At 65.5% G+C, this 42,510-nt stretch carries 44 protein-coding genes and 1 pseudogene; 22 read left to right on the forward strand and 23 right to left on the reverse strand.

The features are described 5' to 3' along the window. Window positions 1–31 precede the first annotated feature (31 nt). A complete protein-coding gene (locus tag AB4Z32_RS14625) occupies window positions 32–424 on the reverse strand; it encodes a VanZ family protein (RefSeq protein WP_442122576.1) in 393 nt (130 codons plus the stop codon). A gap of 245 nt (window positions 425–669) precedes the next feature. Here AB4Z32_RS14625 and AB4Z32_RS14630 point away from each other — a divergent pair, with 245 nt between their 5' ends. Next, window positions 670–912 (forward strand): hypothetical protein, encoded by a 243-nt coding sequence (locus tag AB4Z32_RS14630; RefSeq protein WP_442122577.1) that lies wholly within the window; start codon window positions 670–672, stop codon window positions 910–912. A 547-nt stretch (window positions 913–1,459) separates the two neighbouring features. On the opposite strand, the gene AB4Z32_RS14635 is transcribed toward AB4Z32_RS14630, so the two are convergent. The 4 genes from AB4Z32_RS14635 to AB4Z32_RS14650 are packed head-to-tail and all read right to left on the reverse strand — an operon-like array spanning window position 1,460 to window position 4,280. After that, the gene (locus AB4Z32_RS14635) at window positions 1,460–2,236 is read right to left on the reverse strand and encodes an SDR family NAD(P)-dependent oxidoreductase (RefSeq protein WP_442122578.1); all 777 of its coding nucleotides are present in this window, start codon (window positions 2,234–2,236) and stop codon (window positions 1,460–1,462) included. 58 nt (window positions 2,237–2,294) lie between these two features. After that, window positions 2,295–2,816, reverse strand: a complete 522-nt coding sequence (locus AB4Z32_RS14640) for a TPM domain-containing protein (RefSeq protein WP_442122579.1) — start codon at window positions 2,814–2,816, stop codon at window positions 2,295–2,297. After that, window positions 2,816–3,688, reverse strand: coding sequence for a TPM domain-containing protein (locus AB4Z32_RS14645; protein ID WP_442122580.1), 873 nt, complete (start codon window positions 3,686–3,688; stop codon window positions 2,816–2,818). The genes AB4Z32_RS14640 and AB4Z32_RS14645 overlap by 1 nt, the downstream gene beginning before the upstream one ends. A gap of 13 nt (window positions 3,689–3,701) precedes the next feature. Beyond that, a complete protein-coding gene (locus AB4Z32_RS14650; protein WP_442122623.1) occupies window positions 3,702–4,280 on the reverse strand; it encodes a LemA family protein in 579 nt (192 codons plus the stop codon). 203 nt (window positions 4,281–4,483) lie between these two features. Between AB4Z32_RS14650 and pyrF the strand changes: the two genes are divergently transcribed. Further along, entirely contained in the window at window positions 4,484–5,305 is an 822-nt protein-coding gene (pyrF, locus tag AB4Z32_RS14655; RefSeq protein WP_442122581.1) for an orotidine-5'-phosphate decarboxylase, read from the forward strand. Between the two features lie 39 nt (window positions 5,306–5,344). On the opposite strand, the gene sbcB is transcribed toward pyrF, so the two are convergent. Then, window positions 5,345–6,799, reverse strand: coding sequence for an exodeoxyribonuclease I (gene sbcB, locus AB4Z32_RS14660; RefSeq protein ID WP_442122582.1), 1,455 nt, complete (start codon window positions 6,797–6,799; stop codon window positions 5,345–5,347). A gap of 85 nt (window positions 6,800–6,884) precedes the next feature. Beyond that, window positions 6,885–7,844 carry a GGDEF domain-containing protein gene (locus tag AB4Z32_RS14665; RefSeq protein WP_442122583.1) on the reverse strand — a complete coding sequence of 320 codons (960 nt, stop codon included), beginning with the start codon at window positions 7,842–7,844 and terminating at the stop codon, window positions 6,885–6,887. Window positions 7,845–7,951: 107 nt separating this feature from the next. On the opposite strand from AB4Z32_RS14665, the gene AB4Z32_RS14670 reads away from it, so the two are divergent. Beyond that, entirely contained in the window at window positions 7,952–8,761 is an 810-nt protein-coding gene (locus tag AB4Z32_RS14670) for a helical backbone metal receptor (protein ID WP_442122584.1), read from the forward strand. On the opposite strand, the gene AB4Z32_RS14675 is transcribed toward AB4Z32_RS14670, so the two are convergent. The 5 genes from AB4Z32_RS14675 to AB4Z32_RS14695 all read right to left on the reverse strand — a co-directional run bounded on the left by AB4Z32_RS14675 (window position 8,755) and on the right by AB4Z32_RS14695 (window position 13,076). Then, window positions 8,755–9,138, reverse strand: coding sequence for an HPF/RaiA family ribosome-associated protein (locus AB4Z32_RS14675; RefSeq protein ID WP_442122585.1), 384 nt, complete (start codon window positions 9,136–9,138; stop codon window positions 8,755–8,757). The genes AB4Z32_RS14670 and AB4Z32_RS14675 overlap by 7 nt on opposite strands. 76 nt (window positions 9,139–9,214) lie before the next feature. Beyond that, window positions 9,215–9,880, reverse strand: coding sequence for a DUF1345 domain-containing protein (locus AB4Z32_RS14680; RefSeq protein WP_442122586.1), 666 nt, complete (start codon window positions 9,878–9,880; stop codon window positions 9,215–9,217). Continuing rightward, the gene (locus AB4Z32_RS14685; RefSeq protein ID WP_442122587.1) at window positions 9,877–11,136 is read right to left on the reverse strand and encodes an MFS transporter; all 1,260 of its coding nucleotides are present in this window, start codon (window positions 11,134–11,136) and stop codon (window positions 9,877–9,879) included. The genes AB4Z32_RS14680 and AB4Z32_RS14685 overlap by 4 nt, the downstream gene beginning before the upstream one ends. Before the next feature lie 140 nt (window positions 11,137–11,276). Then, the gene (locus tag AB4Z32_RS14690; RefSeq protein ID WP_442122588.1) at window positions 11,277–12,014 is read right to left on the reverse strand and encodes a class I SAM-dependent methyltransferase; all 738 of its coding nucleotides are present in this window, start codon (window positions 12,012–12,014) and stop codon (window positions 11,277–11,279) included. 33 nt (window positions 12,015–12,047) lie between these two features. After that, complete coding sequence (locus AB4Z32_RS14695; protein WP_442122589.1) at window positions 12,048–13,076, reverse strand: CDP-6-deoxy-delta-3,4-glucoseen reductase; 1,029 nt, start codon at window positions 13,074–13,076, stop codon at window positions 12,048–12,050. A gap of 12 nt (window positions 13,077–13,088) precedes the next feature. Here AB4Z32_RS14695 and AB4Z32_RS14700 point away from each other — a divergent pair, with 12 nt between their 5' ends. Together AB4Z32_RS14700 and AB4Z32_RS14705 are read left to right on the forward strand one after the other, a co-directional pair. Next, window positions 13,089–13,976, forward strand: coding sequence for an NAD-dependent epimerase/dehydratase family protein (locus tag AB4Z32_RS14700; RefSeq protein WP_442122590.1), 888 nt, complete (start codon window positions 13,089–13,091; stop codon window positions 13,974–13,976). Window positions 13,977–14,134: 158 nt separating this feature from the next. Next, window positions 14,135–14,410, forward strand: a complete 276-nt coding sequence (locus AB4Z32_RS14705) for a hypothetical protein (protein WP_442122591.1) — start codon at window positions 14,135–14,137, stop codon at window positions 14,408–14,410. A 74-nt stretch (window positions 14,411–14,484) separates the two neighbouring features. On the opposite strand, the gene AB4Z32_RS14710 is transcribed toward AB4Z32_RS14705, so the two are convergent. The 3 genes from AB4Z32_RS14710 to AB4Z32_RS14720 all read right to left on the reverse strand — a co-directional run bounded on the left by AB4Z32_RS14710 (window position 14,485) and on the right by AB4Z32_RS14720 (window position 19,410). Next, window positions 14,485–15,285, reverse strand: a complete 801-nt coding sequence (locus AB4Z32_RS14710; RefSeq protein ID WP_442122592.1) for a glycine-rich domain-containing protein — start codon at window positions 15,283–15,285, stop codon at window positions 14,485–14,487. 364 nt (window positions 15,286–15,649) lie between these two features. Then, on the reverse strand, window positions 15,650–17,503 hold the full coding sequence (locus AB4Z32_RS14715; protein ID WP_442122593.1) for a CHASE domain-containing protein: 1,854 nt from the start codon (window positions 17,501–17,503) through the stop codon (window positions 15,650–15,652). 152 nt (window positions 17,504–17,655) lie between these two features. After that, on the reverse strand, window positions 17,656–19,410 hold the full coding sequence (locus tag AB4Z32_RS14720; protein WP_442122594.1) for a glutamine--tRNA ligase/YqeY domain fusion protein: 1,755 nt from the start codon (window positions 19,408–19,410) through the stop codon (window positions 17,656–17,658). A gap of 209 nt (window positions 19,411–19,619) precedes the next feature. On the opposite strand from AB4Z32_RS14720, the gene AB4Z32_RS14725 reads away from it, so the two are divergent. The 5 genes from AB4Z32_RS14725 (at window position 19,620) to AB4Z32_RS14745 (ending at window position 22,701) form a co-directional block, all read left to right on the forward strand. Continuing rightward, window positions 19,620–19,910 (forward strand): DnaJ domain-containing protein, encoded by a 291-nt coding sequence (locus AB4Z32_RS14725; protein WP_442122595.1) that lies wholly within the window; start codon window positions 19,620–19,622, stop codon window positions 19,908–19,910. A 31-nt stretch (window positions 19,911–19,941) separates the two neighbouring features. Continuing rightward, entirely contained in the window at window positions 19,942–20,463 is a 522-nt protein-coding gene (locus tag AB4Z32_RS14730) for a hypothetical protein (protein WP_442122596.1), read from the forward strand. After that, window positions 20,460–21,257 carry a hypothetical protein gene (locus tag AB4Z32_RS14735; RefSeq protein WP_442122597.1) on the forward strand — a complete coding sequence of 266 codons (798 nt, stop codon included), beginning with the start codon at window positions 20,460–20,462 and terminating at the stop codon, window positions 21,255–21,257. Before AB4Z32_RS14730 ends, AB4Z32_RS14735 begins: the two co-directional genes overlap by 4 nt. 17 nt (window positions 21,258–21,274) lie before the next feature. Next, entirely contained in the window at window positions 21,275–22,159 is an 885-nt protein-coding gene (locus AB4Z32_RS14740; protein ID WP_442122624.1) for a hypothetical protein, read from the forward strand. A gap of 218 nt (window positions 22,160–22,377) precedes the next feature. Then, entirely contained in the window at window positions 22,378–22,701 is a 324-nt protein-coding gene (locus tag AB4Z32_RS14745) for a hypothetical protein (protein WP_442122598.1), read from the forward strand. Here AB4Z32_RS14745 and AB4Z32_RS14750 read toward each other — a convergent pair. Then, complete coding sequence (locus AB4Z32_RS14750) at window positions 22,698–23,918, reverse strand: CaiB/BaiF CoA transferase family protein (protein WP_442122599.1); 1,221 nt, start codon at window positions 23,916–23,918, stop codon at window positions 22,698–22,700. The genes AB4Z32_RS14745 and AB4Z32_RS14750 overlap by 4 nt on opposite strands. 42 nt (window positions 23,919–23,960) lie before the next feature. After that, complete coding sequence (locus AB4Z32_RS14755; protein ID WP_442122600.1) at window positions 23,961–25,721, reverse strand: cation:proton antiporter domain-containing protein; 1,761 nt, start codon at window positions 25,719–25,721, stop codon at window positions 23,961–23,963. Window positions 25,722–25,850: 129 nt separating this feature from the next. Between AB4Z32_RS14755 and AB4Z32_RS14760 the strand changes: the two genes are divergently transcribed. The 4 genes from AB4Z32_RS14760 to AB4Z32_RS14775 are packed head-to-tail and all read left to right on the forward strand — an operon-like array spanning window position 25,851 to window position 27,708. Continuing rightward, a complete protein-coding gene (locus tag AB4Z32_RS14760; protein ID WP_442122601.1) occupies window positions 25,851–26,084 on the forward strand; it encodes a hypothetical protein in 234 nt (77 codons plus the stop codon). A 6-nt stretch (window positions 26,085–26,090) separates the two neighbouring features. Beyond that, entirely contained in the window at window positions 26,091–26,333 is a 243-nt protein-coding gene (locus tag AB4Z32_RS14765; protein ID WP_442122602.1) for a hypothetical protein, read from the forward strand. Next, window positions 26,330–26,956, forward strand: a complete 627-nt coding sequence (locus AB4Z32_RS14770; protein WP_442122603.1) for an alpha/beta fold hydrolase — start codon at window positions 26,330–26,332, stop codon at window positions 26,954–26,956. Before AB4Z32_RS14765 ends, AB4Z32_RS14770 begins: the two co-directional genes overlap by 4 nt. A gap of 2 nt (window positions 26,957–26,958) precedes the next feature. Further along, a complete protein-coding gene (locus AB4Z32_RS14775) occupies window positions 26,959–27,708 on the forward strand; it encodes a hypothetical protein (protein WP_442122604.1) in 750 nt (249 codons plus the stop codon). Here the strand turns inward: AB4Z32_RS14775 and AB4Z32_RS14780 are convergent. The 3 genes from AB4Z32_RS14780 to AB4Z32_RS14790 all read right to left on the reverse strand — a co-directional run bounded on the left by AB4Z32_RS14780 (window position 27,702) and on the right by AB4Z32_RS14790 (window position 31,925). Next, window positions 27,702–28,619, reverse strand: coding sequence for a hypothetical protein (locus tag AB4Z32_RS14780; RefSeq protein ID WP_442122605.1), 918 nt, complete (start codon window positions 28,617–28,619; stop codon window positions 27,702–27,704). The two genes, AB4Z32_RS14775 and AB4Z32_RS14780, sit on opposite strands and share 7 nt — an antisense overlap. Before the next feature lie 45 nt (window positions 28,620–28,664). Beyond that, on the reverse strand, window positions 28,665–29,492 hold the full coding sequence (locus tag AB4Z32_RS14785; protein WP_442122606.1) for a hypothetical protein: 828 nt from the start codon (window positions 29,490–29,492) through the stop codon (window positions 28,665–28,667). 111 nt (window positions 29,493–29,603) lie between these two features. Further along, complete coding sequence (locus tag AB4Z32_RS14790) at window positions 29,604–31,925, reverse strand: family 1 glycosylhydrolase (RefSeq protein WP_442122607.1); 2,322 nt, start codon at window positions 31,923–31,925, stop codon at window positions 29,604–29,606. Between the two features lie 282 nt (window positions 31,926–32,207). Here AB4Z32_RS14790 and trpS point away from each other — a divergent pair, with 282 nt between their 5' ends. Both trpS and AB4Z32_RS14800 read left to right on the forward strand, forming a co-directional pair. After that, window positions 32,208–33,236 (forward strand): tryptophan--tRNA ligase, encoded by a 1,029-nt coding sequence (gene trpS / locus AB4Z32_RS14795; RefSeq protein WP_442122608.1) that lies wholly within the window; start codon window positions 32,208–32,210, stop codon window positions 33,234–33,236. 126 nt (window positions 33,237–33,362) lie between these two features. Beyond that, a complete protein-coding gene (locus AB4Z32_RS14800; RefSeq protein WP_442122609.1) occupies window positions 33,363–34,412 on the forward strand; it encodes a serine endopeptidase in 1,050 nt (349 codons plus the stop codon). A 2-nt stretch (window positions 34,413–34,414) separates the two neighbouring features. Here the strand turns inward: AB4Z32_RS14800 and AB4Z32_RS14805 are convergent, their stop codons facing one another. The 3 genes from AB4Z32_RS14805 to AB4Z32_RS14815 are packed head-to-tail and all read right to left on the reverse strand — an operon-like array spanning window position 34,415 to window position 36,568. Next, complete coding sequence (locus AB4Z32_RS14805; RefSeq protein WP_442122610.1) at window positions 34,415–35,533, reverse strand: sensor histidine kinase; 1,119 nt, start codon at window positions 35,531–35,533, stop codon at window positions 34,415–34,417. 48 nt (window positions 35,534–35,581) lie between these two features. Further along, the gene (locus AB4Z32_RS14810) at window positions 35,582–36,037 is read right to left on the reverse strand and encodes a DUF3597 domain-containing protein (protein WP_442122611.1); all 456 of its coding nucleotides are present in this window, start codon (window positions 36,035–36,037) and stop codon (window positions 35,582–35,584) included. 15 nt (window positions 36,038–36,052) lie between these two features. Beyond that, window positions 36,053–36,568 (reverse strand): hypothetical protein, encoded by a 516-nt coding sequence (locus AB4Z32_RS14815; protein WP_442122612.1) that lies wholly within the window; start codon window positions 36,566–36,568, stop codon window positions 36,053–36,055. A 172-nt stretch (window positions 36,569–36,740) separates the two neighbouring features. Between AB4Z32_RS14815 and AB4Z32_RS14820 the strand changes: the two genes are divergently transcribed. The 6 genes and pseudogenes from AB4Z32_RS14820 to AB4Z32_RS14845 all read left to right on the forward strand — a co-directional run. After that, window positions 36,741–37,733 (forward strand): alpha/beta fold hydrolase, encoded by a 993-nt coding sequence (locus AB4Z32_RS14820; RefSeq protein ID WP_442122613.1) that lies wholly within the window; start codon window positions 36,741–36,743, stop codon window positions 37,731–37,733. A 49-nt stretch (window positions 37,734–37,782) separates the two neighbouring features. Beyond that, the gene (locus tag AB4Z32_RS14825; RefSeq protein ID WP_442122614.1) at window positions 37,783–38,118 is read left to right on the forward strand and encodes a DUF1294 domain-containing protein; all 336 of its coding nucleotides are present in this window, start codon (window positions 37,783–37,785) and stop codon (window positions 38,116–38,118) included. An 11-nt stretch (window positions 38,119–38,129) separates the two neighbouring features. After that, complete coding sequence (gene ugpQ / locus AB4Z32_RS14830) at window positions 38,130–38,888, forward strand: glycerophosphodiester phosphodiesterase (RefSeq protein ID WP_442122615.1); 759 nt, start codon at window positions 38,130–38,132, stop codon at window positions 38,886–38,888. A gap of 212 nt (window positions 38,889–39,100) precedes the next feature. After that, on the forward strand, window positions 39,101–41,710 hold the full coding sequence (alaS, locus tag AB4Z32_RS14835) for an alanine--tRNA ligase (RefSeq protein ID WP_442122616.1): 2,610 nt from the start codon (window positions 39,101–39,103) through the stop codon (window positions 41,708–41,710). 217 nt (window positions 41,711–41,927) lie between these two features. Continuing rightward, complete coding sequence (locus AB4Z32_RS14840; RefSeq protein WP_036238555.1) at window positions 41,928–42,155, forward strand: sulfurtransferase TusA family protein; 228 nt, start codon at window positions 41,928–41,930, stop codon at window positions 42,153–42,155. A 222-nt stretch (window positions 42,156–42,377) separates the two neighbouring features. Beyond that, window positions 42,378–42,510, forward strand: a pseudogene (locus tag AB4Z32_RS14845) (electron transfer flavoprotein subunit beta/FixA family protein); the annotation flags it as partial.

A 42,510-nucleotide genomic window follows, 5' to 3' on the forward strand; every position in this document is an offset into this window, starting at 1 on the left:
AGGGATAGTGGAATTCGGCGTGGCGTGCGACTCAGCGTTTCGTTGCCAGGACCGATTTCGGCAGCACGGCGCATAACAGTAGGACCGTCAGGATGGCGGCAGTGCAATCGACTTCCCAGTCATGCACGTTGGCGCCGCGATAGGGAAAGAAACTCTGGATGAATTCGTCGCCGGCGCCCATCAGGGCGACCGCCAGCACGGCCTTGACGGCGCGCGCGGCCGGGCTGCCGGTGCTGCCGAGGAAGCACAGGCCGGCCAGGATGGCATACGCGGTCGAATGCAGCACGACGCCGGACGCAAGCTCGCCGATGTCGGCGCGCGCACCAGGAATATTGCCGGTCACCACGATTGCCAGGTACATCAGAACGGCGCAGGCAAGGCAGGCGTAGCGCAGGCGAGGGTGGAGCAGCAACTGGGACAGCATGGCATTCATGGCAAGGAACAACTGGTATCAGGAAAACGCACACCTTACCATGACGCCTGCGAGAACGTCCGCACGGCCGCTGCGCCTTGCCATGAGTGAAACGGTATCAGGAAGGCTTGGCCCCTGGCCTCGGCGAACCGTGTTACGGAACGTCGGCCAAGGGCGGGACCGCGTCAGATCGTGAGCGCGGGTGTCCCGTTGGGGTAATGTGCGTCGAAGCAGCTTTCGCATTCGGCGCAGAAAAGATGGGCGACGCGGACGGTTTGCTGTCGCAGGACGAGCTTGAGCTGGTGTGTCCGGCATTTCGGGCAGATCTCGCGGACGCTGCCGAAGGTCAATACGTGAAGAGGCTGTTCTTCATCGTCGAGGTGGTCGATGACCATGCGCGGGTTGAGTTCGCTGAGGACAAGGTAGTCGTCGGCGAAGTGCTGTCGCCGGCGCGATGGCTGGGATTGCTGCTGCTGGGGTGGGGACATCGCTTCAGGTAAAGTCATAGGACTGGCTCCATGAAAAAACGCAAGCGCGAAATTCATGATAGCGAAATCCCTGACTGGTTCAAGCATTGCGGGACATTTTTATTTGTTGCGTTGCATTCTCGACATTAATCATACGGAACAAAAAAAAATGCCCGCCAACGGAGGACGGGCACAACCCAAGATCAGGGCCAAGAGACGCGGAATTCGGTGCGGCGCACCGCTTTGCGGTACGCCTTTCTGCGATCACGCGTATCGGTTGCGTGTATGCAGATGAACCCAGTATAGGAGGCGAATGTGACCCGGACATGACACGCCTCAAGCAATCGTCGGCTGGCTGAGAACGAACTCGGTTGAGATCGGTCTATTGATAATCCCCGAACGAAACCCAGGCGACAGATAAAAAAAAGCCCGCTTCATCGGCGGGCTTCAAACTATTTTCTTGGAGGAGAATAGTGGAGACAGGTGAGATTATGTTGCGGCGCGATATATATGTCCAATTTTGTTTATGGATATGTGATATTCACATAAATGATAATTGATGGGCTCACCCTGGTCCGCTTCATTCCTTTACCGGTACCGTGTAATTCAGCGCCATCCTGCCGCCGTCCGCGTACAAAGTCTGGCCGGTGATATACGAGGCGTCGTCGCTGGCGAGGAAGGCCGCGATGCCGGCGATCTCCTCCGGCTCGCCGCAGCGGCCCAGCGGCGTGCGCGACAGGATCGTGTGGCGCGCTTCCGGGCTGCCCATCACGGCATTCTTCGCCAGCTCGGTCAGGATGGTGCCGGGGCCGATCGCATTCACGCGGATGCCGTGTTCGGCCAGGGCGATCGCCGCCACCCGGGTCAGCTGGTTCACGCCGCCTTTCGAGACGACATAGGGGATCTGGTTGGGGATGGTCAGCTCGGCGTTCACGCTCGACATATTGATGATGCAGCCGCGCTTGTCCGTGTCATTGCGCTTGACCATCTCGCGCGCCACCGCCTGGCTGCACAGGAACATCGACTTCAGGTTGACGCGCAGCACGCGGTCGAAGTCTTCCTCGGCCAGCTCGAGGAAATCGGCGGCGTGGGTGACGCCGGCATTGTTGACCAGGATGTCGACCTGGCCGAAGGCGGCCAGGGTCGCGGCCAGCATGGCGTCGACGTCGGATTTCTGGCTGACGTCGGCGCAAAAGAAGCGGGCATTGTCGCCGAGCGCTTCGGCCGCCGCCGCGCCTTCCTGGCGCACGTCGACCAGCATCACGCGCGCGCCTTCGCGCACCAGGCGTTCGGCGCAGGCATATCCGATTCCCCGGCTGGCTCCGGTGACGATGGCGACTTTCTGGGCAAGTTTCATGGCTGGCTTTCCTGGGTGGCTGAAAATGCCATTGTACCGGGCGGCCTGAGCCTCGACGCTACAGCATCAGCGGCTTGTCGGGCAATTCGTTAGGCCGCGCGCCGTTCGCCGGGAAGTGCTGGCGCAGCAGCGCATTGACCTGGCCGACGGCATCCAGCGTAGCCTCGTGAAAGCGTCCCTGGGCGAAGCCCGCCGTCATCGTGCGGCAGACCGCCTGCCAGGTGGCCGGCTCGATCCGGCGGTCGATGCCGCGGTCGGCCACGATGTCGACCTTGTGGTCGGCCAGGTTGACGTAGATGAGAACGCCGCAATTCTCCTCGGTATCCCAGATGCCGTAGTCGGCGAACAGGGCCAGCGCGCGCTGGCGGTTCGTCACGTCGGCCCAGACCGCCGCCAGCGGCAGGGATTTCTCGACGATCAGCCGGACTTCGCCGCGGTGGGTCCGCTCGCCGGCCGTGATCGCCTCGGCGATGGCCGTCAGCGTGTCAGGCGGGAAGATGCGCGCCGCCTCGGTCCTGGTGCTGAGCAGGTGGCGCAGGGCGCGGCGCAGGCGGCCGGGTTGATGTTGTGGCGCGTCCATCACCAGTCTCCCGAGGCGCCGCCGCCGTCGAAGGTCCCGCCGCCGCCGGAAAAGCCGCCGCCCGAAAAGCCGCTGTCGGAAAAGCCGCCGCTGCCCGAGAAGCCGCCACCACCGCGCCGCTGGTTTTCCAAATTGCTGAGAATATTGCCGAGGACGAAGCCGGCCGCGCCGCTGTTCCAGCCATGGTTCCAGCCTCCGCCGGGACCCGGCTGCACGAAGCGGCCGCGGCGCCGGCCGAACAGCGAGCGCAGGACCACCATCCCGATGACGATGAAGAAGATGCTCATCACGATGCCGGGGCCGTCGACGCCGTCCTCGGCCTGCTGCTGCGCCTGCCCCTGCTGGGCCTGTGGCGCAGGGAATTTTTCCTGGTTCAGCAGCGCGGAGATGGCGCCCACGCCGGCGACCAGGCCGCCGTAGTAATCGTTCTGGCGGAAGTGGGGCGCGATGGTGTCCTGCAGGATGCGCTTGGACTGGGCATCGGTCAGCACGCCCTGCACGCCGCGCCCGGCCTCGATGCGCAGGCGCCGCAGCGAGGAGGGGTTGTCGCGCGCGACCAGCAGCAGCACGCCGTCGTCGACGCCCTTGCGGCCCAGCTTCCAGGCGTCGGTGACGCGGATGCCGTACTGCTCGATGGCCTCGGGTTCGGTCGACTTCACCAGCAGCACCGCGATCTGGCTGCCGGTCTGGGTCTCGTAGTCGGCCAGCACGCGTTCCAGGTTCTGGCGCTGCTCGGCCGTCAGCATCCCGGCCTGGTCGGTGACGCGCGCCGTCAGCGGCGGCACCGGCTTGAGCTGTGCGTGGGCCTGCCCGGCGAGCAGCAGGACGAAGGCGAGGGCAAGGCCCTGGAACAGGCGCAGCACCGGGTTCATCGCGACGCTCCCGTCACTTGCCGAAGTCGACCTTCGGCGCGGTCGAGATCGAGCGCTCGTTCTCGACGGTGAAGGAAGGCTTGGGCTGGTAGCCGAACATCTTGGCCGTCAGGTTGGTCGGGAAGCTGCGCGCCAGCACGTTGTACTCCTGGACCGAGGCGATGTAGCGCTGGCGTGCCACGGTGATGCGGTTCTCGGTGCCCTCCAGCTGCGACTGCAGGTCGCGGAACTGGGTGTCGGCCTTCAGGTTCGGGTAGTTCTCGGACACTGCCATCAGGCGCGACAGCGCGCTGCTCAGTTCGCCCTGCACCTGCTGGAATTTCTGGAAGGCTTCCGGATTGTTCAGCACTTCCGGGGTGATCTGGAAGCTGGTGGCGGCGGCGCGCGCCCGGGTGACGGCTTCCAGCGTATCCTTCTCGTGCGAGGCATAGCCCTTGACCGTGTTGACCAGGTTCGGAATCAGGTCGGCGCGGCGCTGGTACTGGTTGACGACCTCGCTCCAGGCCGCCTTGGTCGCCTCGTCCTTGGTCTGGAATTCGTTATAGCCGCAGCCCGACAGTGCGGAACCGGCCAGGACCGCGGCCAGCAGCATGCCGGCCAGGCGCGTGAACAGGGAAGGCGTCATAGAGGTGGGCTTGTTCGTCTTTTGCATCGTCGGGTATCCATCGCCAGTTGTCGAATAATAAAAATATACCCGAATTGGCCATGCTGTGGCGTCCTGCCCATATGCAGGGTCGGCAGCGCGGGCGCGGCGCGGTACAATAGTGGGTTTGCAACAAGAGACAAGGGCCTGCCATGAACTTCATCGACAAGCTGAATGCCGCCTGGCGCAGCAACGATTCCCTGCTGTGCGTCGGACTCGATCCCGACCTCGAGCGCTTGCCAGAACAGATGCGCGACCGGCCGGACGGCATCGCCGAATTCTGCAAGGCCATCATCGACGCGACCGCCGACCTGGCCTGCGCCTTCAAGCCGCAGATCGCCTATTTCGCCGCCCTCGGCGCCGAAGACCAGCTCGAAACGGTCTGCCATTACCTGAAACAGCGTTATCCGCACATCCCCCTGATCCTGGACGCCAAGCGCGGCGACATCGGCGCCACCGCGCGCCAGTACGCGCGCGAAGCCTTCGACCGTTACGGCGCCGATGCCGTCACCGTCAGCCCCTACATGGGCTTCGACTCGGTCGAACCGTATATGGAGTGGCCGGACCGCGGCGTGATCGTCCTGTGCCGGACCTCGAACGCGGGCGGCTCCGACCTGCAGTTCCTCGACGTCGGCGGACGCCCGCTGTACCAGCACGTGGCCCAGCTGGTGGCGGACAAGTGGAACCGGCATGGACAGTGCGCGCTGGTGGTCGGCGCCACCTTCCCGCAGGAGCTGGCCCAGGTGCGCGCCCTGGTGGGCGACATGCCGCTGCTGGTGCCGGGCATCGGCGCCCAGGGCGGCGACATCGAGGCGACCGTGAAATCAGGCCGCACGGCCGATGGCGCCGGCATGATGATCAATTCCTCGCGCGCCATCCTGTACGCGCAGCCGCAGGGCGATGAAGATTTCGCCGCCGCGGCGCGCCGCGTGGCGATGGAGACGCGCGACGCGATCAACCAGTATCGCGCGTAACCGACCTTGGCGTGGGCACACCGTGCCCACGCATAACAATCAATACCGCTGCGGCGCAATCGACTCCGCGTAATCGTAGAGCGCCCCCAGGATCTCCTCGGCACGCTCATCCGCCGTCTCCGACAGCGCATCGATCTCGGTGAACAGCTGCTCGATGGTGCGCGCCCCGCCCAGGCCGTCGAACAGCCGCGCCGCGCGGTGCGCTTCCCAGCTTTCCAGCTCATGCTCCTGCAGCGTGTGCGGGAAGTTGCGGCAGCGGTAGCGGAACAGCAGTTGGGCCAGCCTTTCGTCCTCGAAGCTGGGCTGGCGCTGGGCCAGGCGTGCCGGCTGCTCGATGCGCAGCGCTTCCAGCTGGCGGCGGTCGCCCTGCGAGACGAAGCCGCCGTACAGGTCTTCGTCGACATCGACACCGGCACCCGGCTCGGCGCCAGGGCGCTGGAACACCTTCTGCCACACCGCGCTCATGTCCGGCCCGCCGGCCGCAATGCGTGCGTGCGCCAGGCATTGTTCGACGTCCAGCTCCCACTTCGCCGCCAGCACCGGGTTGAGGGTCTTGAGGTTCCCGACCAGCATCGGCGATTTATTCAGGTGCACACTCTTGATCGGCAGCCGGGAGACGCCCTCGGGCATCTCGGCGGCGCGCGTGAAGAGGCGCTCGCGGATCGTGTCCACGCTCAGGGCGAACAGCTCGGAGGGGTCGTGGCGGCAATCCCAGACCAGCACCTCGTTCTTGTTGGTCGGGTGGGAGGCCAGCGGCCACACCAGGCCGAGGCAGCCGCGCTCGGCCGGGAACATGCCGGACACGTGCAGGACGGGGCGGCGCTGGCTGCGCTCCAGGTGCAGGCCCATCTCGCTGGCCACCTTGTCCTTGCGGCGCAGTTCCAGGCAGAAGTCGAACAGCTTCGGCTGCTTGCTGCGGATCAGGCGTGCCATCGCGATGGTGGCGCGCACGTCGGACAGGGCGTCGTGCGCGGCCTCGTGCGCCAGGCCGTTGGCGCGGGTCAGGTCTTCGAGGCGGAAGCTGGGCTTGCCGTCCTCGCGCATCGGCCACTGGATGCCGTCCGGGCGCAGCGCATAGGTCATGCGCACGACGTCCAGCAAGTCCCAGCGGCCGCAGCCGTTCTGCCATTCGCGCGCATACGGGTCGATCATGTTGCGCCAGAAGAGGAAGCGCGTGACCTCGTCGTCGAAGCGGATGGTGTTGTAGCCGACCCCGACCGTGCCCGGCTCGCTGAAGGCGTCGCAGATCTGCCGCGCGAACTCGTGCTCCGGCACGCCATGCTCCAGGCAGTGCTGGGGCGTGATGCCGGTGATCAGGCAGGCCTGGGGATCCGGCAGGTAGTCGGGCGCCGGCTGGCAATAGATCATGACCGGCTCGCCGATCTCGTTCAGCTCGGCGTCCGTGCGGATCGCGGCGAACTGGGCCGGGCGATCGCGACGCGGCACCGCGCCGAAGGTTTCGTAGTCGTGCCAGAGGAAAGTGTGGTTGCTCACGGGGGTACTCATGAATTGCGACGGGCCATTCTAACTTGCCGGCTTGCTCATTCCCAGCCCAGCCGCAAGCGATGTTACGGAACCTTCAGGTGTGGATGCGGTCGCGTCCGGCCTGCTTGGCGCGGTAGAGGGCCGCGTCGGCCGCTTCGACCAGGCTGCGCTCGTCCTGTTCGGGACCCAGGCTGGCGACGCCGAAGGAACCGGTGATGTGGGGCAGGGCGATGCGCATGTCGTCGAACACCACCGCCTCGCGCATGCGCCCGCACAGGCGCTCGGCCACCATTACCGCCAGGGTGCGGTTGGTGTTCGGCAGGATCGCCATCAGCTCCTCGCCGCCGTAGCGCACCGCAAAGTCGGACGGCCGCAGGGCGCTGCGGATCGCGGCGGCGGCGGTGGCGAGGGCGGTATCGCCGGCCATGTGGCCATGGGTATCGTTGAAGCGCTTGAAGTGGTCGAGGTCGATCATCACCAGCGACAGCGGGGTGCCGTCCATGCGGCTGCGGGCGACCAGCTTGGGCAGCATGTCGTTCAGCCAGGCGCGGTTGTACAGCCCGGTCAGGCCGTCGTTCATCGACAGCTGGCGGTAGAACTCGCCCAGCTTCTGGCGCCGCCGCAGCAGGGCGTTGGCGGCGCGGATGCGGAAGGACAGCATGCGCAGCAGGTTGCGGGCGACGCCGTTGGCTTCGTCGATCAGGCGCCACACCATGTCGGGTTCGATCACCAGCAGTTCGCTGTCTTCCAGGGCCGTGATGGCGTCGAGGTTGGCGGCATCGTCCAGCACCGACTGCTCGCCCACGCTTTCGCCGGGCAGGATGCGCTGGATCTCGCCTTCGCCGGCGGCGGTGGCCGGCTGCACGCCGAGCGAGCCCGACAGCACAACGTAGAGGCGGGCGCGCAGCCCGTCCTCGACCGGTTCACCCTTGCTGACGCCGACCACCGGGCAGGCGGCCAGCAGCGTCGCCACCGCCGGGGTGTCGGCGTCGCGGAACAGCTGCAGGTCGCGGATCGCGTAGCGGGATGCGCCGAAGGTGCCGGTGAGGTTCAATGGTAGCCCGGGTCGATGAAGAATATTGACAAGCTCGAAATCATAACCCATTGCAACAACTACGCCGAGACTTGGCGCCGGATAAACAACAGTGTTCCAATAGAGGGATGAATCCATCGAATCCTCTTGTCGACGCACTCGGGCAGCGTCACGACCCCGCGCCGGATGCCCGCATCGTCTGCCTGGTGCCTTCGATTACCGAACTGCTGTGCGAGCTGGGCCTGGCCGGCAAGCTGGCCGGGCGCACCGGCTTCTGCATTCATCCCCGCGACGTGGTCGCCGCGATCCCCAAGGTCGGCGGCACCAAGGACGTCAACATCGAGAAGATCCGCAAGCTGGCGCCGACCCACGTGGTGGTCAACATCGACGAAAACGAGAAGCCGACCGTGGAGCGGCTGGCGGAATTCGTGCCGCACGTGGTGGTCACGCATCCGAATGCGCCGCGCGACAACCTGGCACTGGCGCGCCTGATGGGCGGGATCTTCGGTGCGAGCGACGCGGCGGAGCGCTGGTGCGCCGGCTTCGAAGCCGAATACGCATCCCTGAAGCGGCTTCCTCCCGGACCGGCGCGCACGGTGCTGTACTGCATCTGGCAGGATCCGTGGATGACGGTTTCGAAGGAGACCTATATCGCCAGCATGCTGGCCGAACTGGGCTGGCAGGTGCCGGCGCTGGGGCAGGGCGAGCGCTATCCGCGTTTCGACTGGTCGCAGGGATTGGTGGACGGGCTCGATGCGGTGCTGCTGTCGACCGAGCCCTATCGCTTCACCGAAGAGCATGCCGATGCGCTGGAAAAGCAGATCGGCATTCCGGTGTTCCTGGTCGACGGCGAGATGATGTCGTGGTACGGCAGCCGCGCCCTCGAAGGCCTGCGATACCTTGGAAGCCTCAGGGCGCTGGTGGATGGAACTTACTGATTGTCGGTGAGGCCCTTGTAGGACTCGATCGGAACCTCGGGATCCAGCGGGACGGCATCGCGCTTGTTCTTGTCGTTGAGGCGGCCCATTGCGCTGTCCAGTGCGCGCTTCAGTTTGCCGGCCGCGCCCGAGATCGACAGGTGCAGGTCGGCGGCGTGGGCGTGCACGACCACCGGATCGTAGCCGGCCACGCGCGCTTCCATCATGCAGTAATTGTCGCCATCTTCGTGTTTCTGGTCGTTCTGGTTGCTCAGGTGGACATCCACGCGGCGGACCTGCTCGAAACGGCCGACGCTCGATTCGACGAGGTCGCGCACGCGTTCGTCGAGACCCTGGTGGCGGTCGATGGTGTTGTCGGTATTAACGTTGATTTCCATAAATCACTCCAATAGTTGACACTGTTGAAACGATCTTACACCGTCCCCGGAATTCGCCGCGCCCAGATGGACGCGCTCAGCTGTTTACGAGGCTGGCCGCGATGTTCACCGACAGGCCCAGGATCAGCACGTTGAAGAAGAAGGCCAGCACCGAATGGCCGAGCACCAGCTTGCGCATCGGGCGCGTCATCACCGAGACGTCCGAGGTCTGGACCGCGACCGCGATCGTGAACGAGAAGTACAGGAAGTCCCAGTAATCCGGTTCCAGCCCCTCGTCCGGGAAGCGCAGCGGCCGCTGATGAACGGGCGCGCGGTAGTAGAGGTGGGCGTAGTGCAGGCAGAACAGCACGCCGACCAGCAGCCAGGAACCGATCACCGTGAAGGCGGTGAAGGCGTAGTGCATGGCGATCTTGTTGGCGGGCAGGTGGTCCATGTGCGCCAGTTCGGAGATGATGGCGTACAGGCTCAGCATGGCGCCGACGACCAGCGAGAACAGCACGGTGCCGGCGCTCTCGTCATCCCTGCTCGCGATCCTGCGGACCTTGTCGTGGTCGGCCCGCAGCATCATCCACCCCATCCCCAGCAGGTAGGACCAGACCCCCGTATTCCAGCCGAGCAGGGCGCGCCGCAGCCAGGGATGGGACTCCGGCCACAGCAGGCCGACGGCGGCGCCGAGCGCGATCGCCAGCGTCAGGTGCGGCCGGTTGTGGATGAGGTGGCGGAGGAAGCTCTTGTCCATCATCCGGCTTTCTGTGCGGCGACTTCCGCCTCGTGGTGGGGGAAGCGGTCCATGCGCGACAGCACCGGGAACAGCTTCATCCAGGTGCCGGTGACCACCAGCGTGGCGGCGCCGCCGAACAGGATCGCCCGCACCAGGCCGAACCAGCTGGCGGTCAGGCCCGATTCGAATTCGCCCAGCTCGTTCGAGGCGCCGATGAAGACGGAGTTGACGGCGCTGACGCGGCCGCGGATCTCGTCCGGCGTCTCGTACTGCACCAGCAGGTGGCGGATGTAGACGCTGATCATGTCGCCGACGCCGAGCAGGAACAAAGCGACCAGGGCGACGCCGAAGCTGTGGACCAGGCCCATGGTGACGGTGGCGGCGCCGAACAGGGCGACCCCGCCGAACATCCAGGCGCCGACCCTGCGCGTGATCGGCCAGAAGGCCAGCGCGATCGAACACAGGGCCGCGCCGGCGCCGGGCGCGGTGCGCAGCAGGCCCAGGCTGGTGGGGCCGGCGGCAAGCACGTCGTGGGCATAGGCCGGCAGCAGGGCGGTGGCGCCGCCGAACAGCACCGCGAACAGGTCGAGCGAGATCGCGCCCAGCACGATCGGGCGGCTCCACACGAAGCGCAGGCCCTCGAGCAGGGTATGCCAGCTGACCGGGGCCCGGGTTCTGGCCTGCGGCGCGCTCTCGGTGCCTTTCATCAGCAGCACCGACACCGCCAGCAGGGTGCTCGACACCGCATACACGACGTTCGGCCCGAACACGTACAGCAGGCCGCCCAGCACCGGGCCGAGGATGATCGCGACCTGCATGTTCGAGGAACTCAGCGCGACCGCCTGCGAGAACTCCTGGGTCGACACCAGGTTGCGCAGCACGGCCTGCTGGGCCGGCATCATGAAGGCGCGCGCGCTGCCGTACAGCACCAGCACCGCATACACCGGCCACACGACGGTGCTGCCGGACAGGGTGAACAGCACCAGCAGCAGGCTGCACAGCAGCTGGGTGCCCAGGCACCACAGGACGATGGTACGGCGGTTATGGGTATCGGCGACGTGGCCGGCCCACAGGATCAACACCAGGAAGGGCGCGAACTGGGCCAGGCCGATCAGGCCGAGGTCGAACAGGCTGTGGGTGATCTGGTACACCTGCCAGCCGATGGCCACGCTCTGCATCTGGACCGCGAGCGTGCCCAGGAAGCGGGCGGAAAGATAGAAGGCGAGATTACGGTTGCGCAGGACGCCGAGGCGGCCCGAGGGGGAAATCAGTGACATAAAGTGGAATGAGATGGTGGCAGGAATGCCAACGCTCATTGTGCCTGATGTCGGGATCGTGCGCAGTCATTACGGCCGCGCGCGGCCGCAATGACCTAGGGTGGGCACGGGTCCCCGCCATCGCGGGAACGACGGGCCGTCTACTTCTTGAACCGCAACGCAAACTTGTCGTCCGGCGTCTCCATCTTGAAGAAAGGCTGCTCGCGCGGGTCCGAGGCCACGTGCAGGTAGTCGCTGCGTGTATCGAGCTTGAAGCCGGCCCTGGTGACTTCCTGGACCACGGTGTCTTCGTCGATGCGGTGCAGGGTCTTGGTGGCCGTCAGGCCGGCGCCCTTCTTGGCCGCGTTGTCGATGATGACCAGCTCGCCGCCCGGTTTCAGCGCTTCGTACAGGCGCTTGTTCATCGCCGCGCGGTCGGTCGGGGTGTTGGCGATGTCGTGGTAGGACATGTTGATGGTGATGAGGTCCAGCGGCGGCGTGCCTTTCGGGACCGGATCGTTGAAATCCGCGACCACCGCGTGCAGGTTGGGCAGGGTCGAGCCGCCCACGCGTTCCTGCAGCTTGGGATTCGGCTTCGGGTTCTGGGCCCACACTTCGCCCTTCGGACCCACCGCCGCCGTCAGCAGGGACGCGGTGGAACCGCCGCCCGAGGCGATGTCGAGGGCCTTCATGCCGGGACGGACCCCGGCGAAGGCCAGGAACTCGGCCGGCTTGCGCTTGGCGTCGGTCTTGCGGTCGTCGTCGGTGCGGATCGGGCTGGCGATCGCGGCCTGGTAGCCGGAAGCGGCCGGCTGGTCGGCGGCGTGCACGAAGCCGCCGGCCAGCAGCGCGGCGGAGAGTGCGGAAAAGGCGAGGGCGGAGCGAAGCGGATTACGCATGGTTGGACCCTTCATCGAAGTTGAGAAAGCGCCTCAGGACTGCGCCAGGTCGGCCTCCGTGGTGAAGGCGTCGGCGTAGAATTCTTCGGCCGGCAGGCCGCACTGCGCCACGTAGTCGCGGCGCGCGGAGTCGACCATGATGGGCGCACCGCAAGCATACACCTGGTAGCCCGACAGGTCGGGAATATCCTGCATCACGGCGGCGTGCACGTAGCCGCCGCGGCCCGTCCACGCATCTTCCGGCAGGGCATCCGAGATCACCGGCACGTAGCGGAAGTGCGGCAGCTCGCGCGCCCACTGTTCGCACAGTTCGTGCATGTACAGGTCCTGCGGACGGCGGCCGCCCCAGTACAGGTGGACCGGGCGCTCCGATTTCAGGTGGATCATGTGCTCGACCAGGGCCTTGACCGGCGCGAAGCCGGTGCCCGAAGCCAGCAGCACGATCGGCTTGGCGGATTCCTCGCGCAGGAAGAAGGTGCCGAGCGGGCCTTCGAAGCGCAGGATGTCGCGCTCCTTCATGGTCGAGAACACGTGGTCGGTGAACAGGCCGCCCGGCAGGTGCCGGACGTGCAGTTCCAGCGGACCGCTGAAGGAGGGCGCATTGGCGATGCTGTAGGCGCGGCGCTTGCCGTCCTTCAGCATGAATTCGACGTACTGGCCGGCGCGGTAGGCGAGGGCTTCGTTGGCCGGCAGTTGCAGGCTGAGGATGGCCACGTCCGGCGCGGCGCGGCGGATCGCGGTCACGCGGGTCGGCATCTTGCGCACCGGGTAGTCGGTGCTGCCGCCGACTTCGCGCGCCTCGATCGTCACGTCGCCTTCGGGGACGGCGCAGCACATCAGCGCATAGCCCTGCAGCTTTTCCTGTTCGGACAGGGCGCGCTGCTGGTGCGGCTTGTGGTGGATGGTCCCTTCGACGACCTTGCCCTTGCAGGAGCCGCAGGCGCCGTTCTTGCAGCCATACGGCAGTCCGATGCCGGAGCGGATCGCCGCCGCGAGCACGGTTTCGTCCTGCTCGCATTCGTAGTGGTGGCCGCTGGGCTGAACGGTAATCTGGAACGTCATACAATCCTCGGAATGAATACTTTAAACAATATCAGGTTCAACAAGCCGCGCCTCCTGATCGTGGGCTGCGGCGATGTCGGCATGCGGCTGCTGCCGCTGGTCAGGGAGCGCTTTCGCGTGTTCGCCGTCACCAGCCAGCCGGCGCGCCGCGCCGAGCTGCGGGCCGCGGGGGCGGTTCCCATCGTGGCCGATCTCGACCGGCCGGAAACGCTGCGCCGCCTGGCGCGGCTCGCGCCATGGGTCGTGCACCTGGCGCCGCCGCCGCGGCAGGGCGCTCTGGACTTGCGCACACGAAATTTGACCGCCATTCTACCCGAGGGGACCCATGTCGTTTATATCAGCACCTCCGGCGTTTATGGCGACCGTGGCGGCGCCCTGATCGACGAGACCGCGCCGCGCGCCGCCCGCAACGCCCGCGCCCGGCGCCGCGTCGACGCCGAACAGGTGCTGCGCGCCTGGGCCGTCGGCACGGGCGGACAGGTGTCCATCCTGCGCGCCCCCGGCATCTATGCGGCGGAGCGCCTGCCGCTCGAGCGGCTGCGCCAGGGCACGCCCGCGCTGGCGGCGGCGGACGACGTCTACACCAACCACATCCACGCCGACGATCTCGCCCGCCTGGCCCTGCTGGCCCTGTTCCGCGCCCGGCCCGGCCGCGCCTACAACGCCAGCGACGATAGCCACATGAAGATGGGAGAGTACTTCGACCTGGTGGCCGACGCCTTCGGACTGCCGCGCCCGCCGCGCCTGCCGCGCGCAGAGCTGGAAAAGGCGGTCTCGCCGATGCTGCTGTCCTTCATGTCGGAGTCGCGCCGGCTCGACAACCGCCGCATCAGGCGCGAATTGCGGGCCCGGCTGCATCACCCGCGGGTCGAGGAGGCGGTGCTGGAAATGGCGAAATAAGGTGCTCTTAAGCAAAAGATAACTGGTCCGTGTATCATTCGGGGTAGCTGCCTCGCAGCCATATAAATACTACCTATACCCCAAAACTATCGGATTTTTCACGACCCTATAAGGGTTGTGAAGAATATCCCACGGATTGTTATTTTAGAAAGAAGACCATGCCCATCAGAAGGATACCGGAGGGTTCCATCTACGACCCGAACCGGGTTCTCGACGCCATCATCGGCAAACTCAGGCTCAAGAACGACGCTGCGCTGTCGCGCGTGCTCGAAGTCGCACCGCCGGTGATCAGCAAGATCCGCCACAATACGCTGCCGATCGGCGCGACCATCCTGCTGCGCATGCACGAGGTATCCGATTACAGCATTCGCGAACTGCGCGCGCTGATGGTGCGGGCCGGCAGCGAGTCCGACGCCGGGACCGCCGCGGCCTGAAACGCCGGAAGCCGGGCCGGCTCAAGAACCGGTCCCGGCGCAGATCCGGCGCGGAAGGCCGGATCAGGGTGATGTCATTGGTGGCAGGCTTCGGCTTGCAGCCTGTCGCGCGAAGGGCCTGCGCAGAAGGCGACGGCGCTGGAGATGTCCGTGACGCGTGCTTTCAGTTTGTCGCGCGACGGTCCTGCACAGAAGGCGACGGCGCTTGAGATGTCCGTGACGCGTGCTTTCAACCTGTCGCGCGAGGGGCCCGCGCAGAAGGCGATCGCGCCGGAGACGTTCGTACCGATTGCTTTCAGCCTGTCGCGCGAGGGGCCTGCGCAGAAGGCGATCGCGCCGGAGACGTTCGTATCGATTGCTTTCAGCCTGTCGCGCGAGGGGCCTGCGCAGAAGGCGATCGCGCCGGAGACGTTCGTATCGATTGCTTTCAGCTTGTCGCGCGACGGTCCTGCGCAGAAGGCGGTCGCTTCGGCGGCTTCCACGGACGATCCCGGGTAGGCCTCGCCGAAGGTGGCTTCGTACAGGTCGCGCATGCGGTCGCCGCTGTCGAGGCGGAACTGTTCATCTTCTTCGCTGCCGTCCATGCCGACGTAGGGATAGTGGTGCAGGAAGTAGCCGAACACGCGCTCGCAGTCGGTGGCGTACTTCATGGTATCGAGGATGTGGTAGTGCCAGAACGTATCGACATCGGCCAGGGGCGACGTATCTTCTTCAGGATACAGCTTCATCAGGCACAGGAAGCGCCGGTATTCCTTTTCTACAGCGTTGACTTTCTCCAGGCTCCAGCCTTCTCCCGATTCGACGTGCATCAGCTTCATCTTGATCGGTTCCAGGTCGAGCTCGGTCACTGCTTTGAACAGGTCGTTGGCGTTCATGATCATCCTCAAATTTATTGACAGCATGTTTTGAACAGCTTCCCTTTTGTATTGTAATTCTATCCACTGCAACTGCTGAACTATTTACCAATTGTGCATGATGATTTTTAGCAACGTTTTCAGACTTCTTGATGTGCGTTGCATGTGATTAATGTAATTTAGGAAATAAGCTCAGGCTTTGATATTTGTTAAAGTTTTTTGTTTTTAATTTGACATTTATCAAAGGAAAGTGGTGTACTAAAGCGGGAACCGCTGTGCGCCGATCAGCGCAAGGCCGTGCGCGATGGCGAATAGCGAGCCAAGGCCTCTGGCGCAGAAGAAAGGGAAGAGGGCGATGAGCCGGCCTGCATCGGCGCCGGTTGCTTCAGATGACGGCCGAACCGGCGCCGTGCTCCTGATGTTCCTGCAGAAGATGTTCGGGTGCGTTCACGACCGGTGCCGAGACCGTCACCGTCGTGCCGCCGCCGGGCTTGCTGAACACGGAACAGGTGCCGCCGAGGATGATGACGCGTTCCTCGATCCCGACCAGGCCGAAGGACCCGGACTTGTGATGTCCGCCCGGCGGCAGGCCGCAACCGTTATCCCGCACCATGAGCGACAGCCAGCCGTCGTTCAGGCTCAGCTCGACCCAGACCCTGGTCGCGTTCGCATGGCGCACGACATTGGTCAGCGATTCCTGCAGGATGCGGAAAAATGCGGTTGCGCAGTGGTCGGGCAGGGCGATCTCTCCCTGCTCGTTGCGCAGTTCGCAGGGGATGCCGGTGCGCCGCTCGAACTGGTTGACCTGCCACTCGACGGCTGCCGACAGGCCGAGGTCGAGTACGGTTGGGCGCAGGTCGTTGATGATCTGGCGCACGCTCTTGATGATGGTATCGATCTGCTGCAGCGTCTCGCGCGCGCGTCCATGCAGGTGGCGATGGCTTGCCTTGGTGCGGGCGGCCAGCATCTCGCCTTCGATGCGCAGCGCCAGCAGGTTCTGGCCGAGATCGTCGTGGATCTCGCGCGCGATGCGTTTGCGTTCCAGCTCCTTGATCTGGTAGGCATGATCGGCAAGGCGGCGCAGCTTGTGGTGCGACAGCTGCAGCTTGTTCTGGCTCTCGCGCAGTTCGCTGGTCATCTCCTTCGCCAGTTCGAGAGCGGCGCGGCGCGACGACGTCAACGTCTGCACCAGTGCGAACAGCAGCATCGAGCCGAGAAAACCGAAAGCCATCATCAGGTTCGGATAATGCACGTCGAAGTCGGTGTACAGGGCGGACTTGGGCACGCTGAAGACGGTCGTCCACGGACGGCCGTTGAAATCCAGCGGCAGGGTCACCGTGAACAGGTCGTGCCTGGTGTCGAGCGGAGGGCTGGGACGCTCGAGGGTGCCCTGGCTGTCGTACAGCGTCATCTTGCGCCCCGGATCGTCGCCGGCTTCGTCGTCCACATGGGGGCCGGTCTCGTACAGGGTCATCCTCAGGTCCGGCACCGAGATTTCTTCCATCACCCCTTTCAGCAGCTTGGTGACGCTGAAGGCAATCCCGATCGATCCCAGGTAGGCGGTACGGCGCTGCTCGACGCTGTCGCGCCGCAAGCCTGCCCGGTAGACGGGCATGCGCATGCCGAGATAGACATCGTTCGGACGGGACAGCACCGGGATCGGCGTGCCGGAGGCCTGCACCGTGCCTTCGTCCCGCTCCCGCGACAACATGTCGCCGAAATAGGGATTGCTCATCAGGTCATACCCGTACATGCCGGACAGCTGCCCCTGCGGCTCGATATAGGCAACCGGAAGATAGGCTGGCCGGGTATTCGGCGGCACGATGTCCAGTTGGGCGGCGCGGGCCCCGAGCGCGCTCTTTTCGGCGCGCAAACGGCGCACGAAGTCCTGGCGCTCGCTCGCGCGGACGTACACGGCGAAATTGATGAAGTCGAGGGCGGGATAATCCCTTGCCAGGTTCAGGCCGTTCACGTAATCGTGGAACAGGCGCTGCGTCACGGTGTCGGCGCTCTGCAGGGTGCTGGCGCTGGCGCGCAGCAGGTCGGTATAGGACTTGATCCGGACTGCGATCACGCTCTGGGCGTACTTGCAGTGGTTGAAAAAGCGCTGCTGGGCATCGCTCTCGATCGAACGCGCCGTGAACAGATGGGCGATGCCGCCGATCAGGGACGACAGCAGCAGTCCGGTCCAGAACGAGAACCGGGTGACCGAAAATGCGTCTCTCAGTACCCTCGACATCGGCTATCCCTGAATAGTAACCAACAGCAACTTACGGTCTTTGGAGGGAGGACGTACCTAGCTGTTCGACTAGTTGTGGCCGGGGCGAAAAAAAAGCCCGGCAGGAACCGGGCTTCGGCGGAGGCGGCGCGGGCGGCCGCCGGCGCAGGCGCTTACTTGCCCCAGCTATCCTTCAGCGTGGTCACGCGGTTGAACACCGGCTTGCCCGGCTGGGAATCGACGCGGTCGGCCACGAAGTAGCCGTGGCGCTCGAACTGGAAGCGCTGTTCGGCTTCGGCCGACTTCAGGCCCGGCTCCAGGTAGGCGGTGACGGTTTCCAGTGCGTTCGGGTTCAGCAGGTCCTTGAAGTCGCGGCCGCCGGCGTCCGGATTCGGATCGCTGAACAGGCGGTCGTACAGGCGCACCTCGGCCTCGAGCGCATGGGCGGCGCTGACCCAGGTGATGTTGCCCTTGACCTTGTAGTTGTCGGCGCCCGGGGTGCCCGATTTCGAATCCTCGAAATAGTTCACGTGCACCGCGGTCACGTTGCCGTCCGCGTCCTTGTCGAAACCGGTGCACTCGGCCACGAAGCCGTACTTCAGGCGCACGCGCGAACCCGGCTTGTCGGCGGTCGGCGGGGTGAAGCGGTGGTAGCCCTTGCTCGGCACTTCCATGAAGTCTTCCTGCTCGATCCACAGTTCCCTGGTGAACGGGAAGCTGCGCTGGCCCATGTCCGGATGGTGGGGGTGGACCGGGGCGCTGCACTCGACCGTTTCGCCTTCCGGGAAATTGTCGACGATCAGCTTCAGCGGACGCAGCACGGCGATCGCGCGCGGCGCCTTCGGATCGAGGTCGTCGCGCAGCGAACCTTCCAGCGTGCTCATGTCGATCCAGCCATCGGCCTTGCTGACGCCGATGCGCTCGCAGAACAGCTGGATCGATTCCGGCGTGTAACCGCGGCGGCGCAGGCCGACGATGGTGGGCATGCGCGGATCGTCCCAGCCGGTGACGATCTTCTCGTCGACCAGCTGGCGCAGCTTGCGCTTGGACATGACCACATAGGTCAGGTTCAGGCGCGAGAATTCGTACTGGCGCGGCACCGGGCGCTGGAAGAAGCCGCCCTCGGCCAGGGTCTCGACCAGCCAGTCGTAGAAGGGGCGGTGATCCTGGAATTCCAGGGTGCACAGCGAATGGGTGATGTTTTCCAGCGCATCCGAGATCGGGTGGGTGTAGTCATACATCGGATAGATGCACCACTTGTCGCCGGTGCGGTGGTGATGCGCGTGACGTATGCGATACAGCGCCGGGTCGCGGTTGGTCATGATGGGGGAAGACATCGCGTCTTCGCTCATCTTGGCGCGCAGGATGTGCTCGCCATCCTTGTACTTGCCGGCCTTCATGTCGCGGAAGAGCTGCAGCGATTCCTCGACCGGGCGGTTGCGGAAGGGCGAGTTGATGCCCGGCGTACCGAAGTTGCCGCGGTTGCGCGACATGTTCTCGGCGCTCTGGCTGTCGACGTAGGCATAGCCCTTCTGGATCAGGTACTCGGCCATCGCGTACAGCTGGTCGAAGTAGTCGCTGGCGTAGTGCAGGTGCTCCTGGCCGCCTTGCTCCCACGAAAAGCCCAGCCACTTGACGCTGTCCATGATGGTGTCGACGTATTCCTGGTCTTCCTTTTCCGGATTGGTGTCGTCGAAGCGCAGGTTGCAGCGGCCCTGGTAGTCGCGCGCCAGGCCGAAGTTCAGGCAGATCGACTTCGCGTGGCCCACGTGCAGGTAGCCGTTCGGCTCCGGCGGGAAGCGGGTGATCACGGAAGGCATGCCCTCGCGCTGATGGGTGCCTGCCGCCAGGTCGGATTCGACGATCGCGCGCACAAAATTCGACGACGGCGCAGGTGCCGCCGCCGCGGGGTTCTTCTCGTTGCTCATGAATTAGTTTTAGATGGGTAAGATTGCAGGCATTTTACCGTAGCTATGTGGTAAAGCGCACGGTTTGCCGGGAGGCCGCTGGGCATACTTGGGGATATTGTCTCCCGCCACAAGCCCATCACCGCGGCCAGTCCTGCCTGTCAAGATGGCGTTTTCTATAGGATAATCCCGGTTTGAGGTTTTTACGGGCATCAGCCGGAGAGTTCTAAGTGGAAAATTTATACGCGATCCTCGGCGTCGCGCCGAACGCGACGGACGACGAGATCAAGAAAGTCTACCGCTCGCTCGCGATGCGCTACCACCCGGACCGCAACCAGGCGCCGGGCGCGGAAGCGCGTTTCAAGGCCGTCACCAAGGCCTACGAGGTCCTGTCGGACCCGACCAGGCGCGCCGAATACAACCAGAGCGTCAACCACCGCATCGTGCTCGATGCCGAAGGCGAGGCCTTCGAATTGTGGCGTTCGGTGTTCGCGCTGCACGGCGTGAACCTTCCGCACTGAATGCGGGATTAACGAAAGAATTGAAGCAACCATGAAAAAAGTACATCCGGAATTCGCTTTCCAGTCGCGCGAACTGGAAGGCCAGATCGAAGGCACGCTGGGCGATCCGCCGAATCGCAAGAACTACGACATGATGGTGCAGGCCCTGGTGTCGGAATACGCCAACGGCGACGGCCTGGACGACGTCAACATGATGGCCTTCGCCCTGGTCGACCGCATCCGCTTCACGGATCCGAAGGGCCTGATCCGCGAAGCCATCGATTACGAAGGCGACGATCCGGCGAAAGTCTTTGCCATGGCCAATTGCGACGGCGCCGACGGTAACGACGAGGAAGGCAAGGCCATGTACGCCGCAATCTGCGAGAACCATCCGGAACTGGCGCGCCAAGCCATCGTCACCGCCTTCCTGTACAAGAACCAGGCGCGCTGGGAAGACGACGACCAGTCGCTCGACCAGCTGGCGAAGGACGACGAGGGCGACGACGAGCTGGATGAAACCGCCGCCGGCGACGATTTCACGCAGATCTTCGACCCGGAGGGTGAGCGCGAATGAGCGACGAATCTAAATCCAACGAATCCAAATCCAACCTGCCGGCACTGACCCGGCAGGTCAATGAACTGGTGCTGGCCGGCTCCCTGCAGCACGCCGAGGAAGCCCTGTCCAAGGCCGCCGACGAGCACGGCGACTATGCCGTGGCCGAGGTGCTGTCGACCCTGCCGCCGCAGGTGACGGCCCTGCACCTGGCCGGCTTCGATGGCGCCAAGACCTCGGTGGCGACCCTGCTGGTGCCGCCGAAGGCCTGGGCCGAGAGCCTGGCCTACCTGGCCGCCACCTGGCCGGACGACATGATCGAGGACGATCCCGAGCGTATCGCCGAGAACCTGTTCAACCATATCCACGGCGTGGTTTACGCCACCGACGACGAGGACCGCCGCCACGAGCTGCTGAGCGAGGCCTCCAGCTCCGACTGGGGCGCGACCGCCTTCGCCATCGTCTGGTCGCTGGCGCCGAAGGAGATCCTCGAGGTGGCCGGCGAGATCAACAGCCGCGGCCGCTACGTGACCGGCCAGACGACTTCCGACAGCGACATCGTGCCGCTGGCGATCGACCTGGCCAAGGCCAGCGAGGACGGCTGGGAACGTTCGCTGCTGGAACTGTTCCCGGAATACCGCAATACCGCCGACCTGGCCGACGTCGAGCTGCCGGACGACCCCGACGAGGAGTCGGAATTCCAGCATCGCGGCACCCGCGAACTGCTGCACCGCCTGCGCAAGCAGGTGCCGTCGGTGCGCGGCACGCCCAAGCGCAGCTCCCGCCGCAGCATGGGCACGGACATCTTCTCGTGAGCGGAGCCATCGCAAGCATGCTGCCGGCAATCGTTATCGAAAAGCTGCCACGCCTGATCCGCGCGATCAGGCACCTGGCGGAGACCGCCACGCCCGACGAAGCGATGGGCCTGGCCGACGAACTGGCCGGGATCACCGCGATGGTGGCCGAGAAGTTCACCAACGACCGCACCGCCGAAGGCATCCAGCGCGCGCAGCTCCTGACCGTCGGCGGAATGTCGCTGGGCCTGGAGTACCTGCTGGAAGAGGAAACCGACGACGAAGTCGGCGACAAGGCCGCAGCCGGCATCCTGATCTCGGAAGGCGCGGAGCTGGTGTTCCAGCAGGGCTTCCGTTTGATTCGCGAACTGGCCGCGCTGCCGGAGGACAGCCTGGTGGGCGAGTACGACACCGACCCGGTGTACGCCCAGCGCCGCCTGAAGGAGCTGTTCGTCGACATCTGCACCGCCGATCCGGGCGAGACCTGGTCGGGCTACGAGCGCTACCAGGGCCAGCTCAAGCAGCGCCAGGGGGTGCAGGCGATCGTGCGCGCGGCCCAGTGGCTGCGCCGCCATCACTACGAAGGCCCGGTCAAGGATCCGGACCTGAACGCCGAGGGCGTGATCGCGCTGGCGATCGTGTTCGGCATCGAGGGAGGCGGGCGGATCGTGGCGCGCACCGGCCAGAAGGAATTCGAGCGCTTCGTGAAGGCGGTGCGCAAGAACAAGCCGGACTTCGATACCGGCTGGGTCCAGCTGCTGGAGAATATTCCGGCGCCGCACCACGCCATCATCGCCGAGCGCATCGCCCTGTACCGCAACAGCGACATCATCCGCGACATCGGGGGCAGCACGCCGCTCAAGCAGCTGTTCGTCGAGCTGGAGAATTTTGCCGGTTCCGAGATCGACGCCGAGTACCCGTGATGTTTGCGTAGGGTGGGCACGGCGAGCTCACCCTATATTATATAAGTCCTGGATTCGGCAAATATCTATTCTGAGGCAGCAGGAAACGGCTTCCTGATGCTCAAATCCGGCGAATTTATTGCCGGGTTCGTCAGCTCATCCATGCCGTTCGTGCGCCACGCTCCGGTCAACAGGGCTACCATGCAGCTCTCTTTCGTCAACAAAGCAAGGAGATCGACATGTTGCAAGCACGCGAAATCCAGCAGCGCTTTTCCCATATCCAGCAAACCATCAAGGACGCCGAGCAGGCCTGCCGTTCGCACGACGCTCCCGAGGACCTGAAGGACTGTATCGAGAAAATGGCCCGCGAATCCCAGCAGGCCCAGCAGGTGATGCAATCGAGCGACCAGCAGCGCATGGTCGAAGCCGTCGACAACCTTGAATCGATGGGCGACGAGGCGAAGCGCATCAGCCGCTCGGCATCGAGCATGTCGCCGGAGCTGGAGACGGCGGTCACCAAGGTGCACGCCGAACTCTCTAATCTAAAGCACCAGCTACATTAAAGAACCTTCTTCTCCCTCAGGGCGGTGATCTCCTCGCCGCTCTTGCCCAGGATCTCGGCCAGCACCTCCTCGGTATGCTGGCCGAGCAGCGGGGGCGCCTTGGCGCTGGTGGAAGGCAGCGCCGACATCCGCATCGGGCTGCGCACCAGCTTCACCTCACCCGCGGTCGGGTGCGGCAGGGTCATTTCGATGCCGCGCGCCTTCACCTGCTCGTTCGCGAACACCTCGTCCAGGTTGTTGATCGGACCGCAGGGCACGCCCACGTCTTCCAGCATCGCGATCCATTCGTCGCGCCCGCGCTCCTTCACCATCCCGGCCAGCAGCGGAACGAGGATGTCGCGGTTCTTCACGCGCTGGGGATTGGTGGCGAAGCGTTCGTCGAGCGCCAGCTCGGGGCGGCCGCCGGCCTGCACGAACTTCTGGTACTGGCCGTCGTTGCCGGCGGCGACGATGATGTGGCCGTCCGCGCAGGCGAAGGTCTGGTAGGGCACGATGTTGGCGTGGGCATTGCCCCAGCGCTTGGGGCGCTTGCCGCTGTTCAGGTAGTTGCTGCCGACGTTGGCCAGCATCGCCACCTGGGTGTCGAGCAGGGACATGTCAATGTACTGGCCTTCTCCGGTGCGGTCGCGGTGGGTCAGCGCCGCCAGCACGGCGATGGTCGCGTACATGCCGGTCATCAGGTCGGTCAGGGCCACGCCGGCCTTTTGCGGACCGCCGCCCGGCAGTTCGTCGCGCTCGCCGGTGACGGACATCAGGCCGCCCATGCCCTGGATCAGGAAGTCATAGCCGGCGCGGTGCGCATACGGACCGTCCTGGCCGAAGCCGGTGATCGAGCAGTACACGATGTCCGGCTTGACCGCCTTCAGCGACTCGTAGTCCAGGCCATAGCGCTTCAACTGGCCGACCTTGAAATTCTCCAGCACGACGTCGCAATGGCGCACCAGTTCGCGCAGCAGGGCCTGGCCGTCCGGGCTGGCGATATCGACCGTCACCGAACGCTTGCCGCGGTTCGCCGACAGGTAGTAGGCCGCCTCGCCGGTCGGCTTGCCATCAGGCCCGGGCGCATACGGCGGACCCCAGGCGCGGGTATCGTCGCCGCTGTCCGGGCGCTCGATCTTGATCACGTCGGCGCCAAGGTCGGCCAGGTTCTGCGAGCACCAGGGGCCGGCCAGCACGCGCGAAAGGTCGAGCACGCGGATGTGGTTCAATGCTGCCATTCTGTCTCCAATGGTTGTGTTATCGAGAGATTATATCGGGCGCTAGACGGCGCTGCCGGGCGCGGTCAGGGCCTGGGCGAACTGGTCGCGCTCGCGGTCGACGATGCCGTCCACCACACGCTCGTCCAGCCCCATCGCTTCCAGCACGAAGGCGGACAGCTGCAGGCTGGCTTCCAGCGTCTCCGGCACCACCACGCTGGCGCCGGCCAGCTTGAGGGCGCGCGCATGCCGCTCGTCGCGCGAGCGGGCGAACAGGCGCGCGTGCGGGAACTCGCGCCGGATCCCGCGCACCGCCTGCAGCGCCGACGAGGGGTGGTCCATGGTCAGCACGATGGCCGGCGCTTCGTCCGCGTGCACGCGGCGCAGCAGTTCGGGGCGGGCGGCATTCCCGAAATACACCGGAATGCCCTCGGCATGCAGCTTCGACACCAGCTTGGCGTCGTTCTCGAAAGCCACGTAGGGAATGTGCTGGCTGGCGAGCAGCTTGGCCAGCTGCTGGCCGACGCGGCCGAAGCCGGCGATGACCACGCGGCCGCGCGCCTCTTCCAGCCCGCCTTCCATGTGCCGCGCCTCGAGCTCGCGCGCCTGGCTTTCGGCACGCTCGCCGATCGTGCGCCCGATCCGCGCCAGCAGCGGCGTCAGGAACAGCGACAGGCCCACCGCCAGCATCACGCGGCCGCCCAGGCTGGCGTCGAGCAGGCGGCTGCTGACCGCGTAGCCGATCACGATGAAGGCGAATTCGCCGCCCTGGCCCAGCAGCAGGCCGCCTTCGAGCGCGCGGCCCCAGGGCAGGCCGCCGATCCGCATCAGGGAAGCGATCACGCCGGCCTTGATCAGCACCAGGATCAGCACCGCGCAGGCCAGCCACAGCGGCGCGTGGACGATCTGCAGCGGGTCCATGTTCATCCCGACCGTCATGAAGAACAGGCCCATGAGCAGGCCCTTGAAGGGCTCGACCATCAGCTCGACCTCGTGCTTGAACTCGGTCTCGGCCAGCAGCAGGCCCGCGATCAGGGCGCCCAGCGCCATCGACAGGCCGGCCATCGACGACAGGCCGGCGATGCCGAAGGTCGACAGCAGGATCAGGGCCATGAACACGTCCGGCTGGCGGTGGCGGGCAAAGGCGCGGAACAGCGGATGGACGACCCGTCCGCCGATCAGGTAGATCAGGGCGATCGCCACGGCCGCCTTGCCCATCGCCAGCAGCGCCAGCACAGTCACGCTGTCGCCGGGCGCATGGCCGCCGAGGGCGCCGATCAGGATCAGGATCGGCACCACGGCCAGGTCCTGCAGCATCAGCACCGCGAAGGCGGCCTGGCCCAGCGGCGTGCCGGTGGTCTGGCGCTCGCTCAGCAACTGCATCACGACCGCGGTGGAGGACAGCGACAGCACCAGGCCGAGCACCAGCGACGTCTCGATGCGCTGGCCCAGCAGCAGGAACACGGCGCCGCCGAGCAGCAGGGCGCACAGCAGGACCTGGGACGTGCCGGCGCCGAACACCCAGCGCCGCATCGCCCACAGGCGCGCCGCCGACAGCTCCAGGCCGATCATGAACATCAGGAACAGCACCCCGAGTTCGGCCAGCATGGCGACGTCCTCGTTGTTGGGGAAGGTGAACCAGGCCAGCCAGGGCAGGTCCTGGGCCAGGCGGCCCAGGCCGAAGGGCCCGAACAGGGCGCCGACCGCCAGGAAGCCCAGCACCTGGTTGATGCGCAGGCGCTGTAATAGCGGGATCAGGATGCCGGCGAGACTGAGGAACAGCAGGATTTCCCGCAGAAAGGGAAAGGGGTGTTGCTCTTGCACGGAATACGGCCTTTCATGAAGACGATCCGGGACATTGTATAACGCGTGTTCATGTTGCCGGCAAAACCATTACTTGCCACTTTGCCAGCATTCTTCGTACACTGCGTCATCTATTCCGATCATTCGACCATGGCATCCAGACTCGAACGCAAATGGTGGTTTGCCGCCCCGGTGGCGGTGGTGGCGGTACTGCTGACCCAGTATGTAATGAATGCCGCCGGGATTGCCCACCCCTACAATTTTTCCCAATGGCTGCTGTACTTCCTGTGCTTCGCAGGCTTGCAGCGCGGCTTTTCGTTTGCCGGCTGGCTGCTCGTGCTGTGCCTGTCGCCGGCGAGCGAAGTGTGGGAACGCACAAGGTAAGCGAACATGCCTTATCCGGACTACGAATCGAGCGCGGAAGCGGAAGTATCGAAGGCATTGCGCCACGACGCCTTGAAAGCCCGTTTGCATCGCAGGAGGCCCTCGAAGGCGCTGATCGCAGCTGCGGCGGCGGGTGCGCTGCTGCCCAGGTGGCTTGACCTGCCTCCCGTTTCCGCAAGTATCGTGAGCGGGCTGCTGGCGGCGGCGATATTCATGCTTGTCGAGCGGCTGATCAGGCGGCAACGATGAAATTCGACGCCATGGCCGAAAAACCGTCCAGCCTGCTTTTCCTCCCCGGCGCCCTCGGCCGCACCGAATTCTGGCACCCCGTCGCGGATCTGCTGACGCATCCGGCGCAAAAGCGGCACCTGGGCTGGCCCGGCTTCGGCGGCGTGCCGCCGGATCCGGCCGTCCACGGCATCGACGACCTCGTCACCAGGGTACTCGGGCACATCGACCGGCCCAGCGCCCTGATCGCGCAATCGATGGGCGGCGTGGTCGCCATGCTTGCCGCGCTGCGCAGGCCGGAACTGATCACCCACCTGGTGCTGTCGGTGACCTCGGGCGGAATGCGCATGGAGGAGCTCGGGGCACAGGACTGGCGCCCGGCGACCCGGGCCGCGCATCCCGGTCTGCCGGACTGGTTCGCCGGCTACCACGAGGATCTGACGCCGAAACTGCCGGCGCTGCGGATTCCGACCCTGCTGCTGTGGGGCGACGCCGACCCGATCAGCCCTGTCCGGGCCGGCGAGCGCCTGGCGTCCGTGTTGCCGCTGGCGGAGCTGCACGTCATTCCGGGCGGCGAACACGATGTCGCCGCCACCCATGCGGGCGTGGTCGCGCCCCTCATCAACCGACACCTGTCGAGGTAAACATGGCGCTGGCCCGGATCGTCTTCGCTCTCCTGATCGCCGTGACGCAAGCGGCAAGCGCCAGCGGCGACGGCAAGCAGGACAGGGAGGTCCTTGTCGTTCAACTGCGGGAAGACAGCTTCCTGGGATCGCCGGACGGGCCTTCCGTGCCGCCGCATTACTCGAAGAAGCTGGAATCGATGGAAGGCGTCATCGGCAACGGCATCTATTCCTCGCCCTACCAGGGCTGGCAGATCCGTATCCCGAAAGTGGCGGACAATCCGCGCGTCCATGTCCACCAGGCGCTCATCGCGCGCAGGCCGGACGGCACCGTCATCACGAGCCATGTGCTGTTCCTGCCGGATGGCGGCTTCGGGGCGCAGGCGGTCGTGGTGACGCGCCTGCGGGACGACAGGCCCAAGAGCCGCACCGAGATCCTCGCCCGGTTCGCCCCGGGGAGCGCCGCCGAATTCGCCCAGTACGAGAAACAGGGCGTGAGCTTCAAGGCGGTCGACACCCCGCTGGGACAGGCGCTCCAGCGAACGGTCAGGAACCGTGCCTTTTCATGGCACTTTCCGTATCGCGTCATGATGGATACGGCGCAGGCGAAGGGCAGCCTCGGCGTGTCGCGCTACGTGGTGACAGGCGACTTCCTGTGCGAGTTCAGCATCATCGTCGATGGCGCCGCGGCGCCGACATTCGAGGCGCTGCAGGCGCTCGCCGAACGCGAGCTGGACGCGTTGACCGGCGGGATGCTGAAAACGCCTCAGTAGCTGACGGTCAGCTTCATGTTGAAGGGCACCACGCCGCCGCAGGGCTGGCCGCCGCATTTGCCGGGCGTGTACCCGAGCAGGCCGGCGGCGGTGCCGATCGCACGCTTGACCTCCGGATCGAGGGAGCCCATGGTGGTGACGGTCGTGACCTTGCCGTCCGCATCCACCGCCACGTACAACAGCACATCGTCGTTCAGCCGGAGGCGGCCGGCCAGCTTCGACAGCCCGGCATACAGGTCCTGCGCGCCCCTGAGCGGGTAGGGCGGATCGTCGCCCACCTCCAGCGCCGGATAGTAGGAGCGCACGAAGCGCTGCTGGTCCGGCGTCAGTTCGGCGAAACCCCGGTCCAGCGGCAGCGGTCCATGCGCCACCTTGTTCGGGATATGCGAGCCGACCGGGGCATTGCTGGATGACAGGGAATAGTTGGCGGAGGTCGTGGCACGCGACGGCAGTTCCGGCTTCACGTCGACCCTCAGGCCGTTTTCGAAGCGCACCTCGGCGCGGCGGCCGCTGCCGGCGAAGGTCATCGTGCCCTTGCCGTGGCGCCGGCCGTTCTTCCATTCGCCCTCGTAGGCGCCGCCGAGCATGTAGCTCATCTTGCCGGTGCCGTCGGGCTTGCCGTCCTTCCATTCGCCCTGGTAGCGGTCGCCCTTCGGGAACAGGCCCTCGGCAACGCCGGTGCGATGGCCCATGCGGACCTCGCCCTCGTACTGCATGCCGTCGGCATCCTTGAAATAGCCCTTGCCGTCGGGGACGCCATTGGTGACGGTGCCGATGTAGGTGCCGCCGTCGGGCATCTTGAGCTGGACTTCGCCCGGCGCCATTGCCGGCGCGGACACCGCCTGGGCCCAGGCGTTGGTGGAACTGCCCAGGGCCAGGCCGAGGGCGAGCAGGAAAGCGGCAGACTGCACGGATGGGCTCCTTGATTCAATAGGGATTCAATAGCTTCAGAGGGTTCAGAGCAGGGTGCGCAGGTGCAGGTTGAACGGCACGACGCCCGCGCAGGGCTGACCGCCGCATTGCGCCGGCTTGTACTTGATCAGGCCGGCGCCGGCCGCGATCAGGTCCCTGAGCTTGGGATCCATGGTGGTCATGGTGGTCACCGAGGTCACATTGGCCTCCGCGTCCACCGCCACGTAGACGAGGATGTCCTCCATCAGTTCCATACGGCGGATCATCTGCACCAGCAGCTTGTACAGCTCTTTCCCGCCCTTCAGCGGATAAGGCGGCTGGTCGCCGGCATCCAGCGCCGGATAGGTGGAGCGGACCAGGCGCTGCTGGTCGGGCGTCAGCTCGTCGAAGCCCCGGTCCAGCGGCAGGGTCGAGTAGACCACCTTGTTGCGGATGTGCGAACCGGTCGGCTCGTCGCCCGACAACAGCCAGAACCTGGCGGAGGCCGTGGCGGCGGACACACGCTCCGCATCCACGTCGACCCTCTGGTCGTCCACGAAGCGGACTTCGGCGCGGCGCTCGCTGCCGGCAAAGGTCATGACGCCCTTGCCGTTCCGCTTGCCGTTCTTCCATTCGCCTTCGTACGAGCCGCCCAGCATATAGCTCATCGTGCCGATGCCGTCGGGCTTGCCGTTCTTCCACTCGCCCTGGTACATATCGCCATTCGAGAAACGGGCCTTGGCGATGCCATTGATGATGGGGCCGTTGTAGCTGCCGCGGGCGGGCATCCTGAGCTGGATTTCGGGCTGGTTCGGCGTGTTCGACGCCGCGAGAGCGGCGCCGCACGGCATCGCAAGCCCCAGCAGGGCGGACAGGAAAACTGCGGACCTCATGGACGGGCTCCTTACGAGTTCGGATGTATTAATTTTCAATCAACTTGTTACTTCCAGTCAATAAAAAAATTGCAACGTAGTAAAGCCACGTCCTTACAGTCGGCATCGGGATCAGGAGGCCTGGACCGCCTCCGGTGGCGTCACTTCCATCTGGCGATGCTCGCCGGCCAAAGGCTGGCGGGTTTCCATCGACCTGATCAGGTCCTCCATCTCCGGATCGCCCTGCCGGCGCAGCTCGAGGTAGCGGGCCAGCGCATTGTCCAGCGCCGGCAGCAGGATGCCGCGTTCGCTGGTCATTGCCGTGTAGGTCGGGCGGGCGGCGACGAAGCCGCAGTCCGCGGACGGCTTCGCTTCCAGGCGGCTGGCGTCCACCCCGGCGGCCAGGGCCGCCTTCGCGGCCAGTTCGGCCCAGGTGACGCCGCCGGCGTTGGCCAGGTGCCAGATTCCGGCCTCGAAGTCGATGGCGAGATCCAGGCAGGCGTGCACCAGGTCCGGCACATAGGTCGGCGAGACCGTCATGTCGCTGGCGGCCGTGAAGGCCTCGCCGCGCTCGAGCGCCTGCAGGGCCAGGGTGACGAAGTTGTGCCGGTCCCAGGGGCCGAAGAAGGCGGAGGTGCGTACCACCAGGGCGCCGGGATGCTTGTCCAGCACGCGCTGTTCGGCCTCCGCCTTGCTGCGGCCGTACACGTTCAGCGGCGACACCGTACTGCTCTCGGCGTAGGGGGCGTCCTGGCGGCCGTCGAACACCAGGTCGCTGGAGAAGGTGGTCAGGTGGACGCCGTGGCGGGCGCAGGCGGCGGCCAGGATCGCCGGACCGATCGCGTTCTCGCGCATGCAGCGTTCGACGTCGTTCTCGGCCTCGTCGACGCGCACATAGCCGGCGGTATTGATCACCGCCCACGGCCGGTGATGGGCCAGCGCGCGCTCGACCGAGTCGGGGTCGGTGATGTCCATGTCCTGGCGCGACAGCAGGCGGAAGGCCAGGTGGCGCTTGCGGCAGAGATGGGCGAAGGCGCGCCCCAGGGTGCCGCTGGCGCCGGTGATCAGGATCGGGCGGCTGCCTTTTCCGACCAGGGTATGGCCGTCGGCCGTGATCGAGGTGACGGCGGCCGGGGTCGCCACCGGCGGGCACAGGAAGCGGCCCGCACGGCGCCACCAGCCCTGGCCGCGCAGCACCGGGTGCGACAGCGGCTGGCCCGACGCCAGTTCGCGCATCATGCGCGCCAGCGCGGTCGGGCGCGGCTCGGGCGAGCGGACGTCGAAGGGGCCGGGCTCGTAATAGCCGCGGTTCTGCGTGACCAGGCTGTTCCAGTCGAAGGAGCCGAGCAGGGACCAGACCGTCACGGCGCGCAGGTCGACGCCGTTGGCGCGGACTTCCTTGGCCGCTTCCCAGATCTCCAGCAGCCAGCGCAGCTGGTCTTCGCGGTTGGCGTCGATGTGGGCTTCGGTGACGGCCAGCGGGATGCGGTAGCGGTCCCACACTTCCGCCAGCAGCGGGGCGATGCCGGCGGTCGGCGTCGCCAGCGCGCGCGAGGCTTCGATGTCGGCGCAGGGAATGCCGTCGGCGGTGCCGCGGTGGTGCTGCGGGTAGCGTTCGGGGCGGTGATCCAGCCAGCGTTCGCTGGTGACGTAGTAGTTGACGCCGATGAGGTCGGGCGGGCAGGGGTTCTCGCGGAACCACAGGAAATCCTCGGCCGGGATGCCGGTCCGCAGCAGATAGTTCCACAGGGCGTGGTCGGGGCCGACCATGCCGCACAGCAGGTCCCAGGCCAGCCAGCGGCGTTCGTTGTAGAACTCGGCCACGTGGGCCAGCTCCGGCGTGCTGTAGGTCTTGCCGAGGTCGTCCGTCTGGACCAGTTTGGCGTTCGGGTTGACGGCGCGGATCGCGCGCATGGCCAGCACCACCGCGCGGCACTGGACCAGCAGGGCCTGGATGAAAGTGCGGTCGTCGCGGCCGTGCGGATACCAGACGCCGTAGAGGCCGGCGAAGCGGGCGGTGGTGCAGGGTTCGTTGACCGGGGTGTAGTACTCCAGCCAGGGGTAGCGCGCGGCCACGGCGCCGGCATATTCGGCGAGCTGCTCGGCAAAGGCCGGGTCGACCAGGCTGGTATGGCGCGGGCCGCTGCCGTGGTGGACCAGGCCGGCGATCGGGGTGACGCCGGCTTCGCGCAGGGCGTTCAGGCGCTCGTCCGGCCAGCTCCAGTCGGCATGGGCGATGCCGTCCGGGGCGGTACGCTCCCAGATGATCGGATAGCGGATCGCACGGATGCCGAGGGAGGCGAAACGCTCGATGTCGGCCGGACGGGTGGCGTGGCCGTTGCGATCGAGCTGGTGGAAATAGTCATCGCGGACGCGATTGACGGTGCATTCGAGACCGCCCCAGAGTTGCAGCGGTCGGTTGTGGTGGCTGTTCGTGCTCTTCGTAGAATCCATAAATCACCAATCTATTAAATTTATTGCAACAAAAAATTCATGGAACTCCCTTCCGGTCCAGGATGTCAGGGGTATCGGTAAGCTGGCGGTTGACAGCGGTGCGGCAACCTGTAACCATGCCATCATGAATTTTTCGAATACACATTTCATTCTCGTTTCCTGGTGGCGCCGCTAAGCGCGCGCGGCCAGAGAGTTGAATGTGAATCAATGAACGCCGCCTCGATTCAAGGTGGCGTTGTCAATGGCGCGGCAGGATCGGGGCAAGGATAAAAAGGAACCCCGATGAGTCAGCAAACCCCCACCGCTACCAGCTCTGTCATCCTGACCGGCGACCGTCCCACCGGGCCGCTGCATCTCGGCCACTTCGTCGGCAGCCTGCGCAATCGCGTCACTTACCAGGATCAATATCGCCAATTCATCATGCTCGCGGACGCCCAGGCGCTCACGGACAACATGGATGACATAGGTAAGGTACACCGGAACGTGATCGAGGTGGCGCTCGATTACCTTGCCGTAGGGATCGATCCGGCCAAGTCGACCATCCTGATCCAGTCCCAGATTCCGGAACTGGCCGAGCTGACCTTCTATTACCTGAACCTGGTGACCGTCGCCCGCCTCGAGCGCAACCCGACCGTCAAGGCCGAAATCGTGCAGCGCGGCTTCGAGCGGGACATCCCGGCCGGCTTCCTGACCTACCCGGCCAGCCAGGCCGCCGACATCACCGCCTTCAAGGCCGGCATCGTGCCGGTCGGCGACGACCAGATCCCGATGATCGAGCAGTGCAACGAGATCGTGCGCAAGTTCAACCGCACCTACGGCCAGGGCAAGGACATCCTGGTCGAGGCCAAGGCGATCGTGCCGGAAGTCGGCCGCCTGCCGGGCACCGACGGCCGCGCCAAGATGAGCAAGTCGCTGGGCAACACCATCAACCTGGGCGCCAGCGCCGACGAGATCCGCGCCGCCGTCAAGCAGGTCTACACCGACCCGCTGCACCTCAAGGTGTCGGACCCGGGCCACCTGGAGGGCAACGTCGCCTTCATCTACCTGGACGCCTTCGACACGGACAAGGAAGGCCTGGCCGAGATGAAGGCCCATTACACCCGCGGCGGCCTGGGCGACTCGATCGTCAAAAAGCGCCTCGAAGGCATCCTGCAGGAGATGCTGGCGCCGATCCGCGCCCGCCGCGAGGAATTCGCCAAGGACAAGGGCCAGGTCATGCAGATCCTGAAGGACGGCACCTTCAAGGCGCGCGACGTGGCGGCGCAGACCATGGACGAGGTGCGCAAGGCGCTGGGCTTGTCCTATTTCTGATTCCCGCCGGTAGCGCCATCCGCTACCCCGGGTAGCGCGCGACGGCTGCCGCGGATTCGGGTCTGGTGCGCGTTCTTCGAAAATGGCAAGCTGCGAGGGTTGCCATCCTTAAAAGAGAACTCCGCCATGAACAAAGGCCTGCGCCTGACCGAAACCTGGATGCACCGTGCCCTGTGGCTGGTGGCCGTCATCTTTGCCGGCTTCCTGATCGGCCTCGGCGGCAAGCTGATCGACAACCTGGGCGGACTCGACCCGGCGCCGACCGCGCAGGCCATGCTGGAGCCGGCCGCGGCGGCGCAGATCAGGACGGAAATCGACCGTGCGGCCAAAGTGCGCGAGGAAGCCGGGCGCGCGCTCGACCAGGCCGAGCAGAAGCATGAGGTCGCCCAAGCCAACACGCGCAGCGCGCGCGAGACTTTCCACAACTGGCTCGCCACCCGCCATGCCACCGTGCGGCCGGACCAGGATGCCGAGCTGATAGCACGTACCCGCGCGCTGGACGGCCTGGCGCAGGACGAACGGACGGCGCTGGCCGCGGTGGAAGCCCAGCGCCAGGTCCGGCTGGATGCGGCCCAGGCCGAGCAGAAGGCGCGGCAAGATTATGCGGCGCTGCTGGAACCGGCCCAGAAGCAGGCCGAGCAGGCCGCGCGCCGCGCCGAGCTGCACGTCTTCCTGTACCGCCTGGCGCTGACCCTGCCGCTGCTGCTGCTTGCCGGCTGGCTGTTCCGGCACAAGCGCAACAGCACCTACTGGCCCTTCGCCTGGGGCTTCATCTTCTTTGCCCTGTTCGCCTTCTTCTTCGAGCTGGTGCCCTACCTGCCCAGCTATGGCGGCTATGTGCGCTACATCGTCGGCATCCTGCTGACGGTAGTCTGCGGCCGCTACGCGATCCGCTGGCTGCAGGCCTACCTGGCGCGCCAGAGGGCGATCGAGGCCATGCCGGAACAGCAGCGCAAGACCGGCATGCGCTACGACCTCGTGATGGGGCGCATCGGCAAGGGCCTGTGCCCGTCCTGCGAGCGGCCCGCCAACTACAAGGACGAGACCCTGGCGCATTGCCCGCATTGCGGCTTCCAGTTGTTCGACCGCTGCCCGGTGTGCACGGTGCGCAAGAATGCCTTGATGCGCTTCTGCTTTTCCTGCGGAACGCCGGCGAATACCAGCCTGGCCGATTGAGTTCAGCCGCCGTTGAACTGGCGTCCGTCGATCGGGATGTCGAGGGTGAAGGTGGTGCCGGCCTGTTCCGAACTGTCGAGCACCACGGTGCCGCCGTGGCGCTTGGCGACTTCCTGGACGAAGGGCAGGCCGATGCCCCAGCCGATCTTGTCGGACTGTTCGCCGCGGTTCAGGTATTCGAAGATGTCCTTGCGCCTGTCGTCGGGGATCGGGTTGCCGCAGTTGTGGACCGAGATGACGACGCGGCCGTGGGTCTGGGCGACCTTCACGCTCACTGCCTTTCCGTCGCCGTACTTGGCCGCGTTCAGGGCCAGGTTTTCGAGGGCGCGCCGCAGCGCGCTTTCGTTCCACCAGCCGGTCACGGCTTCGCCGCTCACCTCGCAGTGCGCCGAAGTCGTGTCGTTGACGTGTTCGCCCACCTTCCGCGCCAGCGCCAGGGCATCCACCTGGGCCAGGGGCAGGGCGGCGGTGTGGGGCGCCGGCTGGACGATGGCGTCGAGCTGCTCCTGGATCATCGTTTCCAGGCGCAGGCCGTTGTCCAGGATCTTCCGGGCGATCTTGTCCGACTGGCCCGGACTGGTCGCCAGCAGCAGTTCCGCGCCGGAGACGATGACGGACAGCGGGCTGCGCATGTCGTGCGTGAGCGAGGCGGCGACCCGTTCGCGGAAGGTCCGCTGCAGGGCCGTGAATTCTTCGATGGCGTCGCGGATCGCCTGGTCGAAGGAGGAGCGGATGATGCGGGCTTCCTCGCCGCTGAACTTGATGCCGTGCTGTTTGGCGACCTCGAACAGGACGTCGCGCAGCAGCTGGTATTCGTGGACGATCTCGACGGCCTTGTATTCGGTCGTGCGCGCCCGCTCGCTGCCGTGTCCGGTGGCGGCGGTCGAATCGCTGGCCCCGTTTGCGCGCTCGAATCCCGGACTGAGCGCCTCCGCGATGTTCCCGTAGAACAAGGGGAGGGTATCCAGCAGCACGGGATGGCTGACTTCATCCGCGCCGAGGATCAGGCTGCGCACACGTTTTTCCCATTCGGCAAAAACATCGTCGCGGATGGCCAGTACTTTCCTGGATTGCTCGGATAAGTTCTTGGTGCTGGACTGTTGATTGGTCGAAAGCATCATCAATGGGCCGGACCGGTGCGCGCTGCGCGTCCCGGCCCGGCGGCGTCCTCAGCCCTGCAGATCGGCCGGCACCTTGCCGCCGTTCTGCGCCAGCTTGGTCATGACCTGCTTGTGCAGCCAGATGTTCATGGTGGCCGAGTCGTTGGTGTCGCCGGTGTAGTTCAGCTCGGCCGCCAGTTCCTTGCGCGCCTGCAGGCTGCTGTCCAGGTTCAGCAGCTTCAGCAGATCGACGATCGAGGTGCGCCAGTTCAGCTGCTGGCCCGACTGTTTTTGCATATTCGTCAGGATCTCCTCGACGTCCACCTGCTGGCTCAGGGTGGAAGCCGGAGCGGCTGCGGCCCCGGTGGTGCCGGTGGTCTGCGCCGGCGCGGCCTGTGGCTGCTGGGCCGGCGCCTGCTGGGCCGGCGGCGGCACGTTCTGCTGGCCGCCGGGGGCGCCGGCCTGGGTGGCTGCCGGATGGTGGGACGGGAAGATCTTGTGGAAGATGTCGCCTAGGATACCCATGTAATTCTCCTTTGTTTAATGACGTTGCATGCCTTGCGCCATATGGCCCAGCGCGATCGCCAGCGCGGCGCCGCCCAGGGCTTTTACCAGGGTCGGATGTTGCGAATAGAAATTGCCCATCTGGTCGACGATGCCTGGATTCTGCTGTTCCGCGTGGGCGGCGATTTCCTGCACCTGCTGGGGCGAGAGCTGGGAAGCCTGTTCCGGCGTCACGCTGGTCTGGCCGCCGCCGAGGATATTGCCGAGCGCGCCGCCGGCCACCGACGACAGCAGGGACGGGCCGACGCTGGAGAGCAACTGGTTCAGCATGCCGGCGCGCTGGTCCGGGTTGCTGTTGCCGAACAGCTGGCCGACCATTTGCGGGAAGGGCGGCGTCTGGTCCGAGCGCAGCGCCTGGGTCACGCCGCGCGCCACCTCTTCCTGCGGCGCCTGTTGCGCGACGCGGTCGAAGTCGTCCTCGGCCTGCGCATGGTTGGCGTTGGCGCCGCCGCCCAGGTATTGCTGCAGCAGGTTGCCTAGATCGAATCCCATGATTTCCTCCGGTGTTGAGACAGTCGAAAATGGAGGGTAGGCGCTTCGGCCGGATTTCTCCGTACGTTCATTAACGGACAGTGCGGACAGCCCGGACAAACCGGGGCTTTCGCCAGGAGGGGCATGCTCTCTATAATTGTGTAATTACAACAGCAAGATAGACCAAGAGATCATGCGCTTCAGCACAACCCTGGCGGCCATCGTGACCATCGCCGCCGCCTTCGCCGGCATGCCGCCTGCCGCCCAGGCGGCATCCGTCGCCCAGGCCGGCAGCGCGGCCATCCGGGCCGGCGAACACCAGACCGTCGTCAACGGCGTGCGCCTGTGGTACAAGGTCGCCGGCCAGGGGAGCGCTGCGCCGCTGCTGTTCCTGCACGGCGGCCCCGGCTACAACAGCTACAGCTTCGAGGCCCAGACTGGCAAGGCCCTGGAAGGAAAGCTCAGGATGATCTACCTGGACCAGCGCGGCAGCGGGCGTTCCGAGCGTCCCTGGACCGGTGCCTATTCCATGCCGATCATGGTCGAGGACATCGAAGCCCTGCGCAAGCAGCTCGGGGTGCCGAAGCTGGCGCTGATGGGCCATTCCTTCGGCGGCGCCCTGGCGCTCGAGTACGCCGCCGCCTATCCCCGCCACGTCGACAGGCTGGTGCTGGTCAGCGCGGCGTCGAGCATTCCCGATGCCTGCGCCGCCCGCGTGGCCTTCCTGGCGCAGCGCTATCCGGCCGACCTGCAGAAGGCGCGCGCCGCCGCCGCCGAGCGCAAGGAAACGCCGGACGAGTGCTACTTCGCCTTCAACTCGGTGGCCGACGATATCCGCGAGCGCGTCAACGACGAGACCATGTTCCCGGACATGAAACGGGTGGCCGAGCAGCGCGAGGTCGATGCGAAGAGCGGCCTGCGCAATACCGGCGAACTGGGCGGCGCCTTGTGGAACAGCGGCTTCCTGTCCTATCGCTTCACCCGCTTCGACCGCCTGACCATGCCGGTGCTGGTGATCGCCGGCGCAGAGGATTACGCGATCGGCCTGCCGGCCCAGCGCGCGCTTGCCAGGGCCTTGCCGAAGGCGACGCTGGTCGAGTACGCCGGCGCCGGCCACTTCCCCTATCTGGACCTGTCGCAGCGTTTCAACAACGATGTGGTGGGCTTCCTGAAGTCCGCCAACTAAGGCCCTTTCCGTATGGACACCATGAGCGGCGGGGCGTAAGCTGCCGTTCATGACGCCCTATCTGCCCATCCTCCTGTTCGCCGCCCTGTATGCGGCCGCGACCCTTGCCTGGCGCCTGCCGCCGGTGGTCGGCGCCGCCTATCTGGCGCTGAGCGTGGTCTGTTTCTTCAGCTATGCGCTGGACAAGTCGGCGGCGCGGCGCGGCGAGCGGCGCACCCCGGAAAGCAGGCTGCTGGTGCTGGGCCTGCTGGGCGGCTGGCCCGGCGCCCTGGTGGCCCAGCAATGGCTGCGGCACAAGACGGTCAAGCAGCCCTTCCGCCGGATGTTCTGGGGCACGGTGGCGCTCAACCTGGCGGGTTTCCTGGTCTTGTCGGCACGCGGATAGGAGAACGAAGCATGTGGCGCTACCCGAAAGTCCTGGCGCATCGCGGCGGCGGTACCCTGGCGCCGGAAAACACCTTCGCCGGCCTGAGACGCGGTATGCGCGCAGGCTTTCGCGCCATCGAATACGACGTCATGCTGGCGCGCGACGGCGTGCCCATCGTGATGCACGACCCCTGGCTGGGCCGCACCGTCGCCGGCTCCGGCAAGATCTGCGACTACGACGCGCTGGAACTGGCCGGCATGGACGCCGGTGCCTGGTTCGGCCGCGCCTACGAGGGCGAGCCGGTGCCGCTGTTCGTCGAGTTCGCGCAATACTGCAAGGTCCACGGCGTGTGGATGAACATCGAGATCAAGCCGGTGCCGGGCCACGACACCGAGACCGGCGCCACGGTTGCGCGCATGGCCGCCGCCCTGTTCGCCGAAGAGCTGGCGGCCGGACAGCTGGAACGGGCGCCGCTGCTGTCCTCGTTCAGCCAGGCGGCGCTGGAAGCCGCGCGCGAGGCGGCGCCCCGCCTGCCGCGCGCCTGCCTGATGGATGCGCTGCCGCCCGACTGGGAGCGCCGCGCCGGCGCGGTGGATGCCGTCGCCGTCCACGTCAACCACCGCCACCTTGCTCCGGGGCAGGCGGCGGAGATCAAGGCGGCCGGTTTCGGGCTGTTCTGCTACACCGTCAACGACCCGGGGCGGGCTCGGGAATTGCTGGGCTGGGGTGTGGACGCCTTTTGTACCGATCGGATCGATCTGATTGGGGCGGAGTTTGCGGAAGCTTAGCAGAACCTTCCGTCGTCCCCGCGAAGGCGGGGACCCAAGTTCTGCGCGCGTTTCGTCAGCTCGAACAAACTTGGATTCCCGCCTTCGCGGGAACGACGTGCTAACCGTTGTAATTAGTGCAAGCACACCATTCGCGGCCTGCAATTCCCCCCAACAGCTACGCTATAATCATTTTCTTTATATAGCATGCTGCCCTCACACGCCCCTACGACATGAAATCCACCGAAATACGCGAAAAGTTTCTCAAGTTCTTTGAGTCCAAAGGCCACACGATCGTCCGCTCCAGCCCGCTCGTGCCGGGCAACGACCCGACGATGTTGTTGACCAACAGCGGCATGGTGCAGTTCAAGGACGTGTTCCTGGGCCTGGATACCCGTCCGTACAAGCGTGCCACCACCGTGCAGCGCTGCGTGCGCGCCGGCGGCAAGCACAACGACCTGGAAAACGTCGGCTACACCGCGCGCCACCACACCTTCTTCGAGATGCTGGGCAACTTCAGCTTCGGCGACTACTTCAAGCGCGACGCCATCAACTTCGCCTGGGAGCTGCTGACCAAGGTCTACGCGCTCCCTAGCGAGAAGCTGACCATCACCGTCTACTTCGAAGACGACGAAGCCTACGACATCTGGGCCAACGAGATCGGCGTGCCGAAAGAGCGCATCATCCGCATCGGCGACAACAAGGGCGCCCGCTACGCCTCCGACAACTTCTGGCAGATGGCCGACACCGGCCCCTGCGGCCCCTGCACCGAGATCTTCTACGACCACGGCGCCGACATCTGGGGCGGTCCGCCGGGCTCGCCGGAAGAAGACGGCGACCGCTTCATCGAGATCTGGAACCTGGTGTTCATGCAGTTCAACCGCGACGAGCAGGGTGTCCTGACCCCGCTGCCGAAGCCGTCGATCGATACCGGCATGGGCCTGGAGCGCCTGGCCGCCGTGCTGCAGCACGTGCACTCGAACTACGAGATCGACCTGTTCCAGCACCTGATCAAGGCCGCCGCCCGCGAAACCGGCGCGACCGATCTCAGCAATAACTCGCTCAAGGTCATCGCCGACCACATCCGCGCATCGAGCTTCCTGATCGTCGACGGCATCATCCCGAGCAGCGAAGGCCACGGCTACGTCCTGCGCCGCATCATCCGCCGCGCGCTGCGCCACGGCTACAAGCTGGGCCAGACCAAACCCTTCTTCTACAAGCTGGTCGAAGACCTCGACATCGAGATGGGCGACGCCTATCCGGAACTGCGCGACGCCAAGGCCCGCGTCATGCAGGTGCTGAAGGCCGAGGAAGAGCGTTTCGGCGAGACCCTGGAAAACGGCATGAAGATCCTGGAAGCCCAGCTGGCCAAGGATCCGCAAAACCTGGACGGCGCCACCGCCTTCACCCTGTACGACACCTACGGCTTCCCGCTGGACCTGACCGCCGACATCTGCCGCGAGCGCAACGTGACGCTGGACGAGGCAGGCTTTGCCGCCGCCATGGAACAGCAGAAGAAGACGGCGCGCGCCGCCGGCAAGTTCAAGATGGCCGCCAACGTCGAGTACTCGGGCGAGAAGAACAAGTTCGTCGGCTACGAAATGCTGGTCCACAATACCCACGTGGTGGCGCTGTACGCCGACGGCGTCTCGGTGCAGGAGCTGAAGGCCGGCCAGGAAGGCATCGTGGTGCTGGACACTACCCCGTTCTACGCCGAATCCGGCGGCCAGGTGGGCGACAAGGGCGTCATCAAATCCTCGGACGGCCTGTTCGACGTCGAGGACACCCTGAAGATCCAGGCCGACGTGTTCGGTCACCACGGCGTGCTGCGCTCCGGTTCCCTGAAAGTGGGTAACACGGTCGACGCGCAAGTGGACGAAGCCAAGCGCGCGCGCACCATCCGCAACCACTCGGCCACCCACCTGATGCACAAGGCCCTGCGCGAAGTGCTGGGTTCCCACGTCCAGCAGAAGGGCTCGCTGGTCGATCCGGACAAGACCCGCTTCGACTTCGCCCACAACGCTCCCTTGAGCGCGGAAGAAATCGCCAGGGTCGAGCAGATCGTCAACGCCGAGATCCTGCAGAACCATTCGACGAAAGCCCAGCACATGTCGATGGACGACGCCATCAAGCACGGCGCGATGGCCCTGTTCGGCGAGAAGTACGGCGATACCGTGCGCGTGCTGGACATCGGTTCCTCGAAAGAGCTGTGCGGCGGCGTGCACGTCACCCGCACCGGCGACATCGGCCTGTTCAAGATCGTCTCGGAAGGCGGCGTCGCTGCCGGCATCCGCCGCGTCGAGGCGGTGACGGGCGAGGGCGCACTGGCATGGGTGCAGGCGACCAACCGCAAGCTGCAGGAAGCCGCGGCCAGCCTGAAGACCAGCCCGGACGAACTGCCGTCGCGCATCGGCCAGGTCCAGGACCAGGTCAAGGCGCTGGAGAAGGAAGTCAACGCGCTGAAGTCGAAGCTGGCCGCGGGCCAGGGCGATGAGCTGGCCGGCAAGGCCGTCGACGTCAACGGCGTGAAGGTGCTGGCCGCCACCATGGAAGGCGCGGATGTGAACGCACTGCGCGAGACCATGGACAAGCTGAAGGACAAGCTCGGGACCGCCGCCATCGTGCTGGCCTCGGTGCTGGAGGGTAAGGTCAGCCTGATCGCCGGCGTCACCAAGGACGCCACCGGCAAGGTCAAGGCTGGCGAGCTGGTCAACTTCGTCGCCCAGCAGGTGGGCGGCAAGGGTGGCGGTCGTCCGGACATGGCCCAGGCCGGCGGTACCGATGCTGCTGCGTTGCCGCAGGCACTGGCCGGCGTGGCTGGCTGGGTCGGCGAACGCGTATAAGCCAGGGTGGGCACATCGTGCCCACGCGCTCAGCATGAACGGCCGGGAAATTCCGGCCGTTGTCATTTCTGTCAATGTCTTGCCGTTGTCACAACGCAACATGGATACCAAATTTTGATGCGGCGCGTCATAATCCCGCAATTGGAGTACCATGCGGGCATCTGCCCCCTAAAACCGCAGGCAAATGATGAGCGAAACCATACTCGACACCGGCACCATCGAGGTCCAGAAGGACCTGGATGCACGTGGCTTGAATTGCCCGCTGCCGATCCTCAAGGCCAAGAAGGCCCTCGCAGAACTGGCAAGCGGCGAAGTGCTGCGCATCGTCGCGACCGACACCGGCTCGGTCCGCGACTTCCAGGCCTTCGCCAAGCAGACTGGCAATGCATTGCTGGCGCATACCCACATCAACGGCGAATTCACCTTCTGGCTGCGCCGGAAGTAAGCGCGCAAGGACGGCGCGCAGCGCTGCACGGGGCAGGGCAGGGGCAGCCTCGTGTTTTCCCTATCCGACTTTTCTATCCGGCAAATCGATTTTCCTCAGAATTAGTGGCATCCTTCTAAGTGAAAAACGCACGATCGTGCTTTAATTCTGTGCTGAAGCAGTTTTGCTCTTATAATTCGGATCATTTTTAGTCAGTCACATTCCATTTTTCAAAGGCCCACTATGAAAGTCCTGGTACCCGTCAAACGCGTGGTCGACTACAACGTCAAGGTCCGCGTCAAGTCCGACGGCAGCGGTGTCGATATCGCCAACGTCAAAATGTCGATGAACCCGTTCGACGAGATCGCCCTGGAAG

This window comes from Massilia sp. 2TAF26, from assembly GCF_052115005.1.
In the GTDB taxonomy this organism is placed as follows: Bacteria; Pseudomonadota; Gammaproteobacteria; order Burkholderiales; family Burkholderiaceae_D; genus Telluria.

Coding starts and splice junctions, on each gene's coding strand:
- trpS (WP_442122608.1), top strand. CDS start 32,208: ATGAGTCAGCAAACCCCCACCGCTACCAGCTCTGTCATCCTGACCGGC.
- AB4Z32_RS14700 (WP_442122590.1), top strand. CDS start 13,089: ATGAATACTTTAAACAATATCAGGTTCAACAAGCCGCGCCTCCTGATC.
- AB4Z32_RS14805 (WP_442122610.1), bottom strand. CDS start 35,533: ATGATGCTTTCGACCAATCAACAGTCCAGCACCAAGAACTTATCCGAG.
- AB4Z32_RS14740 (WP_442122624.1), top strand. CDS start 21,275: ATGCTGCCGGCAATCGTTATCGAAAAGCTGCCACGCCTGATCCGCGCG.
- AB4Z32_RS14710 (WP_442122592.1), bottom strand. CDS start 15,285: ATGAACGCCAACGACCTGTTCAAAGCAGTGACCGAGCTCGACCTGGAA.
- AB4Z32_RS14650 (WP_442122623.1), bottom strand. CDS start 4,280: ATGCTGCTGGCCGCGGTCCTGGCCGGTTCCGCACTGTCGGGCTGCGGC.
- AB4Z32_RS14670 (WP_442122584.1), top strand. CDS start 7,952: ATGAATCCATCGAATCCTCTTGTCGACGCACTCGGGCAGCGTCACGAC.
- AB4Z32_RS14750 (WP_442122599.1), bottom strand. CDS start 23,918: ATGGCAGCATTGAACCACATCCGCGTGCTCGACCTTTCGCGCGTGCTG.
- AB4Z32_RS14825 (WP_442122614.1), top strand. CDS start 37,783: ATGACGCCCTATCTGCCCATCCTCCTGTTCGCCGCCCTGTATGCGGCC.
- AB4Z32_RS14635 (WP_442122578.1), bottom strand. CDS start 2,236: ATGAAACTTGCCCAGAAAGTCGCCATCGTCACCGGAGCCAGCCGGGGA.
- AB4Z32_RS14790 (WP_442122607.1), bottom strand. CDS start 31,925: ATGGATTCTACGAAGAGCACGAACAGCCACCACAACCGACCGCTGCAA.
- AB4Z32_RS14815 (WP_442122612.1), bottom strand. CDS start 36,568: ATGGGATTCGATCTAGGCAACCTGCTGCAGCAATACCTGGGCGGCGGC.
- AB4Z32_RS14705 (WP_442122591.1), top strand. CDS start 14,135: ATGCCCATCAGAAGGATACCGGAGGGTTCCATCTACGACCCGAACCGG.
- AB4Z32_RS14820 (WP_442122613.1), top strand. CDS start 36,741: ATGCGCTTCAGCACAACCCTGGCGGCCATCGTGACCATCGCCGCCGCC.
- AB4Z32_RS14625 (WP_442122576.1), bottom strand. CDS start 424: ATGCTGTCCCAGTTGCTGCTCCACCCTCGCCTGCGCTACGCCTGCCTT.
- AB4Z32_RS14685 (WP_442122587.1), bottom strand. CDS start 11,136: ATGTCACTGATTTCCCCCTCGGGCCGCCTCGGCGTCCTGCGCAACCGT.
- AB4Z32_RS14745 (WP_442122598.1), top strand. CDS start 22,378: ATGTTGCAAGCACGCGAAATCCAGCAGCGCTTTTCCCATATCCAGCAA.
- AB4Z32_RS14630 (WP_442122577.1), top strand. CDS start 670: ATGGGCGACGCGGACGGTTTGCTGTCGCAGGACGAGCTTGAGCTGGTG.
- AB4Z32_RS14680 (WP_442122586.1), bottom strand. CDS start 9,880: ATGATGGACAAGAGCTTCCTCCGCCACCTCATCCACAACCGGCCGCAC.
- AB4Z32_RS14765 (WP_442122602.1), top strand. CDS start 26,091: ATGCCTTATCCGGACTACGAATCGAGCGCGGAAGCGGAAGTATCGAAG.
- AB4Z32_RS14645 (WP_442122580.1), bottom strand. CDS start 3,688: ATGAACCCGGTGCTGCGCCTGTTCCAGGGCCTTGCCCTCGCCTTCGTC.
- AB4Z32_RS14675 (WP_442122585.1), bottom strand. CDS start 9,138: ATGGAAATCAACGTTAATACCGACAACACCATCGACCGCCACCAGGGT.
- AB4Z32_RS14775 (WP_442122604.1), top strand. CDS start 26,959: ATGGCGCTGGCCCGGATCGTCTTCGCTCTCCTGATCGCCGTGACGCAA.
- AB4Z32_RS14720 (WP_442122594.1), bottom strand. CDS start 19,410: ATGAGCAACGAGAAGAACCCCGCGGCGGCGGCACCTGCGCCGTCGTCG.
- AB4Z32_RS14695 (WP_442122589.1), bottom strand. CDS start 13,076: ATGACGTTCCAGATTACCGTTCAGCCCAGCGGCCACCACTACGAATGC.
- AB4Z32_RS14715 (WP_442122593.1), bottom strand. CDS start 17,503: ATGTCGAGGGTACTGAGAGACGCATTTTCGGTCACCCGGTTCTCGTTC.
- pyrF (WP_442122581.1), top strand. CDS start 4,484: ATGAACTTCATCGACAAGCTGAATGCCGCCTGGCGCAGCAACGATTCC.
- AB4Z32_RS14785 (WP_442122606.1), bottom strand. CDS start 29,492: ATGAGGTCCGCAGTTTTCCTGTCCGCCCTGCTGGGGCTTGCGATGCCG.
- AB4Z32_RS14770 (WP_442122603.1), top strand. CDS start 26,330: ATGAAATTCGACGCCATGGCCGAAAAACCGTCCAGCCTGCTTTTCCTC.
- AB4Z32_RS14735 (WP_442122597.1), top strand. CDS start 20,460: ATGAGCGACGAATCTAAATCCAACGAATCCAAATCCAACCTGCCGGCA.
- AB4Z32_RS14640 (WP_442122579.1), bottom strand. CDS start 2,816: ATGGACGCGCCACAACATCAACCCGGCCGCCTGCGCCGCGCCCTGCGC.
- AB4Z32_RS14690 (WP_442122588.1), bottom strand. CDS start 12,014: ATGCGTAATCCGCTTCGCTCCGCCCTCGCCTTTTCCGCACTCTCCGCC.
- AB4Z32_RS14760 (WP_442122601.1), top strand. CDS start 25,851: ATGGCATCCAGACTCGAACGCAAATGGTGGTTTGCCGCCCCGGTGGCG.
- alaS (WP_442122616.1), top strand. CDS start 39,101: ATGAAATCCACCGAAATACGCGAAAAGTTTCTCAAGTTCTTTGAGTCC.
- AB4Z32_RS14810 (WP_442122611.1), bottom strand. CDS start 36,037: ATGGGTATCCTAGGCGACATCTTCCACAAGATCTTCCCGTCCCACCAT.
- AB4Z32_RS14730 (WP_442122596.1), top strand. CDS start 19,942: ATGAAAAAAGTACATCCGGAATTCGCTTTCCAGTCGCGCGAACTGGAA.
- AB4Z32_RS14800 (WP_442122609.1), top strand. CDS start 33,363: ATGAACAAAGGCCTGCGCCTGACCGAAACCTGGATGCACCGTGCCCTG.
- ugpQ (WP_442122615.1), top strand. CDS start 38,130: ATGTGGCGCTACCCGAAAGTCCTGGCGCATCGCGGCGGCGGTACCCTG.